46 protein-coding genes (2 of these 46 only partly in view) are annotated in these 57,671 nt (G+C 58.6%); 31 read left to right on the top strand and 15 right to left on the bottom strand.

Going from position 1 to position 57,671, the window contains the following annotated elements; all coding sequences use genetic code 11:
• From FHC52_RS10435 to FHC52_RS10375, 13 genes are all read left to right on the top strand, one after another.
• On the top strand, positions 1 to 4,066 hold the 3' portion of the coding sequence (locus FHC52_RS10435) for an alpha-2-macroglobulin (RefSeq protein WP_220420065.1). The gene continues 887 nt to the left of window position 1, outside the view; the window shows 4,066 of its 4,953 coding nt (coding positions 888-4,953); its start codon lies off the left edge, out of view; its stop codon occupies positions 4,064 to 4,066.
• A 1-nt stretch (position 4,067) separates the two neighbouring features.
• Entirely contained in the window at positions 4,068 to 6,392 is a 2,325-nt protein-coding gene (pbpC, locus tag FHC52_RS10430) for a peptidoglycan glycosyltransferase PbpC (RefSeq protein ID WP_128301500.1), read from the top strand.
• Between the two features lie 156 nt (positions 6,393 to 6,548).
• Positions 6,549 to 6,980 carry a nucleoside-diphosphate kinase gene (ndk, locus tag FHC52_RS10425; protein WP_003860625.1) on the top strand — a complete coding sequence of 144 codons (432 nt, stop codon included), beginning with the start codon at positions 6,549 to 6,551 and terminating at the stop codon, positions 6,978 to 6,980.
• A 169-nt stretch (positions 6,981 to 7,149) separates the two neighbouring features.
• Positions 7,150 to 8,316 carry a bifunctional tRNA (adenosine(37)-C2)-methyltransferase TrmG/ribosomal RNA large subunit methyltransferase RlmN gene (locus tag FHC52_RS10420; protein ID WP_014171168.1) on the top strand — a complete coding sequence of 389 codons (1,167 nt, stop codon included), beginning with the start codon at positions 7,150 to 7,152 and terminating at the stop codon, positions 8,314 to 8,316.
• Between the two features lie 292 nt (positions 8,317 to 8,608).
• Positions 8,609 to 9,625, top strand: coding sequence for a cytoskeleton protein RodZ (gene rodZ / locus FHC52_RS10415; protein ID WP_126289489.1), 1,017 nt, complete (start codon positions 8,609 to 8,611; stop codon positions 9,623 to 9,625).
• Positions 9,626 to 9,651: 26 nt separating this feature from the next.
• Positions 9,652 to 10,770 carry a flavodoxin-dependent (E)-4-hydroxy-3-methylbut-2-enyl-diphosphate synthase gene (ispG, locus tag FHC52_RS10410; protein ID WP_008502138.1) on the top strand — a complete coding sequence of 373 codons (1,119 nt, stop codon included), beginning with the start codon at positions 9,652 to 9,654 and terminating at the stop codon, positions 10,768 to 10,770.
• A gap of 79 nt (positions 10,771 to 10,849) precedes the next feature.
• Entirely contained in the window at positions 10,850 to 12,124 is a 1,275-nt protein-coding gene (gene hisS / locus FHC52_RS10405; protein WP_126289491.1) for a histidine--tRNA ligase, read from the top strand.
• A gap of 13 nt (positions 12,125 to 12,137) precedes the next feature.
• A complete protein-coding gene (locus FHC52_RS10400; protein ID WP_008502136.1) occupies positions 12,138 to 12,758 on the top strand; it encodes a YfgM family protein in 621 nt (206 codons plus the stop codon).
• A gap of 10 nt (positions 12,759 to 12,768) precedes the next feature.
• Positions 12,769 to 13,947, top strand: coding sequence for an outer membrane protein assembly factor BamB (gene bamB / locus FHC52_RS10395; protein ID WP_126289493.1), 1,179 nt, complete (start codon positions 12,769 to 12,771; stop codon positions 13,945 to 13,947).
• Positions 13,948 to 14,059: 112 nt separating this feature from the next.
• Positions 14,060 to 15,535, top strand: coding sequence for a ribosome biogenesis GTPase Der (gene der, locus FHC52_RS10390; protein ID WP_008502134.1), 1,476 nt, complete (start codon positions 14,060 to 14,062; stop codon positions 15,533 to 15,535).
• 300 nt (positions 15,536 to 15,835) lie between these two features.
• Positions 15,836 to 17,380 carry a peptide MFS transporter gene (locus FHC52_RS10385; RefSeq protein WP_021241851.1) on the top strand — a complete coding sequence of 515 codons (1,545 nt, stop codon included), beginning with the start codon at positions 15,836 to 15,838 and terminating at the stop codon, positions 17,378 to 17,380.
• A 57-nt stretch (positions 17,381 to 17,437) separates the two neighbouring features.
• Positions 17,438 to 18,472: an oxidoreductase gene (locus tag FHC52_RS10380; RefSeq protein ID WP_126289303.1), complete on the top strand. Its 1,035-nt coding sequence runs from the start codon at positions 17,438 to 17,440 to the stop codon at positions 18,470 to 18,472.
• A gap of 50 nt (positions 18,473 to 18,522) precedes the next feature.
• A complete protein-coding gene (locus FHC52_RS10375) occupies positions 18,523 to 18,744 on the top strand; it encodes a zinc ribbon domain-containing protein (protein ID WP_023294288.1) in 222 nt (73 codons plus the stop codon).
• On the opposite strand, the gene FHC52_RS10370 is transcribed toward FHC52_RS10375, so the two are convergent.
• From FHC52_RS10370 to xseA, 3 genes are read right to left on the bottom strand one after another with little or no spacing between them, the layout of a single operon-like run.
• The gene (locus FHC52_RS10370; RefSeq protein ID WP_021241848.1) at positions 18,741 to 19,091 is read right to left on the bottom strand and encodes a protealysin inhibitor emfourin; all 351 of its coding nucleotides are present in this window, start codon (positions 19,089 to 19,091) and stop codon (positions 18,741 to 18,743) included. The genes FHC52_RS10375 and FHC52_RS10370 overlap by 4 nt on opposite strands.
• A complete protein-coding gene (locus FHC52_RS10365; RefSeq protein ID WP_025912812.1) occupies positions 19,092 to 20,111 on the bottom strand; it encodes a M4 family metallopeptidase in 1,020 nt (339 codons plus the stop codon).
• A 58-nt stretch (positions 20,112 to 20,169) separates the two neighbouring features.
• Positions 20,170 to 21,543 (bottom strand): exodeoxyribonuclease VII large subunit, encoded by a 1,374-nt coding sequence (gene xseA / locus FHC52_RS10360; RefSeq protein WP_023344675.1) that lies wholly within the window; start codon positions 21,541 to 21,543, stop codon positions 20,170 to 20,172.
• Positions 21,544 to 21,701: 158 nt separating this feature from the next.
• Between xseA and guaB the strand changes: the two genes are divergently transcribed.
• Positions 21,702 to 23,168 (top strand): IMP dehydrogenase, encoded by a 1,467-nt coding sequence (guaB, locus tag FHC52_RS10355; RefSeq protein ID WP_008502128.1) that lies wholly within the window; start codon positions 21,702 to 21,704, stop codon positions 23,166 to 23,168.
• Positions 23,169 to 23,235: 67 nt separating this feature from the next.
• The gene (gene guaA, locus FHC52_RS10350) at positions 23,236 to 24,813 is read left to right on the top strand and encodes a glutamine-hydrolyzing GMP synthase (protein WP_025912810.1); all 1,578 of its coding nucleotides are present in this window, start codon (positions 23,236 to 23,238) and stop codon (positions 24,811 to 24,813) included.
• Positions 24,814 to 24,890: 77 nt separating this feature from the next.
• Here the strand turns inward: guaA and FHC52_RS22930 are convergent, their stop codons facing one another.
• Together FHC52_RS22930 and FHC52_RS10340 are read right to left on the bottom strand one after the other, a co-directional pair.
• Positions 24,891 to 25,889 carry a DUF3883 domain-containing protein gene (locus FHC52_RS22930; RefSeq protein ID WP_220420064.1) on the bottom strand — a complete coding sequence of 333 codons (999 nt, stop codon included), beginning with the start codon at positions 25,887 to 25,889 and terminating at the stop codon, positions 24,891 to 24,893.
• A 58-nt stretch (positions 25,890 to 25,947) separates the two neighbouring features.
• A complete protein-coding gene (locus tag FHC52_RS10340; RefSeq protein ID WP_008502123.1) occupies positions 25,948 to 26,778 on the bottom strand; it encodes a MurR/RpiR family transcriptional regulator in 831 nt (276 codons plus the stop codon).
• A gap of 291 nt (positions 26,779 to 27,069) precedes the next feature.
• Here FHC52_RS10340 and FHC52_RS10335 point away from each other — a divergent pair, with 291 nt between their 5' ends.
• The 10 genes from FHC52_RS10335 to iolB all read left to right on the top strand — a co-directional run bounded on the left by FHC52_RS10335 (position 27,070) and on the right by iolB (position 40,200).
• Positions 27,070 to 28,575: a CoA-acylating methylmalonate-semialdehyde dehydrogenase gene (locus FHC52_RS10335; RefSeq protein ID WP_220420063.1), complete on the top strand. Its 1,506-nt coding sequence runs from the start codon at positions 27,070 to 27,072 to the stop codon at positions 28,573 to 28,575.
• A gap of 11 nt (positions 28,576 to 28,586) precedes the next feature.
• Positions 28,587 to 30,512, top strand: a complete 1,926-nt coding sequence (iolD, locus tag FHC52_RS10330; RefSeq protein ID WP_126289297.1) for a 3D-(3,5/4)-trihydroxycyclohexane-1,2-dione acylhydrolase (decyclizing) — start codon at positions 28,587 to 28,589, stop codon at positions 30,510 to 30,512.
• A 303-nt stretch (positions 30,513 to 30,815) separates the two neighbouring features.
• Positions 30,816 to 31,802, top strand: a complete 987-nt coding sequence (iolG, locus tag FHC52_RS10325) for an inositol 2-dehydrogenase (RefSeq protein WP_126289295.1) — start codon at positions 30,816 to 30,818, stop codon at positions 31,800 to 31,802.
• Positions 31,803 to 31,833: 31 nt separating this feature from the next.
• The gene (locus FHC52_RS10320; RefSeq protein ID WP_008502118.1) at positions 31,834 to 32,763 is read left to right on the top strand and encodes a sugar ABC transporter substrate-binding protein; all 930 of its coding nucleotides are present in this window, start codon (positions 31,834 to 31,836) and stop codon (positions 32,761 to 32,763) included.
• A 54-nt stretch (positions 32,764 to 32,817) separates the two neighbouring features.
• The gene (locus FHC52_RS10315; RefSeq protein WP_008502117.1) at positions 32,818 to 34,365 is read left to right on the top strand and encodes a sugar ABC transporter ATP-binding protein; all 1,548 of its coding nucleotides are present in this window, start codon (positions 32,818 to 32,820) and stop codon (positions 34,363 to 34,365) included.
• Between the two features lie 11 nt (positions 34,366 to 34,376).
• On the top strand, positions 34,377 to 35,405 hold the full coding sequence (locus tag FHC52_RS10310) for an ABC transporter permease (protein ID WP_008502116.1): 1,029 nt from the start codon (positions 34,377 to 34,379) through the stop codon (positions 35,403 to 35,405).
• A gap of 8 nt (positions 35,406 to 35,413) precedes the next feature.
• Complete coding sequence (locus FHC52_RS10305) at positions 35,414 to 36,547, top strand: Gfo/Idh/MocA family protein (protein ID WP_032652970.1); 1,134 nt, start codon at positions 35,414 to 35,416, stop codon at positions 36,545 to 36,547.
• A gap of 12 nt (positions 36,548 to 36,559) precedes the next feature.
• Complete coding sequence (gene iolC / locus FHC52_RS10300; protein WP_032652968.1) at positions 36,560 to 38,464, top strand: 5-dehydro-2-deoxygluconokinase; 1,905 nt, start codon at positions 36,560 to 36,562, stop codon at positions 38,462 to 38,464.
• A gap of 11 nt (positions 38,465 to 38,475) precedes the next feature.
• Positions 38,476 to 39,366: a myo-inosose-2 dehydratase gene (gene iolE, locus FHC52_RS10295; RefSeq protein ID WP_128299518.1), complete on the top strand. Its 891-nt coding sequence runs from the start codon at positions 38,476 to 38,478 to the stop codon at positions 39,364 to 39,366.
• 9 nt (positions 39,367 to 39,375) lie between these two features.
• Positions 39,376 to 40,200 (top strand): 5-deoxy-glucuronate isomerase, encoded by an 825-nt coding sequence (gene iolB / locus FHC52_RS10290; protein WP_126289291.1) that lies wholly within the window; start codon positions 39,376 to 39,378, stop codon positions 40,198 to 40,200.
• A 54-nt stretch (positions 40,201 to 40,254) separates the two neighbouring features.
• Here the strand turns inward: iolB and FHC52_RS10285 are convergent, their stop codons facing one another.
• From FHC52_RS10285 to FHC52_RS10275, 3 genes are read right to left on the bottom strand one after another with little or no spacing between them, the layout of a single operon-like run.
• Complete coding sequence (locus FHC52_RS10285) at positions 40,255 to 40,998, bottom strand: alpha/beta fold hydrolase (RefSeq protein ID WP_126289289.1); 744 nt, start codon at positions 40,996 to 40,998, stop codon at positions 40,255 to 40,257.
• Between the two features lie 11 nt (positions 40,999 to 41,009).
• Positions 41,010 to 41,477: a DUF6130 family protein gene (locus FHC52_RS10280; RefSeq protein ID WP_032675311.1), complete on the bottom strand. Its 468-nt coding sequence runs from the start codon at positions 41,475 to 41,477 to the stop codon at positions 41,010 to 41,012.
• A gap of 51 nt (positions 41,478 to 41,528) precedes the next feature.
• Complete coding sequence (locus FHC52_RS10275; RefSeq protein WP_032675310.1) at positions 41,529 to 42,758, bottom strand: MFS transporter; 1,230 nt, start codon at positions 42,756 to 42,758, stop codon at positions 41,529 to 41,531.
• Positions 42,759 to 42,855: 97 nt separating this feature from the next.
• Here FHC52_RS10275 and FHC52_RS10270 point away from each other — a divergent pair, with 97 nt between their 5' ends.
• Positions 42,856 to 43,746: a LysR family transcriptional regulator gene (locus FHC52_RS10270; protein WP_063622242.1), complete on the top strand. Its 891-nt coding sequence runs from the start codon at positions 42,856 to 42,858 to the stop codon at positions 43,744 to 43,746.
• Here the strand turns inward: FHC52_RS10270 and FHC52_RS10265 are convergent.
• Positions 43,743 to 43,931, bottom strand: a complete 189-nt coding sequence (locus FHC52_RS10265; protein ID WP_021241815.1) for a YfgG family protein — start codon at positions 43,929 to 43,931, stop codon at positions 43,743 to 43,745. The two genes, FHC52_RS10270 and FHC52_RS10265, sit on opposite strands and share 4 nt — an antisense overlap.
• A gap of 351 nt (positions 43,932 to 44,282) precedes the next feature.
• Here FHC52_RS10265 and FHC52_RS10260 point away from each other — a divergent pair, with 351 nt between their 5' ends.
• Positions 44,283 to 46,523 (top strand): EAL domain-containing protein, encoded by a 2,241-nt coding sequence (locus FHC52_RS10260; RefSeq protein WP_126289287.1) that lies wholly within the window; start codon positions 44,283 to 44,285, stop codon positions 46,521 to 46,523.
• A gap of 4 nt (positions 46,524 to 46,527) precedes the next feature.
• On the opposite strand, the gene ppx is transcribed toward FHC52_RS10260, so the two are convergent.
• From ppx to purM, 4 genes are all read right to left on the bottom strand, one after another.
• Positions 46,528 to 48,066, bottom strand: coding sequence for an exopolyphosphatase (gene ppx / locus FHC52_RS10255; protein WP_126289285.1), 1,539 nt, complete (start codon positions 48,064 to 48,066; stop codon positions 46,528 to 46,530).
• A gap of 3 nt (positions 48,067 to 48,069) precedes the next feature.
• Positions 48,070 to 50,130, bottom strand: a complete 2,061-nt coding sequence (ppk1, locus tag FHC52_RS10250; protein WP_008501645.1) for a polyphosphate kinase 1 — start codon at positions 50,128 to 50,130, stop codon at positions 48,070 to 48,072.
• Positions 50,131 to 50,358: 228 nt separating this feature from the next.
• Complete coding sequence (purN, locus tag FHC52_RS10245) at positions 50,359 to 51,000, bottom strand: phosphoribosylglycinamide formyltransferase (protein ID WP_063622240.1); 642 nt, start codon at positions 50,998 to 51,000, stop codon at positions 50,359 to 50,361.
• Positions 50,997 to 52,034, bottom strand: a complete 1,038-nt coding sequence (gene purM / locus FHC52_RS10240) for a phosphoribosylformylglycinamidine cyclo-ligase (protein ID WP_063622239.1) — start codon at positions 52,032 to 52,034, stop codon at positions 50,997 to 50,999. Before purM ends, purN begins: the two co-directional genes overlap by 4 nt.
• Positions 52,035 to 52,300: 266 nt before the next feature.
• Here purM and FHC52_RS10235 point away from each other — a divergent pair, with 266 nt between their 5' ends.
• From FHC52_RS10235 to FHC52_RS10220, 4 genes are all read left to right on the top strand, one after another.
• Positions 52,301 to 53,731 carry a 6-phospho-beta-glucosidase gene (locus FHC52_RS10235; RefSeq protein ID WP_126289283.1) on the top strand — a complete coding sequence of 477 codons (1,431 nt, stop codon included), beginning with the start codon at positions 52,301 to 52,303 and terminating at the stop codon, positions 53,729 to 53,731.
• A 215-nt stretch (positions 53,732 to 53,946) separates the two neighbouring features.
• The gene (gene upp / locus FHC52_RS10230) at positions 53,947 to 54,573 is read left to right on the top strand and encodes a uracil phosphoribosyltransferase (RefSeq protein WP_008501641.1); all 627 of its coding nucleotides are present in this window, start codon (positions 53,947 to 53,949) and stop codon (positions 54,571 to 54,573) included.
• A gap of 86 nt (positions 54,574 to 54,659) precedes the next feature.
• Complete coding sequence (gene uraA, locus FHC52_RS10225; RefSeq protein ID WP_032675304.1) at positions 54,660 to 55,949, top strand: uracil permease; 1,290 nt, start codon at positions 54,660 to 54,662, stop codon at positions 55,947 to 55,949.
• Positions 55,950 to 56,044: 95 nt separating this feature from the next.
• Positions 56,045 to 56,746, top strand: a complete 702-nt coding sequence (locus FHC52_RS10220) for a DnaA inactivator Hda (RefSeq protein ID WP_213014348.1) — start codon at positions 56,045 to 56,047, stop codon at positions 56,744 to 56,746.
• Between the two features lie 84 nt (positions 56,747 to 56,830).
• On the opposite strand, the gene arsC is transcribed toward FHC52_RS10220, so the two are convergent.
• Positions 56,831 to 57,187, bottom strand: coding sequence for an arsenate reductase (glutaredoxin) (gene arsC / locus FHC52_RS10215; RefSeq protein WP_032675303.1), 357 nt, complete (start codon positions 57,185 to 57,187; stop codon positions 56,831 to 56,833).
• A gap of 18 nt (positions 57,188 to 57,205) precedes the next feature.
• A protein-coding gene (gene bepA, locus FHC52_RS10210; protein ID WP_045908582.1) for a beta-barrel assembly-enhancing protease crosses the window boundary here: on the bottom strand, positions 57,206 to 57,671 show its end. It continues 998 nt past the right edge of the window; the window shows 466 of its 1,464 coding nt (coding positions 999-1,464); its start codon lies beyond the right edge, outside the window — the gene reads right to left on this strand; the stop codon is at positions 57,206 to 57,208.

Genomic DNA, 57,671 nt, shown 5'->3' with positions numbered 1-57,671 from the left:
TTATCATAACCGCCTGGACATCTTCACCCAGAGTCTGGAGAACGGTGCGGCGCAGTCCGGCGTCACCGTCACCCTGCTGAATGATAAAGGGCAGACGCTTGCCGAAGCGAAAAGCGACAGCGATGGCCACGCAAAGCTTGAGACCGACAAAGAGGCCGCGCTGATCCTGGCCAGTAAAGACGGCCAGACCACGCTGCTTGACCTCAAGCTGCCGGCTCTTGATCTGGCGGAGTTTGATATCGCAGGGAGTCCGGGCTACAGCAAGCAGTTCTTTATGTTTGGCCCACGCGATCTCTACCGCCCGGGCGAAACGGTGATCCTCAACGGCCTGCTGCGCGACAGTGACGGTAAGCCACTTCCCGATCAGCCCGTGAAGCTTGACGTGCTGCGTCCGGATGGACAGGTCGCGCGTACGATCGTCGTCAAGCCGGAGAACGGACTCTATCGCTTCAACTATCCGCTGGACAGCGGGGCGCAGACCGGCATGTGGCATATCCGCGCCAACACGGGCGATAACCTGCAGCGTCTGTGGGACTTCCACGTTGAAGACTTCATGCCAGAGCGTATGGCGCTCAACCTGAGCGGACAAAAAACGCCGGTTTCACCGCAGGATAACGTCGACTTTAACGTGGTCGGCTATTACCTGTATGGCGCACCGGCCAACGGTAACTCTCTGCAGGGCCAGCTCTTCCTGCGTCCGCTGCGTGACGCGGTGGCCGCGCTGCCGGGCTTCCAGTTTGGTGATATCGCCGAAGAGAACCTGAGCCGCAGCCTGGATGAAGTTCAGCTTACGCTGGACGAGCAGGGGCGTGGGCAGGTTTCTACCGAAAGCCAGTGGAAAGACGTGCACTCTCCGCTGCAGCTGATCCTGCAGGCCAGCCTGCTGGAATCAGGTGGTCGTCCGGTGACGCGTCGCGCTGAGCAGGCTATCTGGCCGGCGGCTGAGCTGCCGGGTATTCGCCCTCAGTTCGCCAGCAAGGCGGTTTACGACTACCGCACCGATACGACCGTCAACCAGCCGATTGTTGATGAGAACGGCAACGCCAGTTTCGACATCGTGTATGCCGATGCCAGCGGCGCGAAAAAGGCCGTTTCCGGGTTACAGGTTCGTCTGATTCGCGAGCGTCGGGACTACTTCTGGAACTGGTCTGAGAGCGAAGGCTGGCAGTCTCAGTTCGATCAGAAAGATCTGGTCGAAGGTGAGCAGGAGCTGACGCTTAAGGCCGATGAAACGGGTAAAGTCACCTTCCCGGTGGAATGGGGCTCTTATCGTCTGGAGGTGAAAGCGCCTGATGAGATGGTCAGCAGCGTGCGCTTCTGGGCGGGGTACAGCTGGCAGGATAACAGCGACGGCACCGGCGCGGCACGCCCTGACCGTGTGACCTTGAAACTGGATAAGCCAGCCTATCAGCCAGGCGACACCATCAACCTGCACATTGCCGCGCCAGCCGCAGGCAAGGGCTATGCGATGATCGAGTCCAGCGAAGGGCCGCTGTGGTGGAAAGAGATCGACGTACCGGCAAACGGACTGGATCTCGCTATCCCGGTCGACAAGGCCTGGAAGCGTCACGACCTCTACCTGAGTACGCTGGTGGTACGTCCCGGAGATAAATCCAAATCCGCCACGCCGAAACGCGCGGTCGGCCTGCTGCATCTGCCGATGGGTGACGAAAATCGCCGCCTGAATATTGCGCTCGATAACCCGCAGAAAATGCGTCCAAACCAGACGCTCTCGGTGAAGGTGAAAGCCAGCGTGAAAGAGGGGGCCGTGCCGCAGAAGGTGAACGTCCTGGTATCGGCGGTGGACAGCGGCGTGCTGAATATTACCGATTACGTCACGCCGGATCCGTGGCAGGCTTTCTTTGGTCAGAAGCGTTACGGCGCGGATATCTACGATATTTACGGCCAGGTCATTGAAGGGCAGGGCCGTCTGGCCGCGCTGCGCTTTGGTGGCGATGGGGATGAACTGAAGCGCGGCGGCAAACCGCCGGTGAACCACGTTACCATCATTGCCCAGCAGGCACAGCCGGTCACGCTGGATGCCAACGGGGAAGGCACAATTACATTGCCGATTGGAGACTTCAACGGTGAGCTGCGTCTGATGGCGCAGGCCTGGACGGAAGAGGATTTCGGCAGCAGCGAAAGCAAGATTATTGTGGCCGCGCCGGTCATTACCGAGCTGAATACCCCGCGCTTCCTGGCAAGCGGAGATACCTCGCGGCTGACGCTGGATATCACTAACCTGACCGACCAGCCGCAAACGCTGAATATCGCCCTGAACGCGACAGGCAAACTGGCGCTGGAAGGCTCGCAGCCTCAGCCGGTTCAGCTGCCACCGGGGGCGCGCAGCACGCTGTTTATTCCGGTACGCGCGCTGGACGGTTATGGTGACGGTGAAGTGACCGCGCAGGTGACCGGCCTGCAGCTTCCGGGCGAGACCTTCGCCCCGCAGCAGAAGAGCTGGAAAATCGGCGTGCGTCCGGCGTTCCCGGCGCAGACGGTCAATACCGGTGCCATGCTGAACCCTGGCGAATCCTGGACTGCACCGGCGCAGCACAGCAACGGTTTCTCTCCTGCCACCCTGCAGGGGCAACTGCTGCTGAGCGGCAAACCACCGCTCAACCTGGCGCGCTATATTCGCGAACTGCAGGCCTATCCGTATGGCTGTCTGGAGCAGACCACCAGCGGTCTGTTCCCGTCGCTCTACACCAACGCGGCGCAGCTTACGGCGCTTGGCATCAAAGGTGATACGGACGATAAACGCCGTGCCGCCATTGATATCGGTATTTCCCGTCTGCTGCAGATGCAGCGTGAAGACGGCGGGTTCGCGCTGTGGGATAAAAACGGTCCGGAAGAGTACTGGCTGACGGCCTACGTGACCGACTTCCTGGTCCGTGCGGGCGAGCAGGGCTACAGCGTGCCTGCCGATGCGGTGAATAATGCCAATAGCCGGTTGCTGCGCTACCTGCAGGACCCGGGCATGATGTCTATTCGCTACAGCGACGATACGCAGGCCAGCAAGTTCGCCGTGCAGGCCTATGCCGCGCTGGTGCTGGCACGTCAGCAAAAAGCGCCGTTGGGCGCGCTGCGTGAAATCTGGGATCGTCACGCTCAGGCGGCGTCCGGCCTGCCGCTGATGCAGCTGGGCATGGCGCTCAAGCTGATGGGCGATGCCCCGCGCAGCCAGCAGGCGCTGGATCTGGCGCTCAAAACGCCGCGCAACGACAGCAAAACCTGGATGGCCGATTACGGCAGCCAGCTTCGCGATAACGCGCTGATGCTCTCTCTTCTGGAGGAGTACAAGCTGCTGCCGGATGCGCAAAATACGCTGCTGAATGCCCTGTCTGAGCAGGCCTTCAGCCAGCGCTGGTTGTCCACTCAGGAGAGCAATGCGCTGTTCCTGGCCGGTCGTTCGCTGCAAACCTTGTCGGGTGCGTGGCAGGCGAAAACCTCCCTGTCAGATTCCGCATCAGGTGGCGATATAGCGCAGGTACAAAACGTGAGCGGCGACCAGCTTGGCGCGCTGCAGGTGACCAATACCGGCACTTCACCGCTGTGGGTACGCCTTGATAGCACCGGTTATCCTGACTATGCTCCTCAGCCGAGCTCGAACGTGCTGCAGGTTGAACGCCATATTCTGGCTACGGACGGCAGCACGAAATCGCTCTCTTCGCTGAAGAGCGGCGAGCTGGTGCTGGTATGGCTGGAAGTCAAAGCCAGCCAGAACGTCCCGGACGCGCTGGTGGTTGATCTCCTCCCTGCGGGTCTGGAGCTGGAAAACCAGAACCTGGCAAGCAGCAGCGCCAGCCTGCAGGACAGCGGTAGCGAAGTGCAGAACCTGCTCAGCCAGATGCAGCAGGCGGACATTCAGCATATGGAATTCCGCGACGACCGCTTTGTGGCCGCCGTGCCGGTAAATGAAGGTCAGCCGGTTACGCTGGTTTATCTGGCGCGCGCCGTGACGCCGGGAACCTACCAGGTGCCGGTTCCGATGGTCGAGTCTATGTATGTGCCGCAGTGGCGGGCAACGGGTGCGGCCAGTGGCCCGCTGATTGTTGTTCCGTAATATGCGAATGGCACGTTTGACACGCTCCCGCTGGCTGTGGCTGGCGGGAGCGCTTCTCGTTTTATGGGGGCTGATTGTCGCCGCCGACCGCCTGTGGCCGTTGCCGCTGAAAGAGGTTAACCCTGCCCGGGTGGTGGTGGATGAGAAGGGCACGCCGCTCTGGCGTTTTGCCGATAGCGACGGGATCTGGCGCTATCCGGTGACGATCGAAGAGGTCTCTCCCCGTTATCTTGAGGCGCTGATCCAGTACGAAGATCGCTGGTTCTGGGATCACCCCGGCGTAAACCCGCTTTCTGTCCTGCGCGCTGCCTGGCAGGATCTCAGTTCCGGGAAAGTCATCTCTGGCGGAAGCACGCTCACCATGCAGGTCGCGCGACTGCTGGACCCGCATCCGCGCACCTTCGGCGGTAAAATTCGCCAGCTCTGGCGGGCGATGCAGCTGGAGTGGCATCTTTCCAAACGCGAAATCCTCACGCTCTATCTCAACCGCGCGCCGTTTGGCGGTACGCTGCAGGGCGTGGGAGCGGCAAGCTGGACGTATCTGGGCAAGCCGCCGTCGCAGCTCAGCTATTCCGACGCGGCGCTGCTGGCGGTGCTGCCGCAGGCACCGAGTCGTTTACGCCCGGATCGCTGGCCTGAACGGGCCGAAGCGGCGCGCAATAAAGTGCTCGACCGCATGGCGACGCAGGGCGTCTGGTCCGCAAAGCAGGTCAAAGAGTCCCGTGAAGAATCGGTATGGCTGGCGCCCCGGCAGATGCCGCAGCTGGCGCCGCTCTTTGCACGGATGATGCTCGGCAAAAGTCGCGACACGAAAATTGTCACCACGCTGGATGCCGGACTGCAGCGGCAGCTGGAAGAGCTGGCGATGAACTGGAAATCCCGCCTGCCGGCGCGCAGCTCGCTGGCGATGATCGTGGTCGATCATACCGATATGAAAGTGCGCGGCTGGGTGGGATCGGTGGATATCAACGATGACACGCGTTTTAGCCATGTGGATATGGTCAATGCGATCCGATCGCCGGGATCGGTGTTAAAACCCTTTATCTACGGCATGGCGCTGGATGATGGCCTGATCCATCCCGCCTCGCTGCTTCAGGACGTTCCCAGAAAAACCGGTGACTATCGGCCCGGGAATTTTGACAGCGGGTTTCATGGACCGGTCAGCATGAGTGAAGCGCTGGTACGCTCCCTCAACCTGCCTGCCGTTCAGGTGCTGGAAGCCTACGGACCAAAACGATTTGCCGGGATGCTGAGCAACGCAGGCTTGCCGCTGATCCTGCCTGCGGGGGCGCAGCCGAATCTGTCTCTGATCCTCGGTGGGGCAGGCGCGCGGCTGGCAGATATCGCCGCTGCCTACAGTGCTTTTGCCCGACACGGTAAGGCGGGTAGGCTGCGCCTGCAGCCAGGCGATCCGCTAACTGAACGTCCGCTGTTATCACCGGGCTCGGCGTGGATTATTCGCCGTATTCTGGCCAATGAAGCGCAGCCGCTGCCGGATAATGCGCTACCGCAGGTTGCGCCGCTGGCGTGGAAAACTGGTACCAGCTACGGCTACCGTGATGCCTGGGCCATCGGTCTGAATGCCCGTTATGTGATAGGCATCTGGACCGGACGACCGGACGGCACGCCCGTGGCGGGACAGTTTGGGTTTGCCAGCGCGGTTCCGCTGTTAAACCAGGTCAATAACCTGCTTCAGTCGCGCTCAACGGTAGACGAAGCCCGTCTGCCGCGCGATCCGCGTCCGGCAAGCGTCGGGCGGGGCGTGATCTGCTGGCCGGGCGGCCAGTCGCTACCGGAAGGCAGCGAAAACTGTCGACGTCGCCTGTCGACCTGGCTGCTGGAAGGGAGTGAACCGCCCACGCTGCTCCTGCCCGAACAGGAGGGCATACGCGGGATCCGTTTCCCGGTCTGGCTAGATAAAACCGGCAAACGCGTGGCCGCAGATTGCCCGGATGCTACTGAAAAAGTCCTGGATGTATGGCCGCTGCCGCTGGAGCCGTGGCTGCCTGCAACCGAGCGTCGTGCGGTACGGATTCCGCCTTCATCAAGAATTTGTCCTCCACTCTTGCAGGACGCACCTGCGCCACTCATTCTGACCGGCGTGCGTGAAGGGGCCGTTATTAAACGTCTGCCGGGGGAATCCCGCGTTTCGCTGCCGCTTCAGGCGACCGGCAACAGCGGTGAGCGCTGGTGGTTTTTGAACGGTGAACCGCTGAATGTGAAAGGAAGCGTTTACACATTACAGCTTGATAAGTCGGGCGATTATCAGTTACTCGTTATGGATGAGACCGGGCAGGTCGCGACGGTGAATTTTACGCTTCAGTGACCTGAAAACAGCTTTCTGATGTGAGCTGTTGCTAAAACTCATCTTATTTTAAAAAAATGTTACCTGAATCCATAGGCAATGGCGCCATTGCTCATTATAATCCGCGCCACACCATACTCAGGTATGCAAAACAACAGAACATTGACAGAGGTTATCATGGCTATTGAACGTACTTTTTCCATCATCAAACCAAACGCGGTGGCAAAAAACGTTATTGGCAGCATCTTCGCTCGCTTTGAATCTGCAGGGTTCAAAATTGTTGGTACCAAAATGCTGCACCTGACCGTTGAGCAGGCTCGCGGCTTCTACGCTGAGCACGAAGGTCGCCCATTCTTTGACGGCCTGGTGGAGTTCATGACCTCCGGTCCAATCGTGGTATCCGTACTGGAAGGCGAAAACGCCGTACAGCGTCACCGCGACCTGCTGGGCGCAACCAACCCGGACAACGCGCTGGCAGGTACCCTGCGCGCTGACTACGCTGACAGCTTCACCGAGAACGGTACCCACGGTTCTGACTCTGTTGAATCTGCTGCACGCGAAATCGCTTTCTTCTTCGCAGAAGGCGAAGTGTGTCCACGTACCCGTTAATTTAACGGTTTCGTTTACACATTATTTTCGTAAATGCCGCGTCCAGACGTGGCATCCCTGCGCCAGACTTTGTACAATGCAACGCCCCGGACGAGCAGACCGCTTTCCGGGGCGTTTCTATTCAACCCTCCATGGGCCATAACGTGTAACAACGAGGCCGGTAAATATTATGTCTGAATTAGTGAATACCTCCGAAGTCGCCATTCCTGCGGTTCCCAATAAAAATGGAAAAATCAACCTGCTGGATCTGAACCGTCAGCAGATGCGCGAGTTCTTCAAAGAGATGGGCGAAAAGCCGTTTCGTGCCGATCAGGTCATGAAGTGGATGTACCATTACTGCAGCGACAATTTTGATGACATGACTGACATCAACAAAGTCCTGCGCAATAAGCTCAAAGAAGTGGCTGAAATCCGCGCCCCGGAAGTAGTGGAAGAGCAGCGCTCCGCGGATGGCACCATCAAATGGGCGATTGCGGTCGGCGATCAGCGCGTTGAAACCGTCTACATTCCGGAAGAAGACCGCGCGACGCTGTGCGTCTCCTCCCAGGTTGGCTGTGCGCTGGAGTGCAAATTCTGCTCAACCGCGCAGCAAGGCTTTAACCGTAACCTGCGTGTTTCAGAAATTATCGGCCAGGTCTGGCGTGCCGCGAAAATCGTGGGCGCGGCAAAAGTAACCGGCACGCGCCCTATCACCAACGTGGTGATGATGGGGATGGGTGAACCGCTGCTGAACCTGACCAACGTCGTTCCGGCGATGGAAATCATGCTGGATGACTTTGGCTTTGGCCTGTCCAAGCGTCGCGTCACGCTGTCGACCTCAGGCGTTGTGCCTGCGCTGGACAAGCTCGGCGACATGATTGACGTCGCGCTGGCGATCTCCCTGCACGCACCAAACGATGAAATTCGTGACGAAATTGTGCCGATCAACAAAAAGTACAATATCGAAACCTTCCTCGCCGCCGTACGTCGCTACCTGGAGAAATCCAACGCCAACCAGGGCCGCGTGACCATCGAGTACGTGATGCTGGACCACGTCAACGATGGCACCGAACATGCGCATCAGCTGGCTGAACTGCTGAAAGATACGCCGTGCAAAATCAACCTGATCCCATGGAACCCGTTCCCGGGCGCGCCGTATGGCCGTAGCTCGAACAGCCGTATCGACCGTTTCTCCAAGGTACTGATGGAGTATGGTTTCACCACCATCGTGCGTAAAACGCGTGGTGATGATATTGATGCCGCATGTGGACAGCTGGCTGGTGATGTCATTGACCGTACCAAGCGCACCCTGCGTAAACGCATGCAGGGCGAGACGATCGCGGTTAAAGCTGTTTGATTATTATGCACTCGCGGCGCATTATCTGCGCCGTGAGACATAACCTTACTGAATAATCAGTCAGATTCGTGAAGACTGAACAATAATTACGGTGCGTTTCATCCGACTTTCGGGCAGTATGTAACGACGTAACAACAGTTTAGCCGTACGGGCAGGGCTGTACTGTCATCTCCGGGCTGACAGTCTTATACTCTGTGTTCAAGGTTAACTGACCAGAAGTTTCGCGGTGCGGGTGGCATTGTGACTCACCGGCGCCTGAACCCTTTTTTTCACGTACCAGTAGTTGTAGCGAATGAATACTGAAGCCACTCACGACCAACATGAAGCACTCTCCACTGGCGTTCGTCTTCGCAACGCCCGTGAACAACTCGGACTCAGCCAGCAAGCCGTCGCAGAACGCTTGTGCCTGAAGGTTTCCACGGTTCGCGATATTGAAGAAGATAAGGCACCCGCCGATCTGGCTTCAACGTTCTTGCGCGGTTATATCCGCTCTTACGCAAAACTGGTGCACATCCCCGAAAACGAATTACTGCCAATGATGGAGAAGCAGGCGCCGGTCCGTGCAGCAAAAGTTGCGCCGATGCAGACCTTCTCCCTGGGGAAACGTCGTAAAAAACGTGATGGCTGGCTGATGAGCTTTACCTGGCTGGTGCTGTTTGTGGTGGTCGGTCTGACCGGTGCGTGGTGGTGGCAAAACCACAAGGCGCAGCAGGAAGAGATCACCACCATGGCCGATCAATCCTCCGCCGAACTCAACCAGGCCGGAACGGATAACGCCCAGAGCGTGCCGCTGAATACCGACGGTGCAGCGACTTCCAGCGAGCCACAGACCGCAGCGCCAGATGCGACAGCGACCAATGCTGCGCAGGCTCCGGCAGCAACGGCTAATACCGCTGCGCCTCAGGCTCAGGATCAAAACGCGGTGGTTGCCCCTTCTCAGGCGAATGTTGATACTGCGGCGAACGCGCCTGCGGCTACTCAGCCTGCAGACAATACCGCAGCGTCTCTGCCAACCAGCCCGGCGGGTACGGCGACACCCGCAACCGACCCTAACGCGCTGGTAATGAACTTCAGTGCCGACTGCTGGCTGGAAGTGACTGACGCGACAGGTAAAAAACTGTTCAGCGGCCTGCAGCGCAAAGATGGCACGTTAAACCTAACGGGCCAGGCGCCTTATAAACTTAAAATCGGCGCTCCGGCAGCGGTACAGATCCAGTATCAAGGAAAACCTGTCGACCTGAGCCGCTTTATCAGAACTAACCAGGTTGCACGTCTTACCGTTAATGCCGAACAATCAGCAGCACAGTAACAGACGGGCAACGCGGGAGATTTTTCATGCATAACCAGGCTCCGATTCAACGTAGAAAATCGAAACGGATTTACGTTGGGAATGTGCCAATCGGCGATGGGGCACCTATCGCCGTTCAGTCGATGACCAATACGCGCACCACCGATGTGGAAGCGACGGTCAATCAAATCAAAGCATTAGAACGTGTCGGCGCGGATATTGTTCGCGTCTCCGTCCCGACCATGGATGCGGCTGAGGCGTTCAAACTGATCAAACAGCAGGTCAGCGTTCCGCTGGTGGCTGATATTCACTTCGACTACCGCATCGCACTGAAAGTGGCCGAGTACGGCGTCGATTGCCTGCGTATTAACCCGGGCAACATCGGTAACGAAGAGCGTATCCGCATGGTCGTGGACTGCGCCCGCGATAAAAATATTCCTATCCGTATCGGCGTTAACGCCGGTTCCCTGGAAAAAGATCTGCAGGAAAAATACGGTGAGCCTACGCCGCAGGCGCTGCTCGAATCCGCGATGCGTCACGTCGATCATCTCGATCGCCTTAACTTCGATCAGTTCAAAGTCAGCGTAAAAGCGTCCGACGTGTTCCTGGCCGTAGAATCTTATCGCCTGCTGGCAAAGCAGATCGATCAGCCTCTGCACCTCGGGATCACCGAAGCGGGCGGCCTGCGTAGCGGCTCGGTAAAATCCGCGATCGGTCTGGGGCTGCTGCTCTCTGAAGGGATCGGTGACACCCTGCGCGTCTCGCTGGCGGCGGATCCTGTCGAAGAGATCAAGGTCGGCTTCGATATTCTGAAATCACTGCGTATTCGCGCGCGTGGGATCAACTTCATTGCCTGCCCAACCTGTTCACGTCAGGAGTTCGATGTGATCGGTACGGTGAATGCCCTGGAGCAACGTCTTGAAGACATTATCACCCCGATGGACGTCTCCATCATCGGCTGCGTGGTGAACGGTCCGGGTGAAGCCCTGGTGTCAACCCTGGGCGTGACCGGCGGTAACAAGAAAAGTGGTCTCTATGAAGATGGCGTTCGAAAAGATCGTCTGGATAATAGTGACATGATCGACCAGCTTGAAGCCCGCATCCGCGCCAAAGCCGCCATGATGGACGAGACACAGCGTATCAACGTTCAGCAGGTTGAAAAATAACGTGATGGGAAGCCGTGAGCTTCCCATGTATGATTGAACCCATTCTTTGGGTTTTTTTGTATATAGAAAGAGAATAAACGTGGCAAAAAACATTCAAGCCATCCGCGGCATGAACGATTATCTGCCTGGCGAAACCGCCATCTGGCAGCGCATTGAAGGCACGCTGAAGCAGGTGCTCGGCAGCTACGGTTACAGCGAAATTCGTTTGCCGATTGTAGAGCAGACCCCGTTATTCAAACGCGCGATCGGTGAAGTGACCGACGTGGTTGAAAAAGAGATGTACACCTTTGAGGACCGCAACGGCGACAGCCTGACCCTGCGTCCGGAAGGGACGGCGGGCTGCGTACGCGCCGGCATCGAACATGGTCTTCTGTACAATCAGGAGCAGCGTCTGTGGTATATCGGCCCAATGTTCCGCCACGAACGTCCTCAGAAAGGGCGTTATCGCCAGTTTAATCAGTTGGGTGTGGAAGTCTTTGGCCTGCAGGGCCCGGACATCGACGCTGAACTGATTATGCTGACCGCCCGCTGGTGGCGTGCGCTCGGTATCGCCGATCACGTTTCCCTCGAGCTGAACTCTATCGGTTCTCTGGAAGCGCGTGCGAACTACCGCGATGCGCTGGTGGCGTTCCTGGAACAGCATAAAGAGAAGCTGGACGAAGACTGCAAACGTCGCATGTACAGCAACCCGCTGCGCGTTCTGGATTCCAAAAACGCCGATGTTCAGGCACTGCTGAACGATGCGCCTGCGCTGGGTGATTACCTGGATGAAGAATCTCGCGAACACTTCGCGGGCCTGTGCAAGCTGCTTGAAGCGGCGGGCATCGCCTACACCGTAAACCAGCGTCTGGTGCGCGGTCTGGACTACTACAACCGTACCGTGTTTGAGTGGGTCACCAACAGCCTCGGCTCTCAGGGCACCGTGTGCGCGGGCGGCCGTTACGACGGTCTGGTTGAGCAACTTGGCGGTCGCGCTGCGCCTGCGGTTGGCTTCGCGATGGGTCTTGAGCGACTTGTTTTGCTGGTTCAGGCAGTTAATCCGGAATTTAAAGCAGATTCCGTTGTCGATATATACCTGGTGGCCTCAGGCGCGGAAACGCAGTCTGCGGCAATGCAGCTTGCCGAACGCGTGCGCGATGCGCTGCCGGGCGTTAAGCTGATGACCAACCATGGCGGCGGCAACTTCAAAAAACAGTTTGCTCGTGCCGATAAGTGGGGCGCAAGTATCGCACTGGTGCTGGGTGAGTCCGAAGTGGCTAACGGCGAAGTGGTGGTGAAAGACCTGCGCTCTGGTGAGCAGACAACAGTAACGCAGGACGGCGTTGCGGCGCACTTGCGCACTCTATTGGGCTAAGGAGAAGGACTGCGTGGAAATTTACGAGAACGAACACGATCAGGTCGACGCGATTAAACGCTTCTTTGCTGAAAACGGCAAAGCGCTGGTTGTTGGGGTTATTTTAGGTGTCGGTGCGCTGGTAGGCTGGCGTTACTGGAACAATCATCAGGCGGATTCCGCGCGCGGCGCGTCCCTGTCCTATGAAAATACCGTGAGCGCAATTCGTGCTGATCAGCCGCAAACGCTGACGGCGGCAGAAAAATTTGCGGCTGACAACAAAAACACCTACGGTGCACTGGCTGCGCTGGAAGTGGCTCAGCAGTACGTTGATAAGAACGAACTGGATAAAGCCGTTGCTCAGCTGTCTCAGGGCCTTGCTGCCGCCAGTGATGAAAATCTGAAAGCGGTGATCAATCTGCGCCTGGCACGTATTCAGGTTCAGCAGAAGAAAGCTGACGATGCGCTGAAAACGCTCGATACCATCAAAGGCGAAGGTTTTGCTGCCATCGTTGCCGATCTGCGCGGTGAAGCACTGCTGAGCAAAGGTGACAAAGCGGGCGCGCGTAAAGCGTGGCAAGCTGGCGTAGAGAGCAATGCCTCACCTGCGCTGAGCGAAATGATGCAGATGAAAATAAATAATTTGTCCGTCTGAGAGGGACCCGATGCAATTGCGTAAATTACTTCTGCCAGGACTGCTTTCTGTTACGTTATTGAGTGGTTGTTCACTGTTCAGTGGCGAAGAAGACGTTGTGAAAATGTCCCCACTGCCGACGGTTGAAAACCAGTTTACCCCATCCACCGCGTGGGATGTCTCCGTGGGCAATGGGATTGGTGATTTCTATTCCAACCTTCATCCTGCGTATGCAGACAGCGTTGTCTATGCGGCCGATCGCAAAGGTACCGTGAAAGCGGTGAACGCGGATGACGGAAAAGAAGTGTGGTCCGTTAACCTGGCGGAAAAAGACGGCTGGTTCTCCCGTAAGCCTGCACTGCTGTCTGGCGGCCTGACCGTTACCGGTGGCCACGTCTACGTGGGCAGCGAAAAAGCGCAGGTTTATGCCCTGAACAGCAGCGACGGTTCCATTGCCTGGCAAACGACCGTGGCGGGGGAATCCCTCTCTCGTCCGGTGGTGAGCGATGGCCTGGTGCTGATTCATACCAGCAACGGCCAGCTGCAGGCGCTGAACGAAGCGGACGGCCTGGTGAAATGGACCGTTAACCTGGATATGCCTGCGCTCTCTCTGCGTGGCGAATCTGCCCCGGCTACCGCATTTGGTGCTGCCATTGTCGGCGGCGACAACGGTCGCGTAAGCGCCGTGCTGATGCAGCAGGGCCAGATGATCTGGCAGCAGCGTATCTCTCAGGCCACTGGCTCAACGGAAATTGACCGTCTGAGCGACGTGGACACAACGCCGGTCATCGTTAACGGTGTGGTTTACGCGCTGGCCTACAACGGCAACCTGACCGCGCTGGATCTGCGCAGCGGCCAGATCATGTGGAAACGTGAGCTGGGCTCGGTGAATGATTTCATCGTTGAAGGTAACCGTATCTATATGGTTGACCAGAACGACCGTCTGCTGGCCCTGAGCACCGAAGGCGGCGTGACGCTGTGGACGCAAAGCGATCTGCTGCACCGTCTGCTGACTGCGCCAGCGCTGTACAACGGCAGCCTGGTTGTGGGCGACAGCGAAGGGTATATGCACTGGATCGATCCGGATAATGGCCGGTTTGTTGCACAGCAAAAAGTCGACAGCTCCGGTTTCCTGACCGACCCGGTCGTGGCAGACGGCAAACTGCTGATTCAGGCAAAAGACGGCACGCTGTACGCGATCACGCGTTAATTACCCGGCGGTTGTAGTATACTAAACGGCTCCTGTTCACTCAGGAGCCGTTTTGACATTTTTAAAAACGCCGCGAAAGCGACGTTATTTTGAATTTTATGAGGCTTCAAACATGGTACCTGTGGTCGCGCTTGTCGGGCGCCCTAACGTTGGAAAATCCACTCTTTTTAACCGTTTAACACGCACCCGTGATGCGCTGGTTGCGGATTTCCCGGGGCTGACGCGTGACCGTAAGTACGGTCGTGCAGAGGTGGAAGGACGCGAGTTCATCTGTATTGATACCGGTGGTATTGACGGCACAGAAGACGGCGTGGAAACCCGCATGGCGGAACAGTCGCTGCTGGCGATTGAAGAAGCGGACGTGGTGCTGTTCATGGTGGACGCGCGCGCTGGCCTGATGCCGGCGGACTCCGCTATCGCTAAACACCTGCGTTCACGCGAAAAGCCAACCTTCCTGGTGGCGAACAAAACCGACGGCATCGATGCCGATCAGGCCATCGCAGATTTCTGGTCACTGGGTCTGGGTGAGATCTACCCTATCGCGGCATCGCATGGCCGTGGCGTCACCAGCCTGCTGGAAACCGTTCTGCTGCCGTGGGTTGACGAAGTGAACCCGCCGGAAGAGGTGGACGAAGACGCGGAATACTGGGCGCAGTTTGAAGACGGCGAAGCGGGCGAAGAAGAAGAGCCTGAAGACGACTTCAACCCGCAGGATCTGCCGATCAAGCTGGCCATCGTAGGTCGTCCAAACGTAGGTAAGTCTACACTTACTAACCGTATTCTGGGTGAAGAGCGCGTGGTCGTTTACGATATGCCGGGCACCACCCGCGACAGTATCTACATCCCGATGCAGCGCGATGAGCGTGAGTATGTCCTCATCGACACCGCCGGGGTGCGTAAGCGCGGGAAAATCACCGATGTGGTGGAAAAATTCTCCGTTATCAAAACCCTGCAGGCGATTGAAGATGCCAACGTTGTGCTGCTGGTTATCGACGCACGCGAAGGGATCTCCGATCAGGACCTCTCTCTGCTCGGCTTTATCCTCAATAGTGGGCGCTCACTGGTTATCGTGGTCAACAAATGGGATGGCCTGAGCAATGAAGTGCGTGAGCAGGTGAAAGAGACCCTCGACTTCCGTCTGGGCTTTATCGACTTTGCTCGCGTACACTTCATCTCTGCGCTGCACGGCAGCGGCGTGGGTAACCTGTTCGAATCCGTGCGCGAAGCGTACGACAGCTCCACCCGTCGTCAGAGCACCGCCATGCTGACCCGTATCATGAATATGGCTGCGGAAGACCATCAGCCGCCGCTGGTGCGCGGCCGTCGCGTGAAGCTGAAATACGCCCACGCCGGTGGTTATAACCCACCAATCGTGGTGATTCACGGCAACCAGGTGAAAGACCTGCCGGATTCCTACAAGCGCTACCTGATGAACTACTTCCGTAAATCGCTGGACGTGATGGGCACGCCTATCCGTATCCAGTTCAAGGAAGGGGAAAACCCGTTCGCCAACAAGCGCAACACCCTGACGCCAAACCAGATGCGCAAGCGTAAGCGTCTGATTAAGCACATTAAGAAAAGCAAATAAGCTTTGCTGAACGCACGAAAGCCCGCGACTATCGCGGGCTTTTTTTTGCCCATTCATACCGCCGGTTTTCTCTGTGTGAAGTCAATCACTATTCACTTTTAACCAAGTTTAAATCTAAGAAAGTAGACAATCGTCGAATTTTCATCTTAAAGTCCAGGGTCCGGTACTAGACAAAACTAGCGCCTGGTTATCAAATGGTTAACCAACTTTTCGCCGCATGTAAAAAATCGGCCAGATACGTAACTGGCCGGCGTACCTGCTGGTGTTTACAAGCACGACGACATACCTTTCGGGAGAATTATGCAATCCTCTGTTAATCAAAAAGAAAGCCGAACGTTCTTCGGCCATCCGTATCCGCTTGGTTCCCTGTTCTTCACCGAGATGTGGGAGCGTTTCTCGTTTTACGGCATTCGTCCGTTACTGATCCTGTTTATGGCTGCCACCGTCTATGACGGCGGGATGGGCCTGGCGCGTGAAAACGCCTCGGCGATTGTCGGTATCTTTGCCGGTACCATGTACCTGGCCGCGCTGCCGGGCGGCTGGCTGGCGGATAACTGGCTCGGCCAGCAGAGAGCCGTCTGGTACGGTTCGATCCTGATTGCGCTCGGTCACCTGTCGATTGCGCTCTCGGCCATCATGGGCAATAACCTGTTCTTTATCGGCCTGATGTTCATCGTGCTCGGCTCCGGGTTGTTTAAGACCTGTATCTCGGTAATGGTCGGTACCCTGTATAAAAAAGGCGACGCGCGCCGTGACGGCGGTTTCTCGCTGTTCTATATGGGTATCAACATGGGCTCGTTCATCGCGCCGCTGATTTCCGGCTGGCTGATTAAAACCCACGGCTGGCACTGGGGCTTTGGCATTGGCGGTATCGGGATGCTGGTGGCGCTGATTATCTTCCGCGTGTTTGCCGTTCCGGCAATGAAACGCTATGACGGCGAAGTCGGCCTCGACTCCACCTGGAACAGCCCGGTGGTGAAGCGTAACGGCGTGGGCGCCTGGCTGCTGGCGCTGGCGGCAGGCGTGGCAACGATCGTGACGCTGATTACGCAGGGTGTGATTGTGATTAACCCGGTCGCGGTAGCCAGCGTGCTGGTCTACGTGATTGCGGCATCCGTTGCCCTCTACTTTATTTATCTGTTTGTTTTTGCAGGATTGAACCGTAAAGAGCGCGCCAGACTGCTGGTCTGCTTTATTCTGCTGATCTCCGCGGCGTTCTTCTGGTCCGCGTTCGAGCAGAAGCCAACCTCGTTCAACCTGTTTGCCAACGACTACACTAACCGCATGATCGGCGATTTCGAAATCCCGGCGGTGTGGTTCCAGTCAATCAACGCCCTGTTCATCATCCTGCTGGCACCGGTGTTCAGCTGGGCGTGGCCGAAGCTGGCGAGCATGAACATTCGTCCGAGCAGCATCACCAAGTTTGTTATCGGTATCCTGTGTGCCGCAGCGGGCTTTGGCCTGATGATGCTGGCGGCACAGAACGTGCTGAGCAGCGGTGGGGCGGGCGTATCGCCGTTCTGGCTGGTGGGCAGTATCCTGATGCTGACGCTCGGCGAGCTGTGTCTCAGCCCGATTGGCCTGGCGACCATGACGCTGCTGGCGCCGGAGAGAATGCGCGGCCAGATGATGGGACTGTGGTTCTGTGCGAGCGCGCTGGGTAACCTGGCGGCGGGTCTGATTGGCGGCCACGTGAAGGCCGACCAGCTGGATATGCTGCCGGATCTCTTTGCGCGCTGCTCCGTCGCGCTGCTGATTTGTGCCGCGGTACTGATCGTCCTCATTGTTCCGGTACGTCGCATGCTGGAAAATGCGCAGACTAAACCGGCTGCTAACGCCTCATAAACCTCGGGCTTGCCGGGGCGGCGTTATGCCCCGGCATCGATTCCCTGAGGTGAAACTATGCAGTTAGGATTTGTCGGTCTTGGTGCGGTCGTGGAAACCGCGTATCTGCCCGCGTTACGTCGCCTTTTTGGTCACACGGTTCATTGTTTTGGATTTGATGTTCTCCCCACCAGGCAGCCTGAAGGCGTCACGCGCTGCGCTTCGCTTACGGAACTTCTCGGCGTACCGCTTGATACTCTCTTTATTACCACCGCATCGCTGCACCACCTCGAGGTGCTGGAACAGGCCATAGCCTCGGCCGTTCCGCGGATTGTGATTGAAAAACCAATCGTCGCCACGCTTCCCCAAATCGAAAAGCTCAACGCGCTGCTGGCAAACCCCGACGCTGCTTCCCGCGTGCTGGCGCTCGATCACTGGATGGCGCGCATCGAAACGGTAAAGCGGTCGCTGGTTGGCAGCGTCTCTGACATCGTTAAAATCGACGGCTTTTTGCAGGAGCCGAGCGGAGTTAACGCCGCAGGGGAACCCATCGCGCTTAACTTTGCCACCGGCGAGCCGGACGCGCGTACGCTTCGCCACCCGGACGGCGTGATTCTGGATATCGGTACGCACGTGCTGGCGATGCTGCGCGAAACGGTGCGTTATCTGGGCGGAAGTGATGATATGACCCTGCAGGTCGTCACGGCTAAAGACCGCCTGGGCCGCGCTATCGCAAAAGGCGACCTGTCCACGGCGGAGGGCGAGGCGCATCTTCAGGGCCGCATCAGCGGCGTGCCGGTGGATATCTGGCTGAACAAATACGCGGGACCCGCGGGCGGGCAAAAAGGATTACGGCTCTGTTTGCGCGACGGGCGCATCATTAGCTACGACCGGCGCGGCGCGGAGGATGTGCTTGAGCTGAGTGAGGGTAAGGATATTCAGCGCTGGCATATTCCCGGGACACTCTACGAGCACTGTCTTGCCGGGCACATTCTGGGCACCAACAGTCTTTTTGAACGGGATCCGCACGAGATGAGCCGCACGACGCGTCGCCGAATCGAGGAAGTTGAGCTGCTGCTGACCTTGCAGCAACAGCTGCGTGGCCCGCACTGAACGCGACGTGGTAAAATGATCGCAGACCAGAATGCTTTTAAGGAGTCACCATGACGATTACCTGCCCGGATTGCCAGGCACCGCTTGAGCCCCTGAACGGGGTGGCACACTGCGAGAGCTGTAATAAAGATATTGCGCTTGAAGCCCGCTGCCCGGAGTGCCATCAGCCACTCCAGGTCTTAAAAGCCTGCGGGGCAGTGGATTATTTCTGCCAGAACGGCCACGGCCTTATCTCCAAAAAACGCGTGGAGTTTGTTCGGGCCGAAGGTTAATCGCACACACAGCCTTCGCCTTTCTTCCACAGCTCGACCAGCGACTCGGGCGCTTCCTGCTCCGGCACCAGCACGATGATATCGGCGTAGTGCGCCTGATTTTGCCCGGTCCAGATAATCTGGATGCGGAAATAGCGCTGGTCGCCGCTGCCGGGTGACGAGGCCTGTCCCGGCGGCTGACCGCGCGGAAAGGCCTGCTCCAGGATGCTGACCAGGCGCTGGCGCTGGGCCTCATTGAGCGAGGAGAGCGCGATGGTGCGCTGGCCGCTCAGCTTGGGAATATAAGCGACGCCGCCTTCCCGGGCCAGCTCAACCACGGCGTCATCCGTCAGTTCCGGAACCTGCATTTACAACACTCCCACCTGTTCCCAGGCTTGTTTTATGGCCGCCCCAACGTCACCGCCGGAGCGTTTTTCTCCGTGTGCTACCGTCAGTTTTGCGAAGGCCTCAAAATCCGCATCCTGCGCCAGATTGCGATCGCAAACCGTGTCGTACCAGGCATAACCCGCTTTTTCCCAGGCATAGCCGCCAATCGCCGTCGCGGCCAGATAAAATGCCCGGTTGGGGATGCCGGAGTTCAAGTGCACGCCGCCGTTATCCTCACGCGTTTTGATGAAATCCTTCATGTGTGCAGGCTGCGGGTCTTTGCCGAGCAGCGGATCGTTGTAGGCGGTGCCCGGTTCAGACATCGAGCGCAGCCCTTTGCCGTTGATGCCTTTTGCCAGCAGCCCTTCACCAATCAGCCAGTCTGCTTTATCGGCGGTTTGCTTCAGATGGTACTGTTTCACCAGCGAGCCAAACACGTCCGACAGCGACTCGTTCAGCGCGCCGGACTGCTCAAAGTAGATAAGCCCGGCTTCGGTCTCGGTCACGCCGTGGCTCAGCTCATGCGCCACGACGTCTATGGCGATGGTAAAGCGGTTAAATATTTCCCCGTCGCCGTCGCCAAATACCATCTGCTGACCGTTCCAGAAGGCGTTCTGATATTCCCGACCGTAGTGAACGGTGCCGGTTAAAATAAGCCCTTTGTTATCGAGCGAATCGCGCTGATATTCCTTCCAGAAGAAATCATGGGTAATACCCAAATACTCGTACGCTTCGTCTACCGCCACATCGCCGTTCGACGGCTGACCTTCATAACGCACCTGCGTGCCAGGTAGCTCCTGGGTCTGCTTCGCGTCGTAGATATCCCGCTCCAGCTGTCCAGCTTTATTCACGTGCGGCGCGGCGGGTTTGCCCGGCATATGGGCCATCAGCGTCTGGACGTGGGTTAAGGTCTGGCGGGCACAGCGCTGCTGCGGTTCGGAACCGCTTTCGATAATACGACGAAGAATATACGGGGGAATAACGCTATGAAGATGGGGCATGCTGCTCTCCTTATTAAAAAAGGGAATAGCAGCAGTATAGTAAGTAACCGGCGAAGAATTATCCGGTTTTACGCTGACGCGTCTTTTTCACCGGTTTAATTGATTTCACTTCGCTTTCTACCCAGCCGTCTGACAGACGCGTCGTCAGCACATCGCCGGTATTCACCTGTTTAGTTTGCTTCAGCACCTTGCCGTCCGTTGCCGTCGTCACGCTATAGCCGCGCGCCAGCGTGGAGAGGGGGCTGACCGCTTCAAGGTGGGTCACCGCATTGCCAAAGCGTTCCCGGGTCGTGCTCAGTCGCGCGCGGAGAGTTTCCGCCAGACGGTACTCAAGCTGCTGAATCCGCGTTTGCGCACGATAAATTTTCGGCTGCGGATTCTGCTGGTTCAGACGCTGCGTCACGCGCTGCTGGCGCGACACCGCGCGCTTGATCTGCATGTCCACCGCCACGTTCATGCGCTGGCGCAGGCGCTCCAGCACGGTCTGCTGACGCGCCAGGCGCAGCTGCGGGTGCTGCTGCTGTAGACGGTGATGAAGCTGGGTAAAGCGCCGGGTCCGGTTGGCGAGGTAGTAGTCCATCGCCATCTCCAGACGCTGCTGGCCGCTTTGGATCTGACGCAGCAGCTCCAGCTGGTTGCGGCTGACCACTTCCGCCGCCGCGGACGGCGTCGGCGCGCGGAGATCCGCGACAAAATCGGCGATCGTCACGTCCGTTTCGTGGCCGACGGCGCTCACCACGGGGATAAGGCTGGCAAAGATTGCCCGCGCCACGCGCTCGTCGTTAAAGCTCCACAAGTCTTCCAGCGAGCCGCCGCCGCGTCCGACGATTAAGACGTCGCACTCCTGACGCGCGTTCGCCAGCGCTATGGCGCGCACAATCTGCCCCGGCGCATCGTCACCCTGCACGGCGGTCGGGTAGATAATGACGGGCAGGGAAGGGTCGCGACGCTTCAGAACGTGCAAAATATCGTGCAGTGCCGCACCGGTTTTCGAGGTGATGACCCCCACGCAGTGGGCAGGCGAGGGCAGCGGCTTTTTGAACTGCTGGTCGAAAAGTCCCTCTTCCGAGAGCTTAGCCTTTAACTGTTCGTACTTCTGCTGCAGCAGACCTTCGCCCGCAGGCTGCATGCTCTCGACGATAATCTGATAATCACCGCGCGGCTCATAGAGGGTGATATTGGCGCGCACCAGAACCTGCTGGCCGTGCTGTGGACGGAACGTCACGCGGCGGTTGCTGTTGCGGAACATCGCACAGCGCACCTGGGCGGTATCGTCTTTTAGCGTAAAGTACCAGTGGCCGGAGGAGGGCTGCGTGAAGTTAGAGATCTCACCGCTGATCCAGACCTGCCCCATTTCCTGCTCAAGCAGCAAACGCACCGTCTGATTCAGGCGGCTGACGGTATAAATTGAGGGGGATTGAGAGGATAACATGTGAGCGGGATCAAATTCTAAATCAGCAAGTTATTCAGTCGATAGTAACCTGCTGAGAGGCAATCGCAAGCTTTTTTATAAAAAAGTGTAGATGCAATCGGTTACGCTCTGTATAATGCCACGGCAATATTTAACCACCCAGGTCAGAGATATTGCCCATGCTACGTATCGCTAAAGAAGCACTGACGTTTGACGACGTCCTCCTCGTTCCCGCTCACTCCACTGTTCTGCCGAATACTGCCGATCTCAGCACCCAGTTGACGAAAACCATTCGCCTGAACATTCCTATGCTCTCTGCGGCAATGGACACCGTGACTGAAGCGCGCCTGGCTATTGCCCTGGCACAGGAAGGTGGCATTGGCTTTATTCACAAAAACATGTCTATCGAACGTCAGGCGGAAGAAGTTCGCCGCGTGAAGAAACATGAATCCGGCATCGTGTCCGACCCACAGACCGTTCTGCCAACCACCACCCTGCACGAAGTGAAAGCCCTGACCGAGCGTAACGGCTTCGCCGGTTACCCGGTGGTGACCGAAGAGAACGAGCTGGTCGGTATTATTACCGGTCGTGATGTGCGTTTCGTGACTGATCTGAACCAGCCTGTCAGCGTGTACATGACGCCAAAAGAGCGTCTGGTCACCGTTCGCGAAGGTGAAACCCGCGACGTAGTGCTGGCAAAAATGCACGAAAAACGCGTTGAAAAAGCGCTGGTTGTTGACAGCAACTTCCACCTGCGCGGCATGATCACCGTTAAAGATTTCCAGAAAGCAGAACGTAAACCGAACGCCTGTAAAGACGAGCATGGCCGTCTGCGTGTTGGTGCTGCGGTTGGCGCAGGTGCCGGTAACGAAGAGCGCGTTGACGCGCTGGTTGCTGCGGGCGTTGACGTCCTTCTGATTGACTCCTCTCACGGCCACTCCGAAGGCGTTCTGCAGCGTATTCGCGACACCCGTGCCAAATACCCTGATCTGCAGATCATCGGCGGTAACGTGGCAACGGGCGCAGGCGCTCGCGCGCTGGCTGACGCTGGCTGCAGCGCGGTGAAAGTGGGTATCGGTCCTGGCTCTATCTGTACCACGCGCATCGTGACCGGCGTGGGTGTTCCGCAGATCACCGCGGTGTCTGACGCGGTTGAAGCGCTGGAAGGCACCGGTATTCCGGTCATCGCTGACGGCGGTATCCGCTTCTCTGGCGACATCGCGAAAGCGATCGCTGCGGGCGCAGCGGCGGTGATGGTGGGCTCTATGCTGGCCGGTACCGAAGAATCCCCGGGTGAAATCGAACTCTACCAGGGCCGTTCTTACAAATCCTACCGCGGCATGGGCTCCCTGGGCGCGATGTCCAAAGGTTCCTCTGATCGTTACTTCCAGACCGACAATGCTGCTGACAAACTGGTGCCGGAAGGTATCGAAGGTCGCGTTGCCTATAAAGGCCGTCTGAAAGAGATCATCCACCAGCAGATGGGCGGCCTGCGCTCCTGTATGGGTCTGACCGGCTGTGGTACCATTGACCTGCTGCGTACTAAAGCGGAATTCGTACGCATCAGCGGTGCGGGTATCCAGGAGAGCCACGTTCACGACGTGACGATCACCAAAGAGTCCCCGAACTACCGTCTGGGCTCCTGATTAATTTCCGCGCCCGGCTTCTGCCGGGCGCTCTGTTTTTGTTTCACTTGCCTCGGAATTAGCGTCAATGACGGAAAACATTCATAAACATCGCATTCTCATCCTGGACTTTGGTTCTCAGTACACTCAGCTGGTGGCGCGTCGCGTGCGTGAACTGGGCGTTTACTGTGAACTGTGGGCGTGGGATGTCACGGAAGCACAGATTCGCGAATTCAATCCAAGCGGCATCATCCTGTCCGGCGGCCCGGAAAGCACCACCGAAGAAAACAGCCCGCGCGCGCCGCAGTACGTATTCGAAGCTGGCGTGCCGGTATTCGGCGTTTGCTACGGTATGCAGACCATGGCAATGCAGCTGGGCGGCCACGTAGAAGGCTCCAGCGAGCGCGAGTTCGGCTATGCGCAGGTTGAAGTGGTTAACGACAGCGCGCTGGTGCGCGGTATCGAAGACTCCCTGACCGCAGACGGCAAACCGCTGCTGGACGTGTGGATGAGCCACGGCGACAAAGTTACCGCCATCCCGTCTGACTTCGTGACCGTTGCCAGCACCGAAAGCTGCCCGTTTGCCATCATGGCGAACGAAGAAAAACGCTTCTACGGCGTGCAGTTCCACCCGGAAGTGACCCACACCCGTCAGGGTATGCGCATGCTGGAGCGCTTCGTGCGCGACATCTGCCAGTGTGAAGCCCTGTGGACCCCGGCAAAAATCATCGACGACGCCGTTGAGCGTATCCGTCAGCAGGTTGGCGATGACAAAGTGATCCTCGGCCTCTCCGGCGGCGTGGACTCGTCCGTGACCGCGATGCTGCTGCACCGCGCCATCGGCAAAAACCTGACCTGCGTCTTCGTGGACAACGGTCTGCTGCGTCTCAACGAAGCCAAGCAGGTTATGGACATGTTCGGCGACCACTTCGGTCTGAACATCGTTCACGTGGAAGGCGAGCAGCGCTTCCTGGACGCGCTGAAAGGCGAGAACGATCCGGAAGCGAAACGTAAGATCATCGGCCGCGTGTTCGTTGAAGTGTTCGACGAAGAAGCGCTGAAGCTGGACGACGTGAAGTGGCTGGCGCAGGGTACCATCTACCCGGACGTGATCGAGTCTGCGGCCTCCGCAACCGGTAAAGCACACGTCATCAAATCTCACCACAACGTGGGCGGCCTGCCGAAAGAGATGAAGATGGGCCTGGTTGAACCGCTGCGCGAGCTGTTCAAAGACGAAGTGCGTAAGATCGGTCTGGAACTGGGTCTGCCGTACGACATGCTCTACCGCCACCCGTTCCCGGGTCCGGGTCTGGGCGTGCGCGTGCTGGGCGAAGTGAAGAAAGAGTACTGCGACCTGCTGCGTCGTGCGGACGCGATCTTCATCGAAGAGCTGCACAAAGCTGATCTGTACAACAAGGTAAGCCAGGCGTTCACCGTGTTCCTGCCGGTTCGCTCCGTCGGCGTGATGGGCGATGGCCGTAAGTACGACTGGGTTGTTTCCCTGCGTGCGGTGGAAACCATCGACTTCATGACCGCGCACTGGGCGCACCTGCCGTATGACTTCCTGGGCCGCGTGTCTAACCGCATTATCAACGAAGTGAACGGCATTTCCCGCGTGGTGTATGACATCAGCGGTAAGCCACCGGCTACGATTGAGTGGGAATAAACGCGGTTAAAATTTTTTAACGTTCTAAAAAACCCTCTGTTTCTTAGAGGGTTTTTTGTGTCTAAAGAATAGTTTCATTATTCCTTTACTGTGGGAAGAAATCTTCCAATATAAACATAAGGTTCAAGCTCAAATACGCGTTTCAGGTCGCGGGCAGTATATTCAATTAAGTTCGGCGATTCAGAAAGGGCAGAAGTCACCATTGCCAGACGCCATTTTGAATTAGATTGCATTCCCTTCAAATGTTCATTCCGTGTAAGGAAAAATTGCGGGGTTGAGCTTGATGTGCCTTTAACTTCAATATGTCTCTCCTCTTCACCTTTCGTGAATGAGAAATCATAGCCGCAGGGCAGATGCGTCATACGTTTGCAGGTAAAACCTTTTTTCTCGTAATGTGTAATGACGATATCTTCGGCGCGCTTTTCGACACGTTTCCTATGTTCTGGAGTACCGAATCCCGTTAAGGGATCGATTGTATTAAGTTCAGGGTCGGGAGAGTTAATATCGTTTGGATTAAGGATGGCAAAGGGAGAGATTTTTTCCATCCGTTGATTCAGCAAGTTAAGTACGCGTATCTTATTGTCGTTGATTTCCACCCCAGGTCCTTCGAGAAAGGAATATTTCCCTTGTTTTATGGAGGGATCGGAGAACGGAGCGTTTCGTTTGTCGGGAGGAATAAAATAGGCTTTCTGGGCTGAAATACAGTATGACCTGTCACTATAAGATACGTTAATATCCCCCACTTTTTTTATCTCATTGTCAGGCGGAACAAGCCATTTTCCGTGCAACGTTGCATCTTCATACCATCCAACAATGTGGATCCCGGCGCGTCGAGGATTTTTCGCAAGACAAATAACTGTCCATCCGTGCGGGTCTTCGTTTAAAGGGGCATAATGTTTTGCTTGTGGCGGAACATAACAATAATAAGTGCCATCAGGTGCAGGTTCAAAGTTGAACGCCTCGTGACCCCGTCGCTCGTCTTTTTTATTTTCATTTAGCCAACCAAAATTACCATTAACCGGTCCACCCCGATAATATTCTGACCAGCCGAATTTCACCCATAAAATTTTTTTCACATTTTATCCCTGATAGATCCAACCGTTTATGATTAGGGAAAGCATTAAGACCGATTCCTTATTTCCCTTCTCCCAACCGATACGCCAGCGCCACCACCAGCGACTGCACCAGGCACAGCGTCGCCGACTGAGACCGAAACGCATCCACCTGCGCCTCTTTCACCACAAAGCAGAGATCGCTGAACGTCGCCAGCGGGCTGATCTGGCTGTCCGTAATCACAATCTGCCGCGCGCCAACGCTGGCGGCGGTTTCGCTGACCATCACCGTCTCTTCCGCGTACGGCGAGAAGCTGATCGACACCACAATGTCGCGCGCCTTAATGCGGCTGATCTGCTCGCGCAGCATCCCGCCCATGCCGTCAAGCAGGATAGGGCGGCACTCCAGATGGCTCAGGGCATAGGTAAGGTATGCGGCGACGCTAAAGGATCGACGCAGTCCGGCGATGTAGATGGTGTCGGCGTCGGCCAGCAGCTGTACCGCGCGCTCCAGCATCTCCGGCTCGGCGCGGGCGGCCAGCTGCTGCAGCGCCTGCGCGTTTGAACGGGCAAACTCCTGCAGGATATCGAGCGGCGTTTCCGGCACGGCCTCGCTCTCCATCTCGCGGAACAGTCGGGCGCGGTCGCTGTAGCTGGCGGTCTCCTCCACCAGGTTCATGCGAAACAGCTGTTTCATTTCGTTGAAGCCGGTGAAGTCAAAGGCGTTGGCAAAGCGGATCAGCGTCGAGGGCGGCACGTCGGCGCGCTCGGCAATAACGGCAACCGTATCAAACGCCACGCTGTTGGTATTGTCCAGCACGTAGCGGGAGACCTGCTGCAGCCTCTTGCTCAGGCTATCGTAGCGATCGCGGATTTGCTGCTGCAGTTCGTTCAGGCTGGTTGCTGTCGTCATGTTATCCCCCAAATACAGTCATATGATTCTAAACGCAAAACCGCGTCTTTTAAATGTCGGCCATCCATCTGGCAGCAAAAATGAAACAGAAGATTCAGTCATTTCCTCGCCCGAGAACCCTTAATAGCGCACGCGGCGTCAGTGGTGCTGGCTGTTAACATAAAAATCCATCCTTGATCACAATAATCATCATTTATTTTATTTCAACTTAAAATGGAATATTTGTTTCATATATAGTGTTCAGTACACAGTGTTCAGGTCAAGTCACGTATCAACAGCGAGAGGTTAAGGATGGAGACGGTAGCGAATTTTATTCACGGCGAATGTGTCACCGGTTCAGGCCAGCGCGTTCAGGCGATCTTCAACCCGGCCAGCGGCGAGCAGATCCGCCAGGTGGTGATGAGTACGGCACAGGAAACGGAGCAGGCGATTGCCGCCGCGCAGCAGGCGTTTCCGGCGTGGGCGCGTCATGCTCCGCTTAAGCGCGCGCGCGTCATGTTCCGCTTCAAGGCGCTGCTGGAAGAGAACATGGATCGCCTGGCCCGCCTCATCAGCGAAGAGCACGGCAAGGTTTTCTCCGACGCGGTGGGCGAACTGACCCGCGGCCTGGAAGTGGTGGAGTTTGCCTGCGGCATTCCGCATCTGCAAAAGGGCGAACACTCGGCCAACGTCGGGACCGGCGTTGACAGCCACTCGCTGATGCAGCCGCTCGGCGTCTGCGCCGGGATCACGCCGTTTAACTTCCCGGCGATGGTGCCGATGTGGATGTTCCCGATTGCGCTGGCGACCGGGAATACCTTCGTGCTGAAGCCGTCGGAAAAAGACCCTTCGCTCGCGCTCGCGCTGGCGCAGCTGCTGAAAGAGGCCGGCTTGCCGGACGGCGTCTTCAACGTGGTGCAGGGCGATAAAGAGTCCGTTGACGTGCTCCTGACCGACCCGCGCGTGCAGGCGGTGAGCTTTGTCGGCTCCACGCCGATTGCCGAATACATTTACCAGACCGCGTCCGCCCACGGTAAGCGCTGCCAGGCGCTGGGCGGTGCGAAAAACCACTGCATTTTAATGCCGGATGCCGACATGGAGATGGCGACCAACGCCATCATGGGCGCGGCCTACGGCGCGGCGGGCGAGCGCTGCATGGCGCTCTCGGTGGTGCTGGCGGTGGGCGATAAAACCGCCGATGACCTCTGCGCCCGGCTGGAAAAACAGATTGCCGCGCTGCGCGTCGGGCCGGGGCTGGACCAGACGCCGGAAAACGAAATGGGGCCGCTCATCTCCTCCGCGCACCGCAGCAAGGTGCTGGGCTACATTGACAGCGGGGAAGCGCAGGGGGCGACGCTTCGCGTGGACGGTCGCGGCTTCAGCGTGAAGGGCCACGAGCAGGGCTACTTCGTCGGGCCGACGCTGTTCGATAACGTCACCCCGGAGATGACCATCTATAAAGAAGAGATTTTTGGTCCGGTGCTTTCTGTGGTGCGCGTAGCAGATTACGCCAGCGCGGTGGACCTGATTAACCGCCATGAATATGGTAATGGCTCGGCAATCTTCACCCGCGACGGCGGCTGCGCGCGTCGCTTCTGCGAAGAGGTGCAGGCGGGCATGGTGGGGGTCAACGTGCCGATCCCGGTGCCGATGGCATTCCACAGCTTCGGCGGCTGGAAGCGTTCCATCTTCGGCGCGCTCAACGTCCACGGCAATGACGGCGTGCGCTTCTACACCCGAATGAAAACCATCACCGCGCGCTGGCCGGAAATGCAGCAGGAGACAGGCGCTGCGTTCTCCATGCCGACGCTGGGCTGACAGGAGATTTTATGCAAACCGAACGTATGACCATGGCCCAGGCGCTGGTCCGGTTCCTGAATCAACAGTACGTCAGCGTTGACGGCAACGAAACGCCCTTCGTGGAGGGTGTGGCGACGATCTTTGGGCACGGCAACGTGCTGGGTATCGGCCAGGCGCTGGAGCAGGATCCGGGCCATCTGCAGGTGATGCAGGGCTGCAACGAGCAGGGCATTGCCCATATGGCGACGGGATTCGCCAAACAGCACCGCCGTCAGCGCATCTTTGCCGTCACCTCCTCCGTCGGGCCGGGTGCCGCCAATATGGTTACGGCGGCGGCAACCGCCACGGCGAACCGCATCCCGCTGCTGCTGCTTCCGGGCGATATCTACGCCAGCCGCCAGCCGGACCCGGTGCTGCAGCAGATTGAGCAGTATCACGACCTCAGCATTAGCACCAACGACTGCTTCCGTCCGGTCTCCCGCTACTGGGACCGCATTAACCGCCCGGAGCAACTCATGAGCGCGATGCTCAGCGCGATGCGAACGCTTACTGACCCGGCAGATACCGGTGCGGTGACGATTTGCCTCCCGCAGGACGTGCAGGGGGAAGCGTGGGATTACCCGCTGAGCTTCTTCGCGCGTCGCGTGCACCACATCGAGCGTCGTCCGCCCGATCCGCAGCGTCTGGCGCAGGCGCGGGCGCTGATCGCCCGCAAGCATCGCCCGCTGGTGGTGTGCGGCGGCGGCGTACGCTATTCCGGCGCGCATGAGGCGTTTCGCGAATTTGTCGAGACGCTGCAGCTGCCGTTTGCCGAAACCCAGGCCGGAAAGGGGGCGCTGGTAAGTGACCACCCACTTAACCTCGGTGGCGTAGGGGTGACGGGCGGAATGGCGGCCAACCAGCTCGCGCCGCAGGCTGATTTAGTGATTGGCGTAGGGACACGTCTTACCGACTTTACCACCGGCTCCAAGGCCCTCTTTTCCCATCCGGACGTGGAATTCCTGCTGCTGAACGTGGCCGAGTTTGACGCCCTGAAGCTGGACGCCAAGGCGCTGATTGCCGACGCTCAAACCGGGCTCGAGGCATTGACCCACGCGCTTGGTGGTTACCGCAGCGGCTGGGGAGAGGCGATCGCTGAGGCGAAATCCGCCTGGCGCGACGAGTGCCGTCGCCTGTGGGATCGCCAGTGGCGTCCTGACGACGCGCCCGAAGTGGCGGGGCACCTGGACGCGCAGCTGGCGGAATACGGCGAGGCGCTCAATACCCGCCTGACCCAGACGCGGGTGCTGGGGCTCATCAACCAGCATGTGGAAGATAACGCCATCGTGGTGGGCGCGGCCGGTTCGCTGCCGGGGGATTTACAGCGCCTCTGGCAGGTCAAAACGCCGGACAGCTATCACCTGGAGTACGGCTACTCCTGCATGGGCTACGAGATTGCGGCAGCCATTGGCGCGAAGCTCGCCCGACCCGAGCAGCCGGTATACGCCATGGTGGGGGATGGCTCCTACATGATGCTCCACTCCGAGCTGCAAACCGCCGTTCAGGAGGGCATTAAGGTCACCGTTCTGCTGTTTGATAACGCCAGCTTTGGCTGCATCAACAACCTGCAGATGGGGCACGGCATGGGCAGCTTTGGCACGGAAAACCGCCATCGCAACCCGGAAACCGGACGGCTTGACGGGCCGCTGGTGAAGGTCGATTTTGCGCAAAATGCGGAAAGCTACGGCTGCCGCGCGTGGCGGGTAAACGATGAGCAAAGCCTGCTGGCGGCGCTGGAGGCGGCCCGCGCCCATCCTGGCCCGACGCTGCTGGACATCAAGGTGCTGCCGAAGACCATGACCCACGACTACGCCTCCTGGTGGCGAACCGGTGATGCGCAGGTGGCAGAGTCGTCTGCCGTGCGTGAGGCCGCGGAGCAAACGCAGTCGCAGGTGAAAAAAGCCCGTCAGTATTGAGTTTTCCCGAAGTAACGAAATTTTCATTTCATTTTTGTTTTCCCTCATCCTAACCCTCTCCCTCAGGGAGAGGGGACGGCTCGGTGTGGTTTTTTACTCCCTCTCCCTGAGGGAGAGGGCCGGGGTGAGGGGAGTTGCCGCACGTTCACCTGTGTTGTGAGATTGATAACAAAATTTATCTCATTCATCTCAAAAGTGTTAACCCGCACTCAAAAACATAATTTTCACTATTTATAAAAATGAAATAAATGTTTTATTTAAAGGGTCGTTAGTTCACAGCATTCACCAACACCGGGAGCCGTTATGTTTAACATTGCTTTACTGGGCGCTGGCCGAATTGGCCAGGTACATGCAGCTAACATCGCCAGCCACGGCGCGACCACGCTCTGGTCCGTGGTTGACCCGAATCAGGAATTTGCCACCCGCCTCGCCACGCAGTATCAGACCCGCCAGCAGAGTCTGGATGAAGCGATGACCGACCCTAACGTTCACGCCGTGCTGATCGCCTCCGCGACCGATACCCACGCGGATCTGATTGAAATGGCCGCCCGCCACGGCAAGGCCATCTTCTGCGAAAAGCCGGTACACCTCGACCTCGCCCGCGTGCGCGACTGCCTGAAGGTGGTCAAAGAGTACGACGTGCCGCTGTTCATCGGCTTTAACCGCCGCTTTGACCCGCAGTTCCGCCGCGTGAAAACCGACGCGCAGGCCGGGCGCATCGGCAAGCCGGAATCGCTGCTCATCATCTCCCGCGATCCGTCTCCGCCGCCCGCGGAGTACGTGCGCGTCTCCGGCGGCATGTTCCGCGATATGACCATTCATGACTTTGACATGGCGCGCTTCATCATGGGCGAAGAGCCGGTGTCGGTGTATGCCCAGGGCAGCAACCTGGTGGATCCGGCGATTGGCGAGGCAGGCGACATCGATACCGCGTTTATCGTCCTGAAATACGCTTCCGGCGCGATGGCGACCATCGTCAACAGCCGCCGCTCCTCTTACGGCTACGACCAGCGCCTGGAACTGCATGGCTCCGAAGGGCTGCTTTGCGCGGGCAATATTCTGGAAAACCAGGTGCAGCACTACGGCAAACAGGGCTGCACCAGCGCGCTGCCGGAACACTTCTTCCTGCAGCGCTACAAATCCGCTTACGCCGCGGAATGGGAACACTTTGTTGCGGTCCTGCGCGGCGAAGCGGTGCCTGACTGCAGCGGCGATGATGGTGAACGTGCGCTGTACCTTGCGGATAAAGCGCTGGAGTCACTGCGCAGCCAGCGCGAGATCGTCCTCTAAACACAACAACCCTACACAGAGAGACATAATAATGAAAAAACTGATCGTAGCCGCCCTCATCGCCATGACGTCCGGGGCCGCCCTCGCCGAAAACGAGCAAATTGTGTTCAGTACGCCAAACCTGGCCATGCCGTTTGAAGTTCACATGCAGCGCACGGCGGTAAAAGCCGCAAAAGAGATGGGCGTGAAGCTTCAGGTGCTGGACGGGCAGGGCAGTTCACCGAAGCAGGTGGCTGACCTGGAAAATGCCATCACCCGCGGGGCGCAGGGCTTTATCGTCTCCCCGAACGACGTGAACGCGGTCTCCAGCGCGGTGGATGAAATTCAGGATGCGAAGCTGCCGGTGGTCACCCTTGACCGCTCCGTCGACAGCCAGAAGAAGGTGCCGCACTTTGGCGCCAACAACTACAAGGGCGGCCAGGCGATTGGCGACTTCGTCAAAACCAAATTCCCCGACGGGGCGGAAATCATTCTGCTGACCGGCCAGCCGGGCTCCTCCTCCAACATCGAACGCACCAAAGGGATCCGCGACAGCCTGAAGGCGGGTGGCGATAAGTACAAGATCGTCGCCGATCAGACCGGCAACTGGATGCGTTCTGAAGGGATGCGCATCGTGGAAAGCGTGCTGCCCTCGCTGCCGAAACGTCCTCAGGTGATCCTCTCCGCCAACGACGACATGGCGCTGGGGGCGATCGAAGCCCTGCAGAGCCAGGGCGTGAAGCCGGGCGAAATTCTGGTCACCGGCTTTGACGCGGTGCCGGAAGCGCTGGCCCGCGTGCGCGACGGCTGGCTGGCGGTGACGGCGGATCAGCGTCCGGGCTTTGCGGTGCAGACGGCGATGAGCCAGCTGGTGGCCAACGTGCGCGAGAAGAAGGCCATCACCGGGGCCGACTACCCGCCGACGCTGATCACCAAAGAGAACCTGCAGCAGGCTGAGCGTATCGGTGAGGCCGGTAACTGATTTATCCGCAGCCGCCGCTGGCGCGGCGGCTCACTCTAAAGGAGGAGCAGACCGATGTCGCAACCCTTACTGAAAGTGACCGACCTGGCAAAAAGCTTTTCCGGCGTCTGGGCGTTAAGCAGCGCCCAGCTGACCGTCGGCGCGGGCGAGATCCACGCTCTGCTGGGGGAAAACGGGGCGGGTAAATCCACGCTGCTGAAGGCGCTCGCGGGGGCGCAGCCGCAAACCCGCGGGGAGATCTGGTTCAACGGCGAAACGCTGCCGGTGGACGACTCCCCGGTGGAACGGCAGAACAAGGGCATTATCACCATCTATCAGGAATTCAACCTGCTGCCCAACATGACCGTCGCGGAAAACATGTTTCTCGGGCGCGAGCCGCGTAAACGTAACCTGATCGTCGACGAAAGGGCGGTTAACCAGGAGGCGCAGGTCATTCTTGATTACCTGCAGCTGAACGTTGCGCCGACCACCCCGGTCGCCCGTCTGAGCGTGGCCCAGCAGCAGATGGTGGAGATCGCCCGGGCGCTGACCCTCAACGCCAGGCTAATCATTATGGACGAACCGTCCGCCGCGCTGAGCGACAGCGAGGTGGAAAGCCTGCACCGCGTGGTGCGCGAGCTTAAAAACCGTGGCGTGAGCATTATTTACGTTACCCACCGCCTGCACGAGGTTTTCCAGCTCTGCGACCGCTTCACCGTTTTCCAGGACGGCCGCTTCACCGGCACCGGCGCGGTGGCGGAGACCAACGTCGAACAGCTGATCCGCCTGATGGTCGGGCGCGACGTGGCCTTTAATCGCCGTCCCGCCAGCGAAACGCATCATGAGGACAAACCCGTCCGCCTGGCGGTGAAGGGGCTGAGCCGCGAAAAGCCGCCGCTGGATCCGCACGGCATCGCCCTGCACGACATCAGCTTCCACGTCCACGCCGGGGAGGTCTTAGGCATTGCCGGACTGGTGGGCGCCGGGCGCACCGAGGTGGCCCGCTGCCTCTTTGGCGCAGACGCGTTTACCTCGGGCAGCTTTGAGCTGGACGGCGTGCCCTACCAGCCGCGTGACCCGCTGTATGCCCTTGACCAGGGCGTGGCGCTGGTGCCGGAAGACCGCAAAAAAGAGGGGGCGGTGCTGGGGTTGTCGATTCGCGACAACCTGTCGCTCTCCTGCCTCTCCTCGCTGCTGCAGTGGCGCTGGTTCGTGAATACCCGCAAAGAGGACGATCTGATCGAGTCCTACCGCAAGGCGCTGCAGATCAAAATGGTCAACAGCGCGCAGGAGGTGCGCAAGCTCTCCGGCGGTAACCAGCAAAAAGTGATCCTCGCGCGCTGCATGGCGCTCAACCCGCGGGTGCTGATCGTGGACGAGCCGACGCGCGGCATCGACGTGGGGACCAAATCAGAAGTGCACCAGGTGCTGTTTGACATGGCGAAAAAGGGCGTGGCGGTGATCGTGATCTCCTCCGATCTGCCTGAAGTGATGGCGGTGTCAGACCGGATCATCACCCTGAGCGAAGGGCGGGTGACCGGCGAGATCCACGGTGACGACGCTAACGAAGAACGGCTGATGACGATGATGGCCATCAACCACAACGCCCTGAACGCGGCATAACGGAGTTTCTCATGACGCAGATGATTTCTAAAACGCAGGCCCCGGTCAAACGCGCCGGACGCATCGATCCCATCGCCTTCTTCGAGCGCTTCGGGGTGCTGATTTTCATGATCCTGCTGCTGATCTTCTTCCAGTCGCAGAACAGTAATTTTTTCTCTGAACGCAATATTTTCAACATCCTGACCGAAGTCTCCATCTACGGGATCATGGCCGTGGGGATGACCTTCGTCATCCTGACCGCCGGGATTGACCTCTCCGTGGGCTCCATTCTGGCGGTGTGCGCCATGACCGCGGCGTACGTGATTAAGGGCGACAACTTCACCACCGTCGACCCGAACGCCTGGGGCGGCATGAGCTGGCTGATTGGGCTGGGGATTTGTCTGGCGATGGGCACGGCGATTGGCTTCCTGCATGGTCTGGGCGTGACCCGCCTGCGCCTGCCGCCGTTCATCGTCACCCTCGGCGGGATGACCATCTGGCGCGGCCTGACGCTGGTGATCAACGACGGCGCGCCGATCGCCGGTTTCGATCAGGGCTACCGCTGGTGGGGGCGCGGGGAGCTGCTCGGCATCTCCATTCCGATCTGGATCTTCGCCATCGTCGCCCTCGGCGGCTATCTGGCACTGCACAAAACCCGCTGGGGCCGCTTCGTTTACGCCATCGGCGGTAACCCGGAGGCGGCGCGCCTGGCGGGGGTGAACGTCAAGCGCGTGCTGGTCAGCGTCTACGTGCTGATTGGCTGCCTGGCGGGGCTGGCGGGCTTCATTCTGAGCGCGCGTCTGGGAAGCGCCGAGGCGGTCGCCGGGATCTCCTTTGAGCTGCGCGTCATCGCCTCGGTGGTGATCGGCGGCACCTCGCTGATGGGCGGCTACGGGCGCATCGGCGGCACCATTATCGGCTCCATCATCATGGGGATTCTGATTAACGGCCTGGTGCTGATGAACGTCTCGGCCTACTACCAGCAGATTATCACCGGGTTAATTATCGTTCTGGCGGTGGCGTTTGATACCTACGCCAAGAGCCGTCGCGGCGCACTGTGAGGATCACGATGAAAGAGGTTCGTATTGGATTGATTGGCACCGGGTATATCGGCAAGGCACACGCTATCGCCTATGCCCAGGCTCCGACGGTGTTCAACCTGCGGGGCAGGCTGGTGCGCGAGATGGTAGCGGAAGTCACGCCGGAGCTGGCGGCAGCGCGCGCGCAGGCGTTTGGCTTCAACCGCTCCACCGGCGACTGGCGGGCGCTGGTGGCCGACCCGGCGATTGACGTGGTGGATATTTGCTCACCCAACCACCTGCACAAAGAGATGGCGCTGGAGGCGATCCGTCACGGCAAGCACGTCTACTCGGAGAAGCCGCTGGCGCTGAACGCCCACGACGCGCGCGAGATGGTCGACGCCGCGAAGCGGGCCGGGGTGAAAACGCTGGTGGGGTTCAACTACATGAAGAACCCGACGGCGCAGCTGGCGAAGGAGATTATCGCCCGCGGCGAGATTGGCGAAGTGATCCACTTCTACGGCACCCACAACGAAGACTATATGGCCGACCCGCTCTCGCCCATTCACTGGCACTGCTTCAAAGAGACCGCCGGGCTGGGGGCGCTGGGTGACCTGGCGGCGCATATCGTCAACATGGCCCAGTACCTGGTCGGGGAGATCGAGCAGGTCTGCGGTGACCTGAAGATTGTTGTCCCGGCACGTCCGGCGAAGGCCGGGTCGTCAGACATGATTGCCGTCGAAAACGAGGACCAGGCCCACGCGATGGTGCGCTTCGCGGGCGGGGCGCAGGGCGTGATTGAAACCTCCCGCGTCGCCTGCGGCCGCAAGATGGGGCTGTCGTACGTCATTACCGGGACCAAAGGCGCCATCAGCTTTACCCAGGAGCGCATGGCGGAGCTGAAGCTCTATCTGCATGACGATCCGGTAAACCGTCAGGGGTTTCGCACCCTGCTCGTCGGTCCGGCACACCCGGACTACGCCGCGTTCTGCATGGGTGCAGGCCACGGGATTGGCTTTAACGATCAAAAAACGGTGGAGGTGCGCGACCTGGTGGACGGGATTGCCGCCGACGCGCCGATGTGGCCGGACTTCGAAGAGGGCTGGAGGGTGTCGCGCGTGCTGGACGCGATCGCGCTCTCGCACCGTGAAGGCCGCTGGCTGAACGTGAATGACATTGTCTGATGAGGTATCAACGTGGAAAAGCAGTTTGATGTGATATGCATGGGCCGCGTGGCGGTAGACCTCTACAGTCAGCAGATTGGTGCCCGTCTGGAGGATGTGTCGAGCTTCGCCAAATACCTCGGCGGCTCGTCCGGCAACGTGGCGTACGGCACCGCGCGCCAGGGCCTGCGCTCGTCGATGCTGGCGCGCATCGGCGATGAACATATGGGCCGCTTCCTGCGGGAAGAGCTTAACCAGGTGGGCTGCGATACCAGCCATCTGATTACCGATAAAGACCGCCTCACGGCGCTGGTGCTACTCGGCATTAAAGACCGGGACACCTTTCCTCTGATTTTTTATCGCGATAACTGCGCGGATATGGCCATTACGGCCAGCGATGTGGACGAAAGCTACATTGCCTCCGCACGGTGTCTTGCCATCACCGGGACTCACCTTTCTCATCCTCAGACCCGCGAGGCGGTGCTGACGGCGCTGGGCTATGCCCGCCGTCACGGCGTGCGCACGGTGCTGGACATCGACTACCGTCCGGTGCTGTGGGGGCTGACCTCCTTAGGCGACGGTGAAACGCGTTTTATCGCCGCGGATAAGGTCACCCGCGAGCTGCAGGAGGTGCTGCACCTCTTCGACGTCATTGTCGGCACCGAGGAGGAGTTCCATATCGCGGGCGGCAGCACGGAGACCCTGCAGGCGCTGGGGCAGGTGCGTGCCGTGAGTGACGCAACGCTGGTCTGCAAGCGCGGTGCGCTCGGCTGCTCGGTGTATACCGACGCCATTCCGCCCCGGCTGGACGACGGCCTGACGGTGACCGGCGTGCGCGTGGAGGTGCTGAACGTCCTCGGCGCGGGGGATGCGTTTATGTCCGGCCTGCTGCGCGGCTACCTGAACGACGAGGGCTGGGAGCAGGCGTGTCGCTATGCCAACGCCTGCGGCGCGCTGGTGGTCTCGCGCCACGGCTGCGCCCCGGCGATGCCGAGCAAAATCGAGCTGGATGACTATCTCTCTCGCGCTGCGGATGTGCCGCGCCCGGATCTCGACCCGCGTCTGAACCATCTGCACCGGGTCACTACCCGTCGCCGCGAATGGCCGGAGCTGTGCGTGATGGCCTTCGACCACCGCAGCCAGCTTGAGGATATGGCGCTGCAGTGCGGGGCGTCGCTCAAACGTATTCCGGCGCTCAAGCAGCTGATCCTGCAGGCCAGCCGCGAGGCGGCGAGCCGCGCCGGGCTGGCAGGCAAAGCGGGCCTGCTGTGCGACGGTACGTTTGGTCAGGACGCGCTCAACGCCATTACCGGCGAGGGGTGGTGGATTGGTCGCCCCATTGAGCTGCCGGGCTCGCGTCCGCTGGAGATGGAGCACGGCAACATCGGCACCCAGCTCATCAGCTGGCCGCAGGAGCACGTGGTGAAGTGCCTGGTCTTTTTCCATCCGGAAGATGCCCACGGCCTGCGCCTGGAGCAGGAGCAGAAAATCGCCGAGGTGTACCACGCCTGCTGTCAGTCCGGGCACGAGCTGCTGCTGGAGGTGATCCTGCCTGCGACCATGCCGCGCAGCGACGAGCTCTACCTGCGCGCCATCTCCCGCTTCTACAACCTCGGCATTTACCCGGACTGGTGGAAGCTGCCGCCGCTTTCCGCCGAGGGCTGGACGGCACTGAGCGAGATTATCGAACGCCGTGACCCGCACTGCCGCGGGGTGGTGATCCTCGGCCTGGATGCCCCTGCAGAACAGCTGCGCGCCGACTTCAGGGCCGCAGCGGGGCAGCCGCTGGTTAAAGGCTTCGCCGTAGGGCGCACGCTGTTCGGCGATGCCTCCCGCGCGTGGCTGAAACACGATATTGACGATGCGCAGCTGGTGGCGCGCATCCGGGACAACTACCTGCAGCTTATCGCCTGGTGGCGCGAGCGCGGACACGCATAATGGAGACGACAATGAGTGTACAACTGGGCATTAACCCGCTGACGTGGACAAACGACGATCTGCCTTCTCTCGGCGCGGAGACGTCGCTGGAGACCTGCCTGAGCGAAGGTAAAGAGGCCGGTTTTGCAGGGTTCGAACTGGGCAATAAATTCCCGCGCGAAGCGCGGCTGCTTGGCCCCATCCTGCAGCACCATGACCTGCAGCTGGTCTCCGGCTGGTACTCCGGCCGACTCCTGGAGCGCAGCGTGGAGGCGGAGATCGCCGCCGTGCAGTCCCACCTGACGCTGCTGCGCGAGCTGGGGGCAAAGGTGCTGGTCTTTGCGGAAGTGAGCGGCTGCATTCACGGCGAGCAGCAGACGCCGGTGCATCTGCGCCCGCGTTTCCCGCAGGCACGCTGGAAGGAGTATGGCGAGAAGCTCACGGAATTTGCCCGCTACACCCAGCAGCAGGGGGTGCAGATTGCCTATCACCACCATATGGGCACGGTGATTGAGTCCGCCGAGGACGTGGACAACCTGATGACCCATACCGGCGAAGAGGTTGGACTGCTGCTGGACACCGGTCACCTGACCTTTGCCGGGGCCGATCCGCTGGCGGTGGCGCAGCGCTGGGCGTCGCGTATCAACCACGTTCACTGCAAAGACGTGCGTGCCGACGTGCTGGCGGACGTGAAAAACCGTAAAACCAGCTTCCTTGATGCGGTACTGAGCGGCGTGTTTACGGTGCCGGGCGACGGCTGCGTGGATTACCCGCCGATTATGCGGCTGCTGAAGGCGCAGGACTATCACGGCTGGCTGGTGGTGGAGGCGGAGCAGGACCCGGCGGTTGCCCATCCGCTGACCTACGCCCGTCTGGGGTATAACAACCTGAGCCGCCTGGCGCGCGACGCCGGACTGATTTGAGGAGGTGACATGTCACGTCTGTTATCACGCTGGCAACAGCCGAACGCGGAGGGGCGGACCCAGTCCGTCACGCCGGAACGCGCAGGGTGGGGATACGTCGGCTTTGAGGCGTATGAGCTGCAGGAGGGGCAGCAGCTGACGCTGCCCGCCGTCAGCGAAGAGCGTTGCCTGGTGCTGGTCGCCGGGCGCGCCTCCATCAGCACGCCTTCCGTGCAGTTTAACGACATCGGCGAGCGGATGAGCCCGTTCGAGCGCATCAAGCCGTGGGCGGTGTACGTTACCCCGCAGGAGACGGTGCAGGTGAAGGCGCTGACGAGGCTCGAGCTGGCGGTCTGCGCCGCCCCCGGCAAGGGCACGTATCCGACGCGGCTGATTGCGCCGCAGGATATCGACGCTGAGGCGCGCGGCAAGGGCCACAACCAGCGCTACGTGCACAACATTCTGCCGGAAGATAAGCCCGCCGACAGCCTGCTGGTGGTGGAGGTCTGGACCAACGAGGGCTGTACCAGCTCGTACCCGAGCCACAAGCACGACACGGATAACCCGCCCCGGGAGACTTACCTGGAGGAGACCTACTACCATCGCCTCAATCCGGAGCAGGGGTTCTGCATGCAGCGGGTTTACACCGACGACAGAGCGCTGGATGAGTGCATGGCGGTCTACAACCGTGACGTGGTCATGGTGCCGAAGGGCTACCATCCGGTGGCGACGATGGCCGGATATGACAGCTATTATCTCAACGTGATGGCCGGGCCGGTGCGCAAATGGATGTTCACCTGGGAAGAGGACCACGCGTGGATTAATCGGGATTATCCCGCGGATGGCGGGCGCTGAGGCTGTTTTTTGCCGGGTGGCGCTGCGCTTACCCGGCCTACAATTCGCAAAAAATTACTTTGCTTCAATCGCCTGCTCAATCGTCCGGGCAACGATCTGCGGCTGGCTCACCATCGACACGTGGCTCGCCGCCACCTCGGTGGTTTTAGCGTGGATCGTCTTCGCCATCGCGCGTTCAAGCGCCGGGTTAATCATCCGGTCATTCTGACTCACCACATACCAGCTCGGTTTGTCATGCCACGCCGCGTGGGCGACCTTTTCACCAAACGCCTCGGCCTTAATTGGCCCCTGCGTGGCTGCAATCGTATCTTGAATGGCTGGCTTCACGTCCGGCGCGAAGTCCTGCCTGACGGCTTCCGTCGGCAGGTATAAATAGCCGTCCGCCGTTTTGGCAATGCCCGCGCTGCCCGGCGGTGCAGGGTAGCTTCCTGCCAGGTCCGCCGTCGACTGGCCGGAGTCCGGCGCGAAAGCCGCCACATACACCAGCGATTTTACCCGCGCATCGTTGCCCGCTTCGCTAATCACGGTGCCGCCCCAGGAGTGACCCACCAGCACTACGTCACCCCGCGCGCGGGCGATGGCCCGCTTTGTGGCGGCAACGTCATCTTTTAGCGACGTGAGCGGCAGCTGGACGGCAATGACCTCTGCGTGCTGTTTCTGCAACAGGGTAATGACCTTATTCCAGCTGCTGCCGTCGGCAAACGCGCCGTGGACCAGCACGACGCTGGTTTTACTCTGCGCAAAGGCGCTGGCGGAAAGCGCCAGCAGGCCTGCCGTGACTACAGACAGTGCTTTCATCTTCAGACTCCTTAAAAATGGTGGACCGCCGCGTGGGGCGGGACGGTGAATTCAACGGTTTTGTGGTCGAGCGGCTTGTGCGTCGGGTCGGCCAGAATTATCGTCACCTTGTGTTTACCGGCGGGCAGCCCCACCAGGATCACCGGCTCTCCGCTGGTGTCAGCCCAGTGCCACGGCGCATCATCCACCACCACGTGAATGTGCCCGATGCGCGGGGTGACCTTGAGCGCGTCGGGCCCGAATACCGGCTCGATGCGAAGGTTTTCGGCGCGGTACTGGATAAACACCGCGCCTTTGCTCAGCGGCCCGGCAAGCGGCGGATCGACGATCAGTTTTGCAGGCGGCTGCGGCTGCGCCAGCGGGGCAACGGCGGCGGGGCCGTTAACGTCCGCGGCGCTCAGATTGTCCAGGGGAGTAGCCTGGGCACCTGCGACGGATGTCAGGACAAGCAGGGGGAAAATTACGTAGCGACGAATCATTGCTCTCTCTCCTCATCAGTTCTCAATGGCGACAGGGAAAGAAAACCATTTTTATGTATCGGAGATATTTGCCGGAGGGGGCGTTTTGTACCCGTTTGTCACCGTGGCCCGCGGGATACAGTGCGATACAGTTTGCCTCCCGGGACGGCGCACAATGGCTATCGCCAGCCCGGCAATCAGCAGCGTCAGGCCCGTCGATACCCCCATTGCACCCGCGATCCCCAGCGTTTTATTTAGCCACGCATAGGCATACGGTGAGGCTGCGGCCATAAGCTGACCGGGGATAAGCAGTAAGCCCGTGCGGCGGGCATAGCTTTCCGCGCTAAACAGTTCCAGCGGCAGGGTGGCTTTGACAAGGGTAACCAGCCCGTTGATGGCCCCATAGCCCAGCACAAAACCGGCCGCACACCAGACAAACAGGGCGCTGCTCAACCCAACAAGAAAACAGAGCGGCATGGCGAGAGCGGTAAAAAGCGTTAACGTGAAGGGCGTTAAGCGAGCCCCCGCCAGCACCTCCAGCGAGCGCGCGCCCGTCTGGCCGATTCCCCACAGCATGCCGATAGCGACCGGCAGGCCGTAGTGGGCAATAAACTCCGGCAGATGGGTGGAGGTGCCGTTAGAGACAAAGGTGATGAGGGCAATGAAGGCGGCATAAAGCCAGCCGTTTCGGCGCTCGTTGTTCAGCGGCGGTGCGGCGATTTTCGTCGTCACCGTCAGCCGCTGTCGGGGAAGCGTGCGGATCAGCAACGCGCTCAGCAGGCCAAGCAGGGCATAAATGCGTAATGCGTCCTGCCAGCACATCACGTGAAGCAGCGCATCGCCCAGCGGCCAGAAGACGACAGAGGCCAGCCCGCCCGCCAGCGTGACGCGCGAGATTGTTCTTCGCGCCTGTTGTCCGTAGAGGTTGACCAGCGCGGCGAAAAGCGCATCGTACAGCGACAGGCGCATTCCCACGCCCGTGACCAGCCAGGCGCCGTACCAGCCATAAAGCGTCCGGGTATACGCCATACAGGCGCAGCTTGCGGCGATCAGCAGCGTTCCGCCCATCACCACCTTTTGACCGCCAAAGCGTGCCAGCAGGCGGGCGACAAAAGGGGATACTACCGCCATCACCAGCATCGCCAGCGTCAGGCCGAGGTAAATCTGCGGTGATGACCATCCCCGGTCGGCTGAAATGGCCAGCGCAAAGGTGCCGGGCATATAAAACGAGATCCCCCAGTTGATGAGCTGATTGCACCCGGCCGTAAGGGCGAGGCGGTGTGGCAGGGCAGGTGTTTCCATGAGTGTTCATTCCGCTATGCAGTTGTCCAGAGCATAACGGGCGCGGTATTGTGCTGGCAGGGCCGCAACCTTATGCGCGGTATAAGAGAAACTTTGAATGACGACGCTTAATCTGGGCTATCTCGCCACCTTCCGTCTGGTGATCCAGCGCGGCAGTTTTTCAGCGGCAGCGGACGTGCTGGGTCTCTCCCAGCCCGCCGTCAGCTTGCAAATACGCCAGCTGGAGCAGTTTCTGCAAACGCGGCTGGTGGAGCGTACCGGACGAGGGATTAAGGCGACGGCTGCCGGAGAAACCTTGCTGGCGCACGGGGAGCGTATTCAGCAGGTGGTGGATGACGCCATCCGGGCCGTGAATGCGTTTAGCCACGACGTAAGCGGCACCATTACGCTTGGCACGGGGGCAACGGCCTGCATCCATCTTCTGCCGCCGCTGCTGGAGGAGCTACGCCGCGACTATCCGCTCCTGAGCGTGGGGGTGACGACGGGCAACACCCTCGACATCGTCAGAGCTATCGAAGAGAACCGTCTCGATATGGGGCTGGTCACGCTGCCGGTGAGTGGCAGAGCGTTGGACGTGATGCCGGTGATGGACGAAGAGTTTGTCTTTATCGCTTCAAGGGAACAGCAGGCTGCATTCAGGGACTTCACCCCAGCCGCGCTGCACGTTCATCCGCTGATAGCCTTTGAATCAGGCAGTGGGACCCGGGCGCTGATCGACGGCTGGTTTGCCGCCCAGGGTTTAGCGATCGCGCCGGTGATGCAGCTTGGCAGCATCGAGGCGATCAAACGGATGGTTCGCGCAGGGCTGGGCTACAGCATCGTGCCGCGCATGGCGGTGGAACAGGAGGTCGATCGCGAAGGGCTATGCGTGATGTCGCTGAAGCCCATGCTGCAGCGGCAGCTGGCGGTGGTCATGCGGCAGGATAAAATCCTCAGCAAAGGGATCGCGGCCCTTATTCGGCTCGTGCAACATCCTTCGGCGGGTTAGCGGTCAGCGGTGTCGACGGTCAGGCTGGATTGCTGCGACTGGGTTTTATCCTGATGGTGGTACCAGGCGCCAATCGAAGAGTAAACGAAGCGGCCAAAGAAAAACAGGAAGCTGATGAGCAGTATGATGCGGGTCATTCGGGTGTTAAATCGATGTCGTTTGCGCATACGCGTGACCTGACTCACTCTGTTTTTCCTGGATAAACCCTTCCGGGCGATAAGGATATTAAGGCACAGCGGGAAGATGGGGTCAATTCTGTGATGTGTAAATAACCGTCAATGTTTACATTAATTAATGTTATTGAAATTAATCAACGCATTTACCATATTGATAATATGAAGAAAAAGATGTCGAAAAAACGCCACAAAATGTTATTTGCGTAAAGTAGTTTGATTTATGTCAACGGATTCCCGGCCCTGATATTTAAAATCCTTCCTCCACACTGTTCGCCCGACATGCTGCCGGGCGGCGCGTACGTCAGGTTGGATGCCTGTCTTTATTTCCCTCTGGAGCGATAGGGGTTTAACCGGGCATCTATGACTATTCTCGCTTTCCTGAAAAACAATGCAAACCGCTGGTGGGCATTGCCGCTTATTTTACCTGTGGTTTTACTTCCCGCGCTGAGCGTCGCGAATACGTTTACGCAGCTGGGCGACGGCATTGTGGCACTCTATTATTTACCGCTCTCATTTTTGCTTTCGCTGATGATGTTCTTTGGCCTGGAAGCGCTGCCCGGGATCGTATTATCCCTGTTTATCCGCTATTACCCGTCGGTCGGGATGTTTGAAACGGTTGCCGGTGTGCTCCATTTTATCGTCCCTTTAGTGCTCAGCTGGGGCGGCTACCGGGTGTTTGCGCCCAGACGCAATATGACGGCGTACGGCGACATCCGCTTGATGGCGCAGCGCATCTTCTGGCAGGCCTTCTGCCCCGCGACGCTGTTTCTGGTGCTGTTTCAGTTTGCCGTGTATCTGGGCGTGTATGAGAGCCGCCAGAGCCTTGCGGGGTTGAACCCTCTTAACATTCGTACGCTCATCAACTACCAGGCGCTGCTGGTCAGCGGGCTGACGGGCGTGCCGCTGAGCTATCTGCTGATCCGCCTGATTCGTCATCCGCGCTATATCAAAAGTCTTTTCTCGCAGATCCGTGCCCAGATAGACAAAAAGGTGACGGTCGCTGAGTTTGTGCTGTGGGCGATTGCGCTAGGCGGGCTGCTTACGCTGCTGCTGCTCCCGATGAATGAAAACAGCTCCATATTCACCACAAACTATACCCTGTCGCTGCTGATGCCGGTGATGCTCTGGGGCGCGATGCGTTTTGGCTATAAGCTGATATCGCTGATCTGGACGCCGGTGCTGCTGGTGTCTATTCACTACTATTATCACTATATCCCGCTGAACCAGGGGTATGACATTCAGCTGGCGATCACCTCGTCCAGTTACCTGGTCTTCTCGTTTGTGGTGATTTATATGTCGATGCTGGCGACTCGCCAGCGCACCGTGAATAAACGCTCCCGCAGGCTGGCGCTGCTCGACCCGGTCGTCCATATGCCTAACCTGCGGGCGCTGTCGCGCGATCTGGCGAAGAATCCGTGGTCGGCGCTCTGCCTGCTGCGCATTCCGGAGCTGGAAATTCTGGGCCGAAATTACGGCGTGCTGCTGCGTATTTTGTACAAACAGCAGCTGGCGCAGTGGGTAAACGGTACCCTCCAGCCCAACGAGCAGGTGTATCACCTCACCGGGTATGACATGGCGGTGCGGCTCAACGCGGAATCGCACCAGCAGCGAATTGAAACCCTGGACGAGCATATCAAGCAGTTCCGCTTTGTCTGGGACGGCATGCCGCTGCAGCCGCAGGTGGGCGTAAGCTACTGCTATGTCCGGTCCCCGGTTAACCATCTTTATCTGGTGCTGGGTGAGCTGGGGGTGGTGGCCGATCTGTCACTCTCCTCAAACCATCCGGAAAATCTTCAGCAGCGTGGTGCCGTCCATTTGCAGCGCAGCCTGAAGGATAAAGTCGCGATGATGAGCCGCCTGCAAAAGGCGCTCGATAACGACGAATTCACCCTGCTGGTTCAACCCGTTCGCGGCCTGCGTGGCGATCGCTATCACGAAGTCCTGCTGCGGATGCCGGATATAAACGGGCTATTGATCTCTCCCGACCAGTTCCTGCCTGTCGCGCAGGAGTTTGGTTTGTCCTCCCGGGTGGACCTGTGGGTGCTTGAGCATACGCTGCGCTTCCTGGCCGCGCATCGCGAGAGCCTGCCCGGCCAGCGTTTTGCCATTAATCTGGCCCCCTCAACCGTATGCCGGGTGCCGTTCCCGCTTGAGGTGAGTCGCCTGCTGGCGAAATACGCCATTGAGCCGTGGCAGCTGATTTTTGAGGTGACGGAGTGCAGCACCTTCGGCAGCGGGGAGCAGGCGCTACACATCCTCCAGCAGTTGCAGAAAATGGGGGTACGCATTGCGATTGATGATTTCGGGACCGGCTATGCAAGCTATGCGCGGCTGAAAAGCGTGGATGCCGACATTCTCAAGATCGACGGCAGCTTTATCCGCAATATCGTCAACAACAGCCTGGATTATCAGATCGTGGCGTCTATCTGCCATCTGGCGCGCATGAAGAAGATGCTGGTGGTGGCAGAGTATGTCGAGACCGAGGAGATACGTAGCGCGGTTCACGCGCTAGGCATCGATTATGTGCAGGGCTATCTGATTGGCAGGCCAGCACCGCTGGAATCACTGCTGGAAACAGAGGCGTCCTGCGCGGACGCCTGAACCGTTACGCGGCGACGTCAGCGCTCTCTTCTTCAATTTTGAGCAGCCAGCCGGTGACCGCTTCCCAGTACTGTTGCTCTTTTTCCAGGTCCAGCAGGACCAGCGCATTCTGGCTGAACCAGTCGTGCGGGAAGCTCAGCGTCCAGTGATGGTCGTCGGTTTTAAGCTTCAGCGTGGGCGGCGTGGTGGTCGCCTGACGCTGGTTATTAAGTAGCACGCCAAGACGCAGCAGCTGAATGAGCGGCAGGAACTGCTTTTTCTTGAACAGCGTGAAGCGCGGCAGGTCGTCGAGCTTGATGGCTTTGCGGTGATACCGCACCAGGGTCGCCATCATGGTTTGCTGCTCCTGGTTGAAGCCAGGCAGATCGCTGTTTTGCAGAATATAGGCCGAATGGCGGTGCATCCCGCTATGGTTGATGTTCAGCCCCACCTCATGGAGCATCGCGGCCCATTTTAACAGCGCGGCAAGCTGCGGGTGCGCGAGCTTCGGATTCTGCTCTTCCCACTGCTCGTACATATGCACCGTGGTGTCCAGCACGCGCTTCGCCTGCTCGCGGTCGATGTTGTACTGGTTAGCCAGGCTTTGCGCGGTGCGGCTGCGAATATCCTGATGACGGAAACGGCCTTCCATTTCATACAGCACGCCTTCGCGCAGCGCGCCGTCGGAAAGGCGCAGCTCTTTAATGGCGAGGGCATCAAACACGCCGCAAAGGATGGCCAGCCCCGGCACGAAGACCGCCTTACGCTCGTCGGAAAGCCCCGGCAGGCTTAAGGCGTCAAAACTTTTATGCTTCAGCACTTCGTCGGTCAGCAGCGTCAGGCGTTCGGGCGTGATGAACCCATCTTTTTCACCCATTGCCAGCAGCACTTCATGCGCCGCCTTGATGGTGCCCGACGCGCCCAGCGCCACGTTCCAGCCCTGAATACGGTACTGCCAGGCCAGGTTTTCCAGCTTCTGGACTGCCGCCATACGCGCACGCTGGAAGTTCTCGCGGGTGATGGTGCCGCCCGGGAAATACATCTGCGCGAAGCTGACGCAGCCCATACGGCGGCTTTCCACCAGGCGAGGCTCAAAGTCTTCGCCGATCACCAGCTCCGTAGAACCGCCGCCGATGTCGATCACCAGCTTGCGCCCTTTTTCCGGCTGGGTGTGCTCGACGCCCATGAAAATCAGACGCGCTTCCTCGTTACCGGAGATGATCTCAATCGGGTAGGGGATCACCTTTTCGGCCCGCTTGAGAAACTCTGGCGCGTTCAGCGCCTGGCGCAGGGTGTGGGTGCCCACGATGCATACGCTGGAGGGCGAGAAGCCCTGCAGGCGTTCAGCAAACAGCGACAGGCAGTTTAACCCGCGCTCCATCGCCTCTTCGCTGAGCATGCTGCGTTCATCAAGGCCATCCGCCAGGTGTACGCGCTGCTTCAGACGACCGATGATCTGCAGCGCGCCATCCACCTCACGGGCGATGACCATGTGGAAACTGTTAGAGCCAAGATCGACCGCGGCGAATTCCTGCGGGCGTGGGGTCTTATCATTTATCGGCATAGGTTAATCGGGTTGCTCGAGTGATTTGATATAGTCGTAAATCGCCAGTTGCGACCGCACTTTACGGCGGTTGCCGCGCGGTACATAGCGGTTACTGAGTTCTTTGTCGATATAGCGCGCCTTCACCGTATCGCTGAACAGGATCTCGATAATGTCGAGAATACGCTGTTTCAGACGTGGATCCAGCAGCGGGGTTGCGACTTCAATTCGGTAGTCAATATTGCGCGTCATCCAGTCTGCCGAAGAGAGATAGACCTGTTTGTCGCCTGCATTATCGAAAATATAGACCCGATCGTGTTCCAGGTAACGGTCAACAATGCTGATCACCCGAATATTATCGCTGATGCCTTCCAGTTCCGGGATCAGCGAGCACATGCCGCGGATCAGCAGGTTAACCGGTACGCCAGAACTGGACGCGGCGTACAGCCTGTCCACCAGTCCTTTGTCGACCAGATTGTTAAGCTTCAGGGTGATGCCGGACGACAGCCCTTTCTGGGCATTGGCAATCTCTTTATCAATCATATCGTACAGCAGACGGCGCGAGTTCTGCGGCGAGACCAGCAGATAGTCGAAGCTGACAGGGCGGTACGGATTCTCAATGAAGTTAAAGACCCGGCGTACCTCGTTGGTGATGCGCGCATCGGCGGTCAGCAGCGAGTAGTCGGTATAAATTCGCGCCGTTTTCTCGTTAAAGTTCCCGGTACCGATGTGGGCATAGCGCACCACGTCGTCGCCCTCTTTACGGGAGATCAGGAACAGCTTGGCGTGAATTTTCAGACCCGGCGCGGAGAAGATCACGTGCACGCCCGCTTCCGTCAGACGGCGCGCCCAGTGAATGTTCGCCTCTTCGTCGAAGCGGGCCTGCAGCTCAACCACCACGGTCACTTTTTTGCCGTTGTGCGCGGCGTGGATCATCGCATCGATGATGCGGGAATCTTTTGCCACGCGGTAGATGTTGATTTTGATCGCCAGCACGCTCGGGTCGAACGAGGCCTGACGCAGCAGCTCCAGCACGTGTTCAAACGTGTGATACGGATAGTAGAGCAGAACATCGCGCTCGCGAATGGCGTCGAACCCGTTGCGGAATTTATCAAACCACAGATGGCGCAGGCGCGGCAGCGGCTTGTTCACCAGATTGGCCTTGCCGACGTTCGGGAAGCCAATAAAGTCTTTAAAGTTGTGGTAACGGCCGCCCGGCACGATGGAGTCATAGCGCGAAATGGTCAGCTTCTCGCGCAGCATTTCTACCATGGCGTCCGGCATATCGCGCTGATAAACAAAGCGCACCGGCTCGGCCGTCAGGCGTTGTTTCAGGCTGGAGGACATCAGCTCCATCAGGCTGGCCTCCATCTCGTGCACCAGGTCATATTCGGCGTCACGGGTCATCTTCATCGAGTAGGCGTTTAACGCATCGTAATCGAAGAAGCCTTTGAAAATGTCGTCGAGACAGTAGCGCAGGATGTTGTCCAGCAGGATCATCGGCTTGCGTCTGCGCGGGGTTTCCGGCGGCAGGTTCACGAAGCGCGGGACCTTGTCGGACGGGATCTCCAGCAGCGCGTAGCGAATGGATTCACCGCGAATAATTTCTACGGCCAGATAGGTGTAGTCATCTTTCAGGAACTGCACCAGATCGGTTTCGCGGTTGATGAGAATCGGGGTAATGTGCTGGCGCAGGTACTGTTTAAAATAGTGGCGCAGCCAGTTTTGTTGGTTAACGGAAAGCTGACGTTCGTTAATCAGGAAGATTTGATTGCGTGCCATCTCCAGCAGCAGTTCGTTATACAGGCCGTCAAATTCCTGATCGGCTTTCAACACGCGGGACTGGATTTTGCCCAGCAGATGCCGCGAGTGAGAGTTTAAGCCCTGTTCTTCGCTGATGATGATCCGTCTTTTCAGCTCGGCAAAGCGAACCTTGTAGAACTCATCCAGGTTGTTGGAATAGATGCCCAAAAAACGCATGCGTTCGATCAGCGGGTTACTTTTGTCAGCCGCTTCCTGGAGTACACGTTCGTTAAATGCTAACCAGCTTAGCTCTTTCTCGATATATAACTTTTCCTGACCCATTACAGCTCACACTCCAGTTCAATCACAGGACGTGGTAAATCCGTCTCGTCCTTATTATGGCGAGCATTTCCACGATATGTCCAACAGTGCCAGAAAAGTATGACAGTTATTTTTTTTGTTGGGGAATTTAGAAGGTTGGGGGAGAGGGGGCGGGTGGCGCTTCGCTTCCCACGACCTACGAGACCGTAGGCCCGTGCAAGCGAAGCGCCGCCGGGCAATTCAAACAGACTACTCTTCGGCAGCATGACCCTGCGGGGGTAACTTCACGCCATCCAGCCAGGCTACGCCGTCGCGCATTTCAAGACGCCCGTCGACAAACCAGCTTACCACCAGTGGGTAAATGGCATGCTCCTGGGTCTGCACGCGTTCGGTCACGTCTTCTTCGCTGTCGCCTTCAAAGACCGGGACTTTGGCCTGCAGGATCACCGGACCGCCATCCAGCTCGTCGGTCACGAAATGCACGGAGGTGCCGTGCTCCTCATCGCCGTTTTCCAGAACCTGACGATGGGTGTGCAGGCCGGGATATTTCGGCAGAAGAGAAGGGTGAATATTCAGCAAACGTCCGGCGTAGTGCGCGACAAAGGCCGGGCTCAGAATGCGCATATAGCCCGCCAGCACCACGACGTCCGGCGCGTAGGCATCAATCTCCTGAACCAGCTCGCGGTCAAAGGCTTCACGCCCGGCGAACTGGCTGGCTTCCAGCGCGTGCGCGGGTATGTTCGCTTCCCGCGCGCGCTCAAGGCCGAACGCGTCGGCCTTGTTGCTGAATACTGCCCGAATGGTGCCGTTGATTTTCTTCTGCTTGCAGGCGTCTATGATGGCCTGCAAATTACTTCCGTTGCCGGAAATGAGCACCACGATGTTTTTCATTCAATGACCACACGCTGTTCGGAATCGGAGGCTTTAATCGTACCGATTTTCCACGCGTTTTCACCTTTTTCGGTCAGCAGCTTGACCGCTTTATCCGCTTCGCTTGCCGGCAGGGCGATAACCATGCCCACGCCGCAGTTAAAGGTGCGGTACATTTCGTGAGAGCTCACGTTGCCTGCGGTCTGCAGCCAGTTAAAGACCGCTGGCCACTGCCATGAGGACTCGTCGATCACCGCCTGGGTGTTGTCCGGCAGCACGCGCGGGATGTTTTCCCAGAAGCCACCACCGGTCAGGTGGGCAATGGCGTGCACGTCGACGTTCTCGATCAGTTCCAGCACGTTCTTCACGTAGATGCGGGTTGGGGCCAGCAGATGGTCAGCCAGCGGTTTCCCTTCAAGCTCGGTCGTCTCTGGGTCGCAACCGCTCACCTCGAGGATTTTACGCACCAGGGAGTAGCCGTTGGAGTGCGGGCCACTGGAGGCCAGCGCGATCAGCACATCGCCATCCGCCACTTTGCTGCCGTCAATAATTTCTGATTTTTCTACTACGCCGACGCAGAAGCCTGCGACGTCATAATCTTCGCCGTGATACATGCCCGGCATTTCCGCGGTTTCACCGCCGACCAGCGCACAGCCAGACTGCAGGCACCCTTCGGCGATACCATTAATGACGCTTGCAGCGGTATCCACGTCCAGTTTGCCGGTCGCGTAGTAATCGAGGAAGAACAGCGGCTCTGCGCCCTGAACCACCAGGTCATTCACGCACATCGCGACCAGATCGATACCGATCGTGTCGTGACGTTTTAAATCCATCGCCAGGCGCAGTTTGGTGCCTACACCGTCAGTTCCCGAGACCAGAACAGGTTCACGATATTTTTGCGGCAGCGCGCACAGTGCGCCGAATCCACCCAGACCACCCATCACTTCCGGGCGGCGGGTTTTTTTCACCACACCTTTGATTCGGTCAACCAGCGCATTACCTGCGTCAATATCAACACCGGCATCTTTGTAGCTGAGAGAAGTTTTGTTGGTCACGGCTTAAATCCCCACGCGATTGCATAGCTAGTAAGAAAAATCGGCGCAATTCTAACAGTCCAGGCAAACGTTTGCGAGCCTATTCTCGGCGAGAGGATCTTTTTTTACGTGCAGCCTGCCAGTGCGCCCAAACTTGCGTCTGTTCACGAAAATGAAACCGGTTTCGGTATTCTCCTTGCAACCCGAAACGGCTTTGCACATCATTCAACTGAAACCGGTTTCTGTAATTGTTTTTGCAGAAAATAACGCAGAATGAGGGAAAGCGAATGTCAGGATTTAAAGCAGATTTTCTGTGGGGCGGTGCGGTTGCGGCGCACCAGCTGGAAGGTGGCTGGAAAGAAGGGGGTAAAGGCGTAAGCGTAGCCGACGTCATGACTGCAGGCGCGCACGGCGTGCCGCGTGAAATCACCAACGGCGTGCTGCCGGGGAAAAATTACCCTAACCATGACGCCATCGATTTCTACCACCGCTATAAAGAAGACATCAAACTCTTTGCCGAGATGGGGTTCAAATGCTTTCGTACCTCTATCGCCTGGACGCGCATTTTCCCGAGAGGGGACGAGCTTGAGCCGAACGAGGCTGGCCTGAAATTCTATGACGACCTGTTCGACGAGTGCCTGAAGTACGGCATCGAACCGGTTATTACCCTCTCTCACTTCGAGATGCCTTTCCACCTGGTCACCGAATACGGCGGCTGGCGCAACCGTAAGCTGATCGACTTTTTCGTTCGTTTTGCAAAAGTGGTTTTCCAGCGCTATCAGCATAAAGTGAAGTACTGGATGACCTTTAACGAGATCAACAACCAGGCCAACTTCCATGAAGACTTTGCGCCGTTCACCAACTCCGGGCTGAAGTACGCGCCGGGCGAAGACCGTGAGCCGGTGATGTTCCAGGCCGCACACTATGAGCTGGTGGCCAGCGCGCTAGCGGTGAAGGCGGGGCGCGAGATTAACCCGTCCCTGCAGATCGGCTGCATGATTGCCATGTGCCCAATCTACCCGCTGACCTGCGCGCCGGACGACATGATGATGGCGATGAACGCCATGCACCGCCGCTACTGGTTCACCGATGTGCACGTGCGCGGCAAGTACCCGCAGCATCTGCTCAACTACTTCGAACGTCGCGGCTTCACGCTGGATATCACCGAAGAAGATAAAGCCGCGCTGACACAGGGCTGCGTGGATTACATCGGGTTTAGCTATTATATGTCCTTCGCCACCAAGGCGACGGCGGACAACCCGCAGCTGGACTATGACGAAAGCAAGAGCCTGGTCTCCAACCCGTACGTGCAGAAATCCGACTGGGGCTGGCAGATTGACCCGGTGGGGCTGCGCTACTCCCTCAACTGGTTCTGGGATCACTACCAGCTGCCGCTGTTTATCGTTGAGAACGGCTTTGGCGCAATCGACGTGCAGGAGAGCGACGGCACGGTGAACGACCAGTACCGCATTGACTACCTGGCCGCCCACATCCGCGAGATGAAAAAAGCGGTGGTGGAAGATGGCGTAGACCTGATGGGCTATACCCCGTGGGGCTGTATCGACCTGGTGTCTGCCGGTACCGGTGAAATGAAAAAACGCTACGGCTTTATCTTTGTCGATAAAGACAATGAAGGAAACGGCACGTTGAACCGCAGCAAGAAGAAGTCGTTCGACTGGTATAAGCAGGTGATCGCGAGCAACGGGGAGCAGCTATAATTGCCCGGTGGCGCTGCGCTTACCGGGCCTACGGGATGTGTAGGCCGGGTAAGCGTTAGCGCCACCCGGCAGAACCCCGCACCCAAGCCGGAGCCCAGCCTCTGGCTTTTTTGTTTTTGATTGATGTACATCAAGCAACATGGGTATGGCCTAATCCGAAAAAAGCGGTATAATCCCGCGATTTTTTTGCGGATGCCATTCAGAGGAGAAAGAGAATGAAGATTGTGGAAGTGAAACACCCACTCGTTAAACACAAGTTGGGCCTGATGCGTGAGCATGACATCAGCACGAAGCGTTTTCGCGAACTGGCCTCTGAAGTCGGCAGCCTGCTGACCTACGAAGCGACCTCTGATCTGGAAACGGAAAAAGTCACCATCGAAGGCTGGAACGGTCCGGTACAGGTTGAGCAGATCAAAGGTAAGAAAATTACCGTCGTGCCTATCCTGCGTGCCGGTCTCGGCATGATGGAAGGCGTGCTGGAGCACGTGCCAAGCGCGCGCATCAGCGTGGTGGGGATCTACCGTAACGAAGAAACCCTCGAGCCAGTTCCTTATTTCCAGAAGCTGGTGTCCAACATCGACGAGCGTATGGCGCTGGTGGTTGACCCGATGCTGGCAACCGGCGGTTCAATGATTGCCACTATCGACCTGCTGAAAAAAGCGGGCTGCAGCAGCATTAAAGTGCTGGTGCTGGTTGCGGCACCGGAAGGGATCGCGGCGCTGGAAAAAGCGCACCCGGACGTTGAGCTGTATACCGCCTCTATCGACCAGGGCCTGAACGAGCACGGGTACATCATCCCGGGGCTCGGCGATGCCGGCGATAAGATCTTTGGTACGAAATAATCGAATAACGATAAATAAGCCGACTTTGATAGTCGGCTTTTTTTTGAATAAAACACCAACAACGATACTACTCAGAGGAAAACACTATGACGCGCCGTGCTATCGGGGTGAGTGAAAGACCGCCGCTTTTACAGACTATCCCGCTTAGTTTGCAGCACCTGTTCGCCATGTTTGGCGCAACCGTGCTGGTGCCAATCCTGTTCCACATTAACCCGGCTACCGTGCTGCTGTTCAACGGCATCGGTACGCTGCTGTACCTTTTTATCTGTAAAGGCAAAATCCCGGCGTATCTCGGGTCGAGCTTTGCCTTTATCTCTCCGGTGTTATTGTTGCTGCCGCTGGGTTATGAGGTCGCGCTGGGCGGCTTTATCATGTGTGGCGTGCTGTTCTGCCTGGTCTCCTTCATCGTGAAGAAAGCCGGTACCGGCTGGCTGGACGTGATGTTCCCACCAGCGGCGATGGGCGCCATCGTGGCCGTCATCGGTCTCGAACTGGCGGGCGTGGCGGCGAATATGGCCGGCCTGCTGCCTGCTGACGGCCAGTCACCGGATTCCAAAACCATTATCATCTCGCTGGTAACGCTGGGCGTAACGGTGTTTGGCTCCGTGCTGTTCCGCGGTTTCATGGCGATTATCCCGATCCTGATCGGCGTGCTGGCAGGCTATGCGCTCTCCTTCGTGATGGGCGTGGTGGATACCACCCCGATTGCCGAGGCGCACTGGTTCGCGCTGCCAACCTTCTACACGCCGCGCTTCGAATGGTTTGCGATCTTCACCATTCTGCCTGCGGCACTGGTTGTGATTGCGGAGCACGTCGGCCACCTGGTGGTAACGGCGAACATCGTTAAGCGCGATTTAATCCGCGATCCGGGCCTGCACCGCTCCATGTTTGCGAACGGTTTCTCCACCATCATCTCCGGTTTCTTTGGGTCTACCCCAAACACCACCTACGGTGAAAACATCGGCGTGATGGCGATTACCCGCGTTTACAGCACCTGGGTTATCGGCGGCGCGGCGATCATTGCCATTCTGCTCTCCTGCGTCGGCAAGCTGGCGGCAGCAATTCAGATCATCCCGGTTCCGGTGATGGGCGGCGTGTCTCTGCTGCTGTACGGGGTAATTGGTGCCTCCGGTATTCGCGTGCTGATTGAATCTAAAGTGGATTACAGCAAGGCGCAGAATCTGATCCTGACGTCGGTGATCCTGATTATCGGCGTGAGCGGCGCGAAGGTGCACATCGGCGCGGCCGAGCTGAAAGGCATGGCGCTGGCAACCATCGTCGGCGTGGGCCTGAGCCTGATTTTCAAGCTGATCTCCGTGATCCGTCCGGAAGAGGTGGTACTGGACGCTGACGAAAACGAAAAAGCGTCACACTGATCCTATAACCGGGCGGACGATCCGCCCGGTTCTCTCCTTGCAGGTTCCGTGTTAAACTCCATGCCGATTTTATGTCAGATCTGGTTGAGGTACTTCTGAACGGACCGGCACAGCTCTCTCTGCCACTCTATCTCCCTGACGACGAAACGTTTGCAAGTTTCTGGCCGGGTGATAACCCCTCTTTACTGGCTGCTCTGCAAAACGTGCTGCGTCAGGAACACAGCGGATACATCTATATCTGGTCACGCGAAGGCGCGGGGCGCAGCCACCTGCTGCATGCCGCCTGCGCGGAGCTCTCTGCGCGCGGTGATGCGGTAGGCTATGTGCCGCTGGATAAACGAACCTGGTTTGTCCCTGACGTGCTGGAGGGGATGGAACATCTCTCCCTGGTCTGCATCGATAACATCGAATGCGTGGCGGGGGATGAGCCGTGGGAAATGGCGATCTTTAACCTCTACAACCGCATTCTGGAATCGGGCAAAACCCGGCTGCTGATCACCGGCGATCGTCCGCCTCGCCAGCTGAATCTGGGACTGCCGGATCTGGCGTCTCGCCTGGACTGGGGCCAAATCTATAAGCTTCAGCCGCTGTCGGACGAAGATAAGCTTCAGGCGCTACAGCTGCGCGCAAAGCAGCGCGGCTTTGAGCTGCCGGAAGACGTGGGCCGTTTCCTGCTGAAGCGGCTGGATCGCGAAATGCGTACGCTGTTTGACACGCTGGATCAGCTCGATCGCGCCTCCATTACCGCCCAGCGCAAGCTGACCATTCCGTTTGTGAAAGATATTCTGAAGCTATAGTTGTGCCGGGTGGCGGCTGCGCCTTACCCGGCCTACATATGGCACCCGTAGGCCCGCTAAGCGCAGCGCCACCGGGCGAAACCATCAGAGGATCTCGAGCACGTCTTCCGGCGGGCGTCCAATGCGCGCCTGGCCGTTCGCCACGACAATCGGGCGCTCAATCAGCTTTGGATTTTCAACCATCGCCTGTATCAGCTGGGCCTCGGAGAGACGGCTGTCATCCAGGTTAAGCGACGTATACAGATCTTCTTTCTTGCGCATCAGATCCCGCGCACTGCCCATGCCCAGCATATGCAGCAGCTGGCGGAGGGTCTGCGCGTCCGGTGGGGTGTCGAGGTACAGCACCACCTCCGGCTCCACGCCGTTAGACTTCAGCAGGCTCAGGGTATCGCGGCTCTTGGAGCAGCGCGGGTTGTGGTAAATTTTTACGGCGTCTGTCATGACGTGAATTCTCCTTGATTACATCTTCTCGTACGGCTTGAAGCGCTGCTGCAGGCCGCGAAGCTGATCGATACGCGCGTCGTATCGGGCCTGCTGGAGGCTGCCGAGTTTGACCTGCGAGCTGGCGCTACTGAGTGCGGAAATGGCCTGATCGAGGCGCCCCACCAGGGCAAAGCCTTCTGCGCGTGCCGCCAGCTCCTGATCGCGGTTGCCGAGCTGGGCTTCCGCCTGAGCGAGCAGATCCCAGCCGTTTTGATCGTCTTTATTATTAAAGGTGTAGCGGTTCAGGATGGTCGCTGCTTCACCCGGCTGGCCGCCCTGCAAGTAAGCGTTCGCCAGGTTAAGCTGCAGCACCGGGTTGGTACGGACGTCTTTTGCCCCTTTCAGGCGGTTAATCGCATCGGCAGGCTTCTTCTGCCCCAGATCGATATCCGTCGACAGATCGAGGTACCACGGGTTGTTTGGGTCGGCAGCCAGAAGCGGC

This window comes from Enterobacter sp. EC_64 (assembly GCF_019584165.1).
GTDB lineage: Bacteria > Pseudomonadota > Gammaproteobacteria > Enterobacterales > Enterobacteriaceae > Enterobacter > Enterobacter roggenkampii.
The sequence above is the reverse complement of the archived record's forward strand: the minus strand, read 5'-3'. Positions and strand labels throughout refer to the sequence as shown.

What these genes read in the sequence shown, in the direction of transcription:
- arsC (WP_032675303.1), bottom strand. Translation starts at nt 57,187, where the DNA reads ATGACAGACGCCGTAAAAATTTACCACAACCCGCGCTGCTCCAAGAGC.
- FHC52_RS10235 (WP_126289283.1), top strand. Translation starts at nt 52,301, where the DNA reads ATGTCAGGATTTAAAGCAGATTTTCTGTGGGGCGGTGCGGTTGCGGCG.
- FHC52_RS10420 (WP_014171168.1), top strand. Translation starts at nt 7,150, where the DNA reads ATGTCTGAATTAGTGAATACCTCCGAAGTCGCCATTCCTGCGGTTCCC.
- FHC52_RS10285 (WP_126289289.1), bottom strand. Translation starts at nt 40,998, where the DNA reads ATGAAAGCACTGTCTGTAGTCACGGCAGGCCTGCTGGCGCTTTCCGCC.
- xseA (WP_023344675.1), bottom strand. Translation starts at nt 21,543, where the DNA reads ATGTTATCCTCTCAATCCCCCTCAATTTATACCGTCAGCCGCCTGAAT.
- iolB (WP_126289291.1), top strand. Translation starts at nt 39,376, where the DNA reads ATGTCACGTCTGTTATCACGCTGGCAACAGCCGAACGCGGAGGGGCGG.
- FHC52_RS10335 (WP_220420063.1), top strand. Translation starts at nt 27,070, where the DNA reads ATGGAGACGGTAGCGAATTTTATTCACGGCGAATGTGTCACCGGTTCA.
- der (WP_008502134.1), top strand. Translation starts at nt 14,060, where the DNA reads ATGGTACCTGTGGTCGCGCTTGTCGGGCGCCCTAACGTTGGAAAATCC.
- FHC52_RS10310 (WP_008502116.1), top strand. Translation starts at nt 34,377, where the DNA reads ATGACGCAGATGATTTCTAAAACGCAGGCCCCGGTCAAACGCGCCGGA.
- ppk1 (WP_008501645.1), bottom strand. Translation starts at nt 50,130, where the DNA reads ATGGGTCAGGAAAAGTTATATATCGAGAAAGAGCTAAGCTGGTTAGCA.
- upp (WP_008501641.1), top strand. Translation starts at nt 53,947, where the DNA reads ATGAAGATTGTGGAAGTGAAACACCCACTCGTTAAACACAAGTTGGGC.
- ispG (WP_008502138.1), top strand. Translation starts at nt 9,652, where the DNA reads ATGCATAACCAGGCTCCGATTCAACGTAGAAAATCGAAACGGATTTAC.
- FHC52_RS10340 (WP_008502123.1), bottom strand. Translation starts at nt 26,778, where the DNA reads ATGACGACAGCAACCAGCCTGAACGAACTGCAGCAGCAAATCCGCGAT.
- ppx (WP_126289285.1), bottom strand. Translation starts at nt 48,066, where the DNA reads ATGCCGATAAATGATAAGACCCCACGCCCGCAGGAATTCGCCGCGGTC.
- FHC52_RS10375 (WP_023294288.1), top strand. Translation starts at nt 18,523, where the DNA reads ATGACGATTACCTGCCCGGATTGCCAGGCACCGCTTGAGCCCCTGAAC.
- FHC52_RS10385 (WP_021241851.1), top strand. Translation starts at nt 15,836, where the DNA reads ATGCAATCCTCTGTTAATCAAAAAGAAAGCCGAACGTTCTTCGGCCAT.
- guaB (WP_008502128.1), top strand. Translation starts at nt 21,702, where the DNA reads ATGCTACGTATCGCTAAAGAAGCACTGACGTTTGACGACGTCCTCCTC.
- FHC52_RS10320 (WP_008502118.1), top strand. Translation starts at nt 31,834, where the DNA reads ATGAAAAAACTGATCGTAGCCGCCCTCATCGCCATGACGTCCGGGGCC.
- iolG (WP_126289295.1), top strand. Translation starts at nt 30,816, where the DNA reads ATGTTTAACATTGCTTTACTGGGCGCTGGCCGAATTGGCCAGGTACAT.
- FHC52_RS10305 (WP_032652970.1), top strand. Translation starts at nt 35,414, where the DNA reads ATGAAAGAGGTTCGTATTGGATTGATTGGCACCGGGTATATCGGCAAG.
- purN (WP_063622240.1), bottom strand. Translation starts at nt 51,000, where the DNA reads ATGAAAAACATCGTGGTGCTCATTTCCGGCAACGGAAGTAATTTGCAG.
- ndk (WP_003860625.1), top strand. Translation starts at nt 6,549, where the DNA reads ATGGCTATTGAACGTACTTTTTCCATCATCAAACCAAACGCGGTGGCA.
- rodZ (WP_126289489.1), top strand. Translation starts at nt 8,609, where the DNA reads ATGAATACTGAAGCCACTCACGACCAACATGAAGCACTCTCCACTGGC.
- uraA (WP_032675304.1), top strand. Translation starts at nt 54,660, where the DNA reads ATGACGCGCCGTGCTATCGGGGTGAGTGAAAGACCGCCGCTTTTACAG.
- FHC52_RS10260 (WP_126289287.1), top strand. Translation starts at nt 44,283, where the DNA reads ATGACTATTCTCGCTTTCCTGAAAAACAATGCAAACCGCTGGTGGGCA.
- FHC52_RS10315 (WP_008502117.1), top strand. Translation starts at nt 32,818, where the DNA reads ATGTCGCAACCCTTACTGAAAGTGACCGACCTGGCAAAAAGCTTTTCC.
- FHC52_RS10270 (WP_063622242.1), top strand. Translation starts at nt 42,856, where the DNA reads ATGACGACGCTTAATCTGGGCTATCTCGCCACCTTCCGTCTGGTGATC.
- FHC52_RS10280 (WP_032675311.1), bottom strand. Translation starts at nt 41,477, where the DNA reads ATGATTCGTCGCTACGTAATTTTCCCCCTGCTTGTCCTGACATCCGTC.
- FHC52_RS10380 (WP_126289303.1), top strand. Translation starts at nt 17,438, where the DNA reads ATGCAGTTAGGATTTGTCGGTCTTGGTGCGGTCGTGGAAACCGCGTAT.
- guaA (WP_025912810.1), top strand. Translation starts at nt 23,236, where the DNA reads ATGACGGAAAACATTCATAAACATCGCATTCTCATCCTGGACTTTGGT.
- FHC52_RS10370 (WP_021241848.1), bottom strand. Translation starts at nt 19,091, where the DNA reads ATGCAGGTTCCGGAACTGACGGATGACGCCGTGGTTGAGCTGGCCCGG.
- pbpC (WP_128301500.1), top strand. Translation starts at nt 4,068, where the DNA reads ATGCGAATGGCACGTTTGACACGCTCCCGCTGGCTGTGGCTGGCGGGA.
- iolE (WP_128299518.1), top strand. Translation starts at nt 38,476, where the DNA reads ATGAGTGTACAACTGGGCATTAACCCGCTGACGTGGACAAACGACGAT.
- FHC52_RS10275 (WP_032675310.1), bottom strand. Translation starts at nt 42,758, where the DNA reads ATGGAAACACCTGCCCTGCCACACCGCCTCGCCCTTACGGCCGGGTGC.
- bamB (WP_126289493.1), top strand. Translation starts at nt 12,769, where the DNA reads ATGCAATTGCGTAAATTACTTCTGCCAGGACTGCTTTCTGTTACGTTA.
- FHC52_RS10365 (WP_025912812.1), bottom strand. Translation starts at nt 20,111, where the DNA reads ATGCCCCATCTTCATAGCGTTATTCCCCCGTATATTCTTCGTCGTATT.
- iolD (WP_126289297.1), top strand. Translation starts at nt 28,587, where the DNA reads ATGCAAACCGAACGTATGACCATGGCCCAGGCGCTGGTCCGGTTCCTG.